Raw genomic sequence first — 54,489 nt, forward strand, 5'->3', positions numbered from 1 at the left:
ACGCGAGCCGCCACAAGGCCATGAGCTATGCGCGCATGCAGCACACCGAGGTCGAACTGAAAAAGCAGATCGACGCGCTGCTGGCGCGCGCCAAGGCCACCGACGAGGCCGAGGCGCAGGAGCCCGAACTCGACATCCCGGCCGAGATCGAGCGGCGCGAGGCGCGACTCGATGCGATCCGGCAGGCGCGCCAGCGGCTGGAACAGCGTCAGCGTGAAGCCGACGCGCAGCGTGGTCGCAGTGACGATGATGATCGCCGTCCCCGGGGGCCGGATGGGAAGCCGCGGCGCGGTGCGCGGTTCAAGCGCGACTTCGGCGTGCCCGAAGACAAGGCGCAGGAGAACTTCACCGACCCGGACAGCCGCATCATGAAGCGCGCCGGCGGCGGCTTCGACCCCAGCTACAACGCGCAGACGGCGGTGGACGAGGCTGCGCACATCATCGTGGCTGCGGAACTGGACAACACGGCACCCGATGCCAACTGGCTGCTGCCGATGATCGATGCGATCCAGGAGAACCTGGGCGCGCTGCCCGCGCTGGGTCTGGCCGACGCGGGCTATCGCAGCGAGGACAACCTGCGCGATGCGCCGATCGATCTGGTTGTGGCCTTGGGGCGCGAAGGCAAGCAGCACGCGGCCATCGATGCCGCGCGGCTGCCGCACACCGCGGCCATGGCCGCGAAGATGCAGACCGCCGCGGGACGCGCCGCCTATCGCAAGCGCAAGTGGATCGCCGAGCCGCCCAACGGCTGGATCAAGAGCGTGCTGGGGTTCCGCCAGTTCAGCCTGCGCGGCCTTGAGCGTGTACGCGCCGAGTGGAAACTCGTCTGCGCAGCACTGAACCTCCGGCGGATGGCCTCGTTGGTTCCCGCCTGAACAGAAATGGGGGCACAGGCCGCCCCGCACAACACGCCCGCTGCTGCCCTCTCGGGGGCGTGAGACGACCGGCCATGCCGACCGTGCCCGAAAAACAGTCCGCTCGCCCAGCATCGGCGCTCCGGCACAGGTTCACGGAATTCTGCCGCCCAGACTCCTAGGTCTGGGCCCGGGTGGTTAGGGCGAATGCTGGTGATTGACCTACGCAGCGCGTGATCGGAGTCCTCGTGGCACCATCTATGATCTGTGGCCTGAAACAGTGGGAGGCCAGCCATATGGCAAGCAATCACAGCGCAGACCACGAATCGCGCGTCGCTGTGCTCGTGGACTGTGACAACACAACTCCGGAGATTCTCGAGTATGCCTTGCGCGTCGTCGCACAGTTCGGGCGCGTTGTGCTGCGCCGTGGCTACGGCAACCACGCCACACTGGCTAACAAGTGGCAAGAGGCGCTTGTGCGCCTCGCCTTCACACCCTGCTTGCAATTCCAGTACGCGGCAGGCAAAAATACGTCTGACATTGCGCTCGCGCTCGACGCCGTCGAGGCATTGTTCGACAAGCGGGCCGACACCTTCTGTCTTGTCACCAGCGATTCCGACTTTGCCTACCTCTGCCGCAAGCTGAGGGAGCGAGGCGCCACGGTACATATCGTGGGCGAGGCCAAGAGCCCGGACGCGCTGCGCAACGCGAGCGACCAGTTCTTTGAGTGGACGAAGCCTGAGCCGGCCGAGGTTGAAACACCGGCACCAAAAACCAGCGCGAAGAAAACCGAGATCAAGCCCGAAACGCCAAGACCTCTACCGAAACTGCGTCCAAAGTTCGTGGTGGATGCCGTGACTATGTTGGCGAACGATACCTCAGAAGGCAAGGTCAGCATCAGTATGCTGGGCTCCTACTTGAAGCGAGCCGACCCGTCGTTCACGCCAAAGAAATACGGCCATTCAAGCCTGCTCAACATGCTCAAGACCTATGAGTTGCTCAAGCTCCAGCAAGGTGCAGGTGAACATTGGTTCGTGCATTTAGCGAGTGGATTGCAGGATGTGTGACTGAAAGTTTGTATGTCAGGATTGCGACGTAGCACGGCCATAATTGGATCAAGAATTTGGCTCAGCTTTAACTCTAGCCGCAATCTTCAGCGCACTGAATCCTCAAGCGACTTTCCCATCGCATCTGCCAATTCGCCATTCCCGCGCCGGCGTAAGGCATCGATAGCCCCTTCGCGATCGCGCAATTCCCGGTTTTGGCTGAGTTTGGCTTTGCCCTCCAGCCGCGACACCGTGATTTCGATGCCGACGATGGCTTGCACCATGGCGTCGATGTAGTCGGGCGCGGAGTCGCTCATTTTCCAGGGCTTTGGCTCCTGCGCTTCGTGTGTGCGGGTGAGGCGCGCCACCACGCCACGAACGAATTTTTCATCGTCGCGGACGGTGAGATGACCGTGGGCATGAACGACTTCATAGTTCCAGGTGGGAACCTGGCGGTGGGTCTCATGTTTGCTCGGGTACCAGCTCGGCGAGATATAGCCCTCGGCACCGCGGAAGATGACCATCACCTCGGCGCCGTTCCTGCACTGCTGCCACACGGGATTGGCGCGGGCCACATGACCGATGAGCGTGCCCAGCAAACCCTGCGTCGGATCGAACTCGAAGGGAAGGTGGTTGGCATCGAGCCCGTCGCCGGTTTGCGTGACCAGAATGCCCAGGGGATGGGCACGAAGGATGCGGTGCAATTCGCCCGGCTGAGTGATGGCGAAGTGGGAAGGGACGTACATGGCGGCAAGTGGCAGCAGTGAGCGGGAAACGCGACTATCGCCCAAAACTGGCGCAATCGGCGCCCGGCTTCAAAAAAGTGCACATCGGCGGCGGTGCAATGCGGTGCGGGGAATCACCCCCAGCCCAGCATTGCAGTGACTGCTGCACCGCCGACCACCACCGCCCACGGCGCAACCTTCCAGACTTGCAGCAGCAACAGCGCGGCCAGCGCCAGGGCGAAGTCGCGTGGGGAGTGAATGGCGGCCGTCCAGACCGGGTCGTAGAACGCGGCCAGCAACAGGCCGACGACGGCGGCGTTGATGCCCATCAGGGCGCTGCGCATGGCGGGGTGGTGGCGCAGGCCGTTCCACAGCGGCAAGGCCCCGGCCACGAGCAGAAAGCTGGGCAGGAAGATGCCCAGCAACGCCACGCCCGCGCCCAGCCAGCCACCCGGCCCCTGCGCCGAAGCGGCGCCCAGAAACGCGGCAAAGGTGAACAGCGGCCCCGGCACGGCCTGTGCCGCGCCGTAGCCTGCGAGGAAGGTGGAGTTGTCCATGCCTGCCGGGACGACCTGGGCCCGCAGCAGCGGCAGCACCACATGGCCGCCGCCAAACACCAGCGCGCCAGATTGATAGAAACTGGAAAACAGCGCGAGCGCGGGCTGATGCAAGGCGGCCGCGAGCAGCGGCAAGCCGACCAGCAGCGCGCCGAACGCTGCGAGCAGCACCACGGCGCTGCGATGACGCAGCGGCACGTGCAGCGGCGCATGCACCGCTTCTACCGGGGGGCGCAGCAGCCAGCGCCCGACCACCGCGCCGAGAAGAATGACGGCGAGTTGACCACTGACGCCGGGCATCAGCGCGGCCAGCACCGCGGCGGCCACAGCCAGGCTGGCACGTTCCCGATCCGGGCAGAGGCTGCGGCCCATGCCCCACAGCGCCTGCGCCACCACCGCGACGGCCACCAGCTTGAGCCCATGCAGCCAGCCGCCATGCGCCAGCGCGCCGACATGCGTGAGCAGCAGGGCGAAGGCGGTCATCGCCAGCGCCGAAGGCAGGGTGAAGCCCAGCCAGGCGGCCAGCGCGCCGTGCAGACCCCCGCGCATCAGTCCCAGCCCGATGCCGACCTGCGAACTCGCCGGGCCGGGCAGGAACTGGCACAGCGCCACCAGATCGCCATACGCCTGCGCCGACAGCCAGCCGCGCCGCTCGACGAACTCGCGGCGGAAATATTCCAGATGCGCAATCGGCCCGCCGAACGCGGTGAGTCCCAGACGCAGAAAGGCAAGGAAGATCGCCGCCGTTGCCTCCGGAGGCGGCATGCGAGGGTGTTGATCGTCGGGCATGGGGAATGTCCTTGTTGCGACGTTGCGGCGGTGCGCCTAATTTGAACGGCTCTACAGGAGCTTGCCATGCGCAGACCGTTCATCAGAACCGCAATTCTCGCCTTGCTCGTCTGGCCATGCTGCGTGTTGGCGGCCACGGTGCAGATTCAAATCAAGGGCATGAATTTTCATCCCGACACGGTGACGGTCACGCCCGGAACCACGGTGACTTGGACCAATGACGACAGCTTTGCCCACACTGCGACCAGCGATACCAAACTTTGGGACTCGGGCCTGCTCCAGCCAGGCAGGTCGTTCAGCCACACCTTCGACAAGCCCGGCAGTTTTCCCTACCACTGCTCGGTGCACACCTTCATGACCGGGACGGTGACGGTGAAGTAAGCCGCGGGTGAGTTTCCTGCGCGCGCAGCAGCACCCAAAACCCTGATGCGGCCAGCAGCGCCGCGGTAAACCAGAACGCCGGGGCGATCAGCCCGGCAACCTGCGCAATGGCGCCCAGCACCAGCGCGCCCAGGGCGTAGCCGGTATCGCGCCAGTAGCGGTAGGTGCCCAGCGAGGAACTGCGCCAGTTCGGGTGTGAGATGTCGGCCACTGCGGCGATGAGGTTGGGATAGAGCAGCGCCATGCCCACGCCCATCACCACGGCGGCAGCCAGCCAGGCGACTGTGCTCGCGACCAGCGTGACGGAAGCCACGCCCGCCGCCAGCAGCCACAGCCCGGAAACGATGGTCGGCATGCGGCCGATGCGGTCCGACAGCGGCCCGGTCCACAGTTGAGACGCGCCCCACGTCAGGCCATAGACCCCCGTGACCCAACCGATGTCGACCACGCTCAGGCCGTGGCCGTGCAGATACAGCGGAAACAGCACCCACAGCAGGGTGTCGGCCACCTTGTTGGCCACTCCGGCCTGACATAGCGCCGAAAACGTGGCGTGGCGAAACGACACAAAGGCGAACACCTGCAATGAGGACGGATGCGCGGGAAGCCCTTCGGCGAACTTCGGCTTCAAGCCCTGGTGCTTGCCGTCGGCATGACGCTGGCCTTCGGCGCGCGCCCAGGGCAGGGTCTCGCGCACGAACAGCAGCGCAGTTGCAAGTCCTGCGACAACCACCAGCAGGGCGAACCCCAGCAGGGCAGGGCGCGGGCCGTAGAGCGAGGCCAGATAGCCGGTGACGATGCCCGCCAGCCCCACCGCGGCATAGCCCGCGAACTCGTTGATGCCGGTGGCAAGTCCCCGTTGCTCGGCGCAGGTGATGTCCACCTTGCTGGTCACCGTCATGCTCCAGGCGAAACCCTGGTTGATGCCGAGAAACAGATTGGCCGCGACCACCCACCACCAGTTGGGCGCAAAGTAGATCAGCAGCGGGATGGGTATGGCTGCCACCCAGCCCATCACCAGCACCGGCTTGCGCCCGATGCGCTCGGACAGCCGCCCAGCGACGAAATTGAGCATGCCCTTGACCAGCCCGAAGGAGATGACGAAGCTCATCAGGTAGAGAAAGGACGATTTGGGCACGCCAAAGTCTTGCTGCGCCACCACCGGCAGCACATTGCGTTCCATGCCGATGACCAAGCCGACGAAACCCACCTGCACCGCCTGCCAGATGAACTGGTGCAGGTTGATGCGGATGCCTTGCAGATAGGGTTCGGCCGGGGCGGGCGCGTTGAGGTCGGCAGCACCCGAGCGGCTTGCAGGCGGAGGGAACATTGCGCGGCGCATCGCCGTCAGGGCGCAGTGTCCTGCTCCAGCGGCAGCCCGGCTGCCTGCCATTCCGGCACGCCCTCGGCGATCTTGCGGGCGCGAAAGCCGCGCTCGACCAGCAGCTTTACCGCCGTGTCGGACATCACGCAGAACGGCCCGCGGCAATAGGCCACGATCTCCTTGCCGCGTGGCAGTTCGCGCAGACGCGCCTCCAGTTCTGGTAGCGGGAGCGAGCGTGCCTCGGGTAGATGCACGGTGCGGTATTCGGCTTCCGGGCGCACGTCGATCAGCACCACATCGCCCTTGCGCACCTTGTCCAGCAGGGTCTGGCTGCTCTCCAGCGTGAGACGCTCGGGGCCGGAGAACAAGCGCTGCATCACCACCTGCAGATCGGCCACATGCGCCTCGGCCACGCTGCGCAGCGCCACCCACAGCGCGGCCACGTCGGCGCCACTCAGGCGATAGATGCGGCTCTTGCCGTCTTGGCGCACCTGCACCAGCTGCGCGCCCTTGAGCACGCGCAAATGCGCGCTGGCGAGCTTGATGTCGATGGCGGCCTCGCGCGCCAGCGCCTCCACCGGCTTTTCGCCCTGCGCCAGAATTTCCAGCAGCTCCAGCCGCTTAGGGCTGGACACGGCCGCGCCGATTCGGGCGACTTGTTCATACAGATGGTTTTTTAGTTCGCGTGAGTTCATGAAAAATACTCTAACGAACGCGCGAATGTTTGTCCATCAAGAGTTTCCATGAGGCCCGCGTGCCGGGCTTCGGGTTCCTCCGCTACGTCGCGCTTGGTGAGACTCTTATGATCAGCCCATGCGCATGCGTTCAATGCGTTCAAATCCACAAACACGATGACCTACCCGCACCAGACCGAAGTCGCCGCCTTGCGCGAGCAACTCAGCACCGACATCGTCGGCCAGACGGCGCTGCTCGACCGTCTGGTCATCGGCCTGCTCACCGGCGGCCATCTGCTGCTCGAAGGGCTGCCCGGGCTGGCCAAGACCACTGCGGTCAAGGCGCTCGCCAGCCGGGTGCATGCCAGTTTTCAGCGGGTGCAGTTCACCCCCGATCTGCTGCCGGGCGACCTCACCGGCACCGAGGTGTTCAACCCCGCCGAAGGCACGGTGCGCTTTGTGCGCGGGCCGCTGTTTCACGACATCGTGCTGGCCGACGAGATCAACCGCGCACCGGCCAAGGTGCAGTCGGCCCTGCTCGAAGCCATGCAGGAGCGGCAGATCACCGTGGGCGGCGTGAGCTACCCGCTGCCGCCGCTGTTCTTCGTGCTGGCCACGCAGAATCCGCTCGAACAGGCGGGCACCTATGCGCTGCCCGAGGCGCAGCTCGACCGCTTCCTGCTGCATGTGCGGCTGGACTATCCGGCGGCCGATGAAGAACTGCGCATTCTGCAACTGCACCTGCAGGCCAGCGACCCGACGCGCAGCCTGGGCGGTGGCCCGGCGCCAGCGGTGGACGTGCCCACCGTGCTCGCGGCGCGTCAGGAGGTCTTGCAAGTGCATGTGGCCGAGAGCTTGCAGCGCGCCATCGTCGATCTAGTGCGCGCCACCCGCGCCCCGCAGCAGCGCTTGGCGGGCATGGACGGCGTGGTGGCTGCGGGGGCTTCTCCGCGCGCGGTGCTGGCGCTGGCGCATGCCGCGCGGGCGTTGGCCTATTTGCGCGGGCGCGACTTCGTGCTGCCCGACGACGTCATGGCGCTTGCGCCCGATGTGCTGCGTCACCGCATCGTGCTCTCGCTCGACGCCGGGCTGCGCGCGGTGAGCTGCGACGCGCTGATCGCCGATCTGCTGGCCGCCACCCAGTGGCCTTGAGCGCTGAACTGACGTGAAGGCGATGTTCGCCATGTGGCGGCGCGAAGCGCGAGACCGCGACGTGCCGCAGGCGTCGCGCCCCTTGCTGCTGGCGGCGGACGCCGCAGCCCTGATCGCCCGGGCGCGCGGGCTGCGTCTCGCCGCGGCCACTCAGCCGGTATCGCAACGCGCGGCGGGCGACAGTCTTTCCCGCTGGACGGGGCGCGGGCTCGACTATGCCGAAAGCCGCGCCTATCAGCCCGGCGACGACCTGCGCGATCTGCACTGGCGCCTGCTCGCGCGCACTGGCAAACCGTATGTGAAGGTACACCGCGAAGAGCACGCCCCGGCGCTGCATCTGCTGCTCGACCTGCGCCCGGGCATGACCTTTGGCACCCGCGTGCGCACCAAGGCCGAGCAGGCCGCGCGCATGCTGCTGCTGGCCTGCGCCGCGCAGACCCTCGCGGCCGAAGGCGCCACGGGTGCTGTGGGGCTGAGCCTATGGCGCGGGCCGGTGCGCAGCGCAGAACTCGGGCGCGGTCTGCTCGCGGTACAGCGCCTTGCCCAGCGTTTGCAGCAGGAACGCATCGAAGCGCTGCAGCCCGATCACCTCGCCGAAGCGCCTGAAACCGCAGCCGCAGTTTTCGCCGCCTGGGCGCAGCGCCTGGCGCGCACCCTGCCCGAAGGCGCGCGCGTGCTGCTCGCCAGCGACGGTGCGGGCTGGGACGCTCCCGACATCGACGCCGCGCTCTGGACGCTGCGCAGCCGCGCCGAGGTACTGCTGCTGCGCGTGACCGATCCGGTCGAGGCGGGCCTGCCTGCAGACGCTGCGCTGGACGGTGCCGTCTTCGTCGATCTGGCGCGCCAGCAATCCGGCCCCTGGCCCGATGCGGCAGCCCGCGCCGCTTTTTCGCAGCGCGCTGCGCAGCACCGAACCGCCCTGTTGGCCCGCTGGCGCGCCCGCGGCCTGCGCTGCATAGCCGCCGGAGTCGATCAGAGCGATGCCGCCGTGCTGCGGGCACTGCGCGTGGCGGGGCTGTGATGGATCGACTAGCCGCACTCGCCGACATTCTTCCCCCGCTGCCGCCAGCGCCCCTGCCGCCCGCGCCGTGGTGGCAGACGCCGCTGCCGTGGCTGGCGCTGGTCTTTGCGCTGGCGCTGTGTGTCTGGGTGCTGCTGGGCTGGCGGCGTGGTCGGGTGTGGCGGCTGCTGCGGGCGCAGGCTCGCGCAGTGTTGCAACGCGAAACGCAAGGGCCGCAGACCTCGCAGTTGACGACGGAACTGACAACGCAGTTGGCGACCCATCTAGCCGCGCAATTACGCCTCGCCTTGCCGGAGGCCGGTTGGCCGCAGCCCCTGCGCACCGCCTTCGACGCCCTGCGCTTTGCCCCGGCCAGCGCAGAAACGTCGATCACCCTGAAAGCCGCCGCGCAGACGCTCGAATCCGCCGCCACCCAAGCCCTGCGCGCCGCCTGGTGGGGCAGAGCGCGCGCCTATGCGGCCTTCGTCCACAGTTTGCAGCACGCTGCGTTGAAGGCCGTCCAATGAGCGCTTGGGTCGACCTCACCTCGGGCCTGGCTGCCGTGCAATGGGCGCAGCCGCTGGCCTTGTTGCTGCTGCCACTGTCGGTCTTGCCGCTGCTGGCCGCGCGGCAGAGCGAGGCGGCACCCGAGCCCCAATTGCTACACCCCGATCTGCACGGTCTGCTGCAGGCGTCGCCGCCGCGCCGCAAGCCCCGGCTCGCGCCGGTGCTGCGCGCGCTGGCGCTGCTGGCCTTCGTGCTGGCGCTCGCGCAACCGCAGCGCGAAGGCGCATGGATCGCCGCCGCGCCCGAAGGCCGCGACATTGTGGTGCTGCTCGACACCTCGCTCACCATGAGCCTGCACGACCTCACCTGGGCGGGCAAGCCGGCCTCGCGCCTGGCCGTGGCCCAGCGCGTGTTTGCCGACTTCGCCCGCGCGCGCCAGGGCGACCGCTTCGCGCTGGTGGCCTTCGGCAGCCATGCCGCCACGCTGCTGCCGCCCACCTTCGACGCCCGCGCCGCGGGCCAGATGGCCGGGCTGCTCGCCGTGGGACAGCTCGGCCCCGATACCGCTTTAGGCGACGCCATTGCTCTGGCGCTGCGGCAGGCAGGGGCGCTGCACGGCCTCAAACCCGTCCTCATCCTCTACACCGACGGCGGGCAGAGCAATACCGGCGCCATCAGCCCGGCCGACGCGGTGGCGCTGGCGCGGCATATGGGCGTGCGCATCTACACCGTGGAAGTCGGCACCACCCCCGACCCCGGGCGCCCCTACACCGTGCCGGCCTACGCCGGGCCGCAGCCCGATCTGCGCCTCATCGCCGAAGCCACTGGCGGACGGTTCTACTTCGCCGCCAGCGGCGGGGCGCAACAGGCGGCGGTGCGCGACATCGGTGCGCTCAACCCCCGGCTGCATCCGCCGCCCACGCGTCGCGCCGTGCAGGCGCTGTTCCTCTGGCCTTTGCTTGCCGGAGCGGCGTTGTGGTTGCTGGCGATGTGGGCTGAGGGCGCCGCATCCAGGAGCCGCAAATGACGACTTGGGATGCGCTCCTCACCCAGCCCTGGTTCTGGGCGCGGCCCTGGGCCTTTGTCCTGCTGGCCGTGCCGCTGCTGCTGGCCGCGCTGCGGCTGTGGCGCGCGCGCAGTGTGCGCGCTGCGGCGCTGGCCTATGCCGACGCCGCGCTGCTGCCCTTCGCCACCCGCCTGCCGTCGCCGCAGCGCTTGCGGCGCGCGCTGGCGCTCGACCTGCTGCTGTGGGCGCTGCTCGCCATCGCCTCAGCCGGGCCGCGCCAGCCGGTGAGCGTCGGCGAGGCGGGCGGCCTGCACCGCATCGCCGTGATGGTGCTGATGGATGCCAGCGCCGACGCCGCCGCAGCGAGCGCGGCGCCCATTTCCGCGCTGGAGCAGCAGCGCCTGCTGCTGGCTGCGCTGTGCCCGCAACTGCGCGGCGAACGACTCGGCTTGATCGCTTATGGCGCAGCGCGTCCGGGCGGACCGGTGGGCGCAGCGCAATTGCTGCCGCCTACCGATGACCCCGCGCTGTTCGCGCACGCCACGCAGCAGGCCCGCCCCGAAGTATTTGCCGATACGCCCGCTTCCACCACGCTGCCCGGTCTGCTCGCCCTCGCGCGCCAGCGCTTGCAACAACAAGCCAAGGGCGAAAGCGGCGCTGTGCTGCTGCTGGCTGGAGCAGGTGTTCCAGTGCCCGCAGACTTCGACGCCAGCGCGATGGGCGAGTCTTTGCGCCGCGCCCGGTTGCCGCTATTCGTCCTCGCCCTGCCGGGTCTGCCGCCCGAGAGCGCGGCGCTTTTGCGCGCAGCGGCGCAGATCAGCGGCGGCGGTTTTTCTGCCGTGACCGCAGGCCAGACCGGCGCGGACAACTGGAACGCGCTCTATGCGCGCGGCATCGCCCGCCTGCCGGTCGGGACAATCGGTCGAGCGCAGCAAATCACCGCTTGGCGCGAGCTTTACGGCCTGTTCCTGCTGCCCGCGCTGGCGCTACTGTTCTGGCGCGAGCGCCCGCGCCGCGTGCCGCCCGCCGTGGCCCTGCTGGGCTTGGCGCTGGTGCTCGGTCTGCCCCTCGCACCGCCCGCGCAGGCGCAGCCGCCCGCCTTGGTTTCTAGACCGGCCAAACTGCGCGCCGAACACGCGGCCTGGCAGGCCTGGCGGCAGGGCGACTTCGCGCGCGCGCAGGCGCTATATGCCGCCTTGCCCGGCCACGCGGCCCGCATGGGCGAAGGCGCGGCGGCCTATCGGCTGCGGCAATTTCAGGTTGCGGCGCAGGCCTTCCACCGCGCCTTGCTGCAGGCCGACACGCCCCAGCAGCGCTTCGCCGCGTTCTACAACCTGGGCGATGCCAGCCTGCACCTGCCCGGACGTACCTTGGAGGCGGTGCAAGCGTTCGACGCCGCGCTGCGCATCCGCCCCGGCGATGCCAACGCCCTGCGCAACGCCCGGCTGGCGCAACGGCAGTACGAAATCGAGCATCCGCCGAGCGATCTGGTGGGTATCGCCAAACGCGCGCCACCCATCCACCATTCACGCTTCGGCCAGCAGGGCTCGAGCACGCCTTCGCAACTGCGCCGCAAGCCGTCCAAGCAGGCTTCGGCGCCGTTGCAGCAAGCCGCGCCATTGGCGCCCGGCGGACAGCTCGCCACGGCAGGAGCAACCGCCGCCGCCCCCGCGCCTTGGCAACCGCCCACGCTCGACTGGGCCGGGGCCGACAAGCGTCTGCAACTGCTGCGCGACGCCAGCGCCGAACTGCTCGCCCAGCGCGCCGCCATCGACACCCGCGCGGCCGCGCAGGAGGGCGCGCGATGACCCTGGCCCGCCCCCTCGCTGCGCTGGCCCTGAGCCTCAGCCTGCTCGCCGCCGCCCGCCCCGCCGCCGCGCAGGCCAGCCTGCAATGCCGCACCGAGCCCGCCGTCGTCGTGCTCGGCCACCCGTTGCACTGGACGCTCACCGCGCGCGACCTCGCCGCGACGCTGCCCAGCTTCACCCCCGCGCAGTTCGCGCCCGACTGGCTGCTGACCGATCAGCAAGGCGCCAGCGGCAGCACGGACGGGCACCGCGAGCAGACCGCCACCCTCACGCTCTACCCCCTGCGCAGCGGGCGCTTGTCCCTGCCCGCCGTGCAAGCGGGCGGCGGGCGCTGCCCAGCGCAAACGCTCGATGTCGCCGCAGCCGCCAACGGCGAAGCCCCGCTGCAATGGCGCACCCGCATGACGCCCGCCCGCCCCTACGCGCTGCAAGCGCTGCGCGTGGAACTATGGGCCATCGGCGGCGGCAATCTGGCGTGGACGACGCCGCAGCCGCGCAGCGCGCAGGCGCAGATCGCGCCGCTGGCCGACACCGTGCGCACCGAAGTCATCGACGGGGTACAGCAACTTGTGCAAGTGTTCGCGTGGCGTGTGCTGCCCTTGCAGGCTGGCGAGGTGGCTATGGATTTCGGCCTGCTGCGCGCCCATGCCTTTGGCAGCCTGCGAGTCTATGCTCCGCCGCCGCTGCGCTTTACCGCGCGGGCGCTGCCGCAGTGGTGGCCGGCCGACGGACTGATCGGCGCGCCGCAGTTGCAGGTGCTCTCGGCTCCGGCCCAATTGCCCTTGGGCGACACCACCGCGTGGCGGCTGCGCTTGTCTGCCCCCGGCCTCGACCGGGCGCAGGTGCTGCGCGTAGCAAACCGCTGGAACGCTGCGCTGCCCGCCCGTTTCGGCCCTGCTGGCGTGCAGATAACCCGCGCCCAAGAATCCTCCGCCGAAGCAGGTGACACCTGGGACATCACCCTTTACCTGCGCCCGCAAAACGCGGGTCGGCTGCAAGCGCCCGCGTTGCGGCTCGACTATTTCGATCCCCGCACCGAACTACCCGCCACCGCGCGCTGGATGCCGCCACTGCTCACCGTGATCGATGCCCGCCCGCTGCATCTCGCCATCGGCCTGGGCGGCGCCGCGGCGCTGCTCTTACTGTTGTTTGCGCTGCGTGCAGTGGGCTGCTGGGCTTGCCGTAGCTGGCGCGAGCGCCGCGCGCTGCAAGCTGTGTGGCAAGCCACCGATGCGGCAGCGCTCAAGCAAGCCTGGCTGGCGCTGCCGGCCCGGCGCGGGCTGCCGCGCGCCGCCACCCTGGCGCAATGGCTAAGCGATGCAGCCCTGCCGCCGCCGCATCCTTTGCATCTTCTTGCCGAGCGCCTGCAGCGCCATCTCTACGGGCTGCACGCAATGCCCGACTTCCCCGCACTGCGCCGTGCCATCCACGCGGCGCTGGCAGCGAGGCGGCGAAGGGAATGACGCCGCTACAGCACCACCTTCACCATCGGATGACTGGTGAGCGCGCGGTACAGATCGTCGAGCTGCGCGCGGCTGGTGGCGCGGATGGTGCAGGTGCAGCTCAGATAGTTGCGCCCGCTGGAAGGGCGCAGCTCCATCGTCGCCGGATCGAAGTCGGGCGCGTGTTGCAGCACCACGGCGGCAATCGCATCGGCCAGGCCGTCCACATTCGCGCCCATGATTTTGATGGGGAAGTCGGACGGATATTTGATAAGACTCTCATCGCCGGGCGGGGAGGAAATCGGGTTCATGGCAACCTCAACAGAAATACGTCTTGCCGTGAATTATCCGGGCTGACGCGGCGCGTATCCGAGACCTTCAGTAATGCGGCGGCAACTCGTCCCACAAACTCGTGGACGCTGATGGCTGATCGTCCGCCCGCTGGCGCTGCAATTGCCCCACCTCCCGCAACAACTGCGCGATCTGGTCTTGCTGCTTCGCCACCAAAGCGTTGAGCGCGTCGAGCAGGTCTTCCGCATAACCGAATTTTTCTTCCAGCCGGGTCAGGCGGGCGTTGATTTCAGCATCGGTGGGGGAAGGATTCATGGGAGTTCTTATTCAATTCGGCGGATGAGCGAGCAAGACATTTGAGCAAATTCCCGCACGCGGCGATAAGCGCTCATGCCTCGCTCGGGATCGATGAGCGCGCGTAAAACGACCGACATCATTCCCGCGCCGAACGCCGTGGGTGCGAAGATCGGCTCAAAGCGCCTCGGCGCAGAAGGTGGTCGTCGTGACGATGCGTGTGCGCCCGATGCGGCCATGTTGCAGCAGCCCGGCCCGCCGGTCGCCCGTCACCAGGTAGTCGGCCTCGCCGGTCAGCGACAGGGCCAACAAGAAGGCATCGTTCGGGTCGTCAGCCTGGATGCCGTCAGGCAGCGGCGGCAGCGTCTCCAGCACACGGGCGCGCTGCAGGTTGTTGATCATCGTGCCGATGCGGTGGGCGGGCAGAATGGCCTTGATCTTGGGGTAGCGGCTCACCCGTCGCAGTTCATCGAATTGCACCGTTCCTGTCACCAGCTCAAAACGTGCCTCCATCCAGGCACGATAAATGGCGTCTGCTGGACGGTGCGACGAGATCAGTGCTGCCAGCAGCTCATGGGTGTCGAGGACAACCCGCATCAGTGCTCACGCGCCCACTGCACCGCTTCATCGATGAGGTCGTTCAGTTCGGCCTCGCCCATGCCTGCCGTAGCGGCCTTGGCTTGCTCGACAGCGCGCTCAAAGAGATAGGCGCGCACCGCCTCCTCAATGAAGCGCGACAGATCGCCCTTGCGGCCGCCCCCTTGTGCGGCGATGAACATGCGCACGGATTGATCCAAGTCCGGCGATACGGCGATGTTCCAGCGCACGGTATTCACGATACTCTCCTGATCTGTGTTTGTGTGTATCGGTGTTCATACGCGCATTGAGCGATTCTTGTAATGATCCGGTAGCGCGCCGACGTCCCATCACCATGCAATCACACGCCCGGCTTCGCCGAGACAGCCCTGTCGAGAGACAGCAAGCCGAGTTCTAGCCCCATAGCGTTTGCTGACTTTCGCCTCAAATTTTTTTGATTCAGTGCTTGCCGAAACCAACCGCCGATGCCGATCGCCTTTCTTGGCCTGTAGTAAGGTAGAACGCTCATCGGCTCCTCTGCCCTGCTCTCCCATGCTGACCATCCAATCAAAACACCTCGCCTCTCTTTTCGCGGCCTTTGTGCTGGCCCTGAGTACCGCGCAGGCGGCTACGCCCGATCAGGCGTCTTCCTTGTTGGATGCGGGCCATTTGACGCAGGCTGACCACGTCATCGCGCAGGTGCTGGCGGATCAGCCGCATTCGGCGCAGGCGCACTATCTGGACGCGCGGCTGCTGGCCGCAGAGGGCAAGTGGCCGCTGGCGGAGCAGGAGCTGGAACTGGCGCGTCGCCTCGATCCGACCTTGAGCTTCGGGCCGCCGGAGCAGGTGCAGGCGCTGGCCAACGAGGTGCTCAAGCACCAGTGGAAGAACCCGTCCGGGTTCGCGGGTTACGGACAGGCAGCGTTGGCGGCGCTGTTCGTGCTGATTTCGGGCTATCTGGTCTTCGGGGTGATGCGCCACCGTCGCCAGCCGCCCAAGGTCTGAGCGGCGCCGCCCTGCGCAGCCAGGCGACAGTTGGCGGCAGGGCGATTTCTCCCCATCAAGGTTTGCGTTTCAGGGTGAGGACGGTGTAGGCGCCGTCAATTTGCTTTGCGCTGAATTCCACCGTGTCACCGGCCTTGAGGCCATCGAGCAGGGCTTTGTCGCGCACCCGGTAGTTCATGGTCATCGCGCCCATGCCCAGCGCGGGGATGGGGCCGTGGCGCAGGGTGATCTTGCCGCTTGCGGCGTCGATTTTGCGCACCACACCTTCGGTCTGGTGTTCGCCTTGCGCGCCGGATGCAGCGGGCTGCATCATCTGCATGTGTTGCGCCATGCCTTCGGGGGTGGAATGGTCGTGGTCAGCGTGGCTTTGCATGGCCAGGGCGGGCGTGCAGAGTGCTGAGGTCAGGGCGAGAAGGGAGCAGGTTTTCAGTGACTGGTTCATGGTGGGTTCCTTTGCAGGGGTTGAAGAAAGAAAAGGGGATAGGAGCAGGGCGAGGGCGGTCAATGCGCATGCTGCTGGGGCTTGCGCACTTGCAGCGTGTCTTGGGTGGCTCGGGGTTCGGTGGGGTCGGTGCGTGCGGGCGGCAGGTCGGCGGTGGGCACGGCGTGGGCCTGGGTGCCGGGCGGCATGCGGTACCAGCCGGGGTCGCGGTAGTCGCCGTGGGCGAGGTCGTCGCGCACTTTGAGCATGCTGAACATGCCGCCCATTTCCACCGAGCCGTAAGGGCCGCGACCGGTCATCATGGGCAGGGTGTTGTCGGGCAGGGGCATGTCCATCTCGGCCATTTCGGCCATGCCCTGGCTGCCCATGGCCATGTAATCGGGCAGCAGCTTTTGCAACGCGGGGGTGAGGTCGTCCTGCTGCACGCCGATCATCGTCGGCACGCTGTGGCCCATGGCATTCATGGTGTGGTGCGATTTGTGGCAGTGGAAGGCCCAGTCGCCAGGGTTGTCGGCGATGAACTCGATGGCGCGCATCTGCCCCACGGCAATGTCCACCGTCACTTCGGGCCAGCGCGCGCTCTTGGGGACCCAGCCGCCATCGGTGCCGACCACTTCGAACACATGGCCGTGCAGGTGAATGGGGTGGTTGGTCATGGTGAGGTTGCCCATGCGGATGCGCACGCGCTCGCCGGTGCGCGCCACCAGCGGGGCGATGCCGGGAAAGGCGCGGCTGTTCCAGGTCCAGAGGTTGAAGTCGAGCATGGTGTTGACCTTGGGCACGCTCGATCCGGGATCGATGTCGTAGGCGTTGATGAGAAAGGCGTAGTCGCGATCGACCGCCATCTGCCGCGGGTTTTTGGGATGGACGATGAACAGGCCCATCGCGCCCATGGCCATCTGCACCATTTCGTCAGCGTGCGGGTGGTACATGAAGGTGCCGCTTTTGCGCAGCTCGAATTCATAGACGAAGGTCTGGCCGGGCGCGATCTGCGGCTGCGTCAGCCCGCCCACGCCGTCCATGCCGTTGGGCAGGATGAGGCCGTGCCAGTGCACCGTGGTGTGCTCGGGCAGCTTGTTGGTGACGAACAGGCGCACGCGGTCGCCTTCCACCGCTTCGATGGTGGGGCCGGGGCTGGAGCCGTTGTAGCCCCAGAGCTTGGCCGTCATGCCGGGCGAGATTTCGCGCACCACGGGTTCAGCGACGAGGTGAAATTCCTTCACGCCGTCTTTCATGCGAAAGGGCAGGCTCCAGCCGTTGAGGGTGACGACCGGGTTGTAGGGCCGGCCGGCCTGGGGGTGTAGCGGGGCTGCGGTCTCGGCGCTGTTGTATTGATGGGGTTCGGGCGCGGCGGCCAGGGCGTTGCGGCTGGCGGCGCCTGCGGCGACGAGGGCCGCGGCAGCGCCGAGAAAATGGCGTCGGGTATTCATGGTGTGAAAGTCCTGTGGGTCAGTGGCTGGAGACGGCCGGGGCGGCGTTGGCAGAAGCGGAGTCGGGCAGGGCGCCCGGGCCTGCGTCCACGCCAAGCTGGGCGGCTTGCCAGGCGGCGTCGGCCAGCCAGTAATTGCGCTGCGCGGAGATCGCCTCGCGCACCGCCTGCACCTGCACCTGCGCGGCGGCGACGAGCTGAAAGGTGCCGATGAGCATGCCGTTGTAGCGAAGCTGGCTCTCATCGAGCACGGTCTGCGCCAGGGGCACGATCTGCTCGCGGCTGAGGCGCTGCTGCTGCCACGCGCTGCCGCGCAGGGCGTCGGCCTCGCGCAGTTGCGAGGCGGCGCGGCGCGCGGTGGCGATGGCGCGGTTGCGCGCGGCGAGCACGCGGTCGGCGGCGGCGCTGCGGCGGGCGTCGCCCAGATCGAACAGCGGCAGCGGCAGGCTGAGGTCGAAGCCGTTTTGCGGCGGCGCATCGCTATACGTCTTGCGCAGGCCGCCGAGTTCGACATGCTCGATCAGGCTGGTAGCGCGCGCCAGCCCTGCGGCTTGTGCGGTGGCCGTGTAGTCGGCGCGGGCGAGCTGCACGTCCAGACGCTGGTCGAGCGCGGTTTGCAGCGCCATCGGCGCGGCTGCGCTCGGCTGCTTGGGCACCTCCGGCAGTTGCGTCGGCAAAGCGAGGCGGGCGGCTTGCTCTGCCGACAACCCCAGCACCTGCACCAGCGCTTCGCGGCTTTGCGTGGCGGCCAGTTCGGCGCGGCTCAGGCGTAGCTGGCTGTCGGCGGCGAACAGGCCTTGCTGCGCCGCGTCGAGCTTGGTGAAGTTGCCCGCCTGCTGCATGCGGTCAGCCAGAATGGCGGTGGCCTTGGCCGCTTCCACCACATCGCGGTCGTAGGCGGCAGTTTGCTGCGCCGCCACGGCGCGAACCCAACTCAGCCGCGCTTGCGCCGCCGTGCGCAGCACCGCGCGGGCGAGGCTGAGCCGAAGTTGCGTCTGCTGCGTGTCGTTCAGGCGCGAACGCGTGGCCAAGGTGAGCAGATCGAGCAGGCCGAAGCTGAGACTACGGGTGATTTCCACTCCGCCGCCTCCGATGAGCAGGCGCTCGAAGCCGAAAACCGGGTTGGCCAGCCGGGCGTTTTGCGTGGAGTCGGCCGAGTCGGCCTGCGCCTGCGCGATCAGCCCCTGCAATGCGGGGCTGCCGAGCAGGGCGATGCGCACGGCGTCATCGGCAGACAGCGGTTTGGACAACAGCGCGTCGATCTGGGCCTGCGTGTCTTGCTGCTGCGCGGGGTCGCGCATCAAGTGCAGCGGTGTGCCGGTATGGGGCAGGGTAATGACGTTGACGGCCTGTAGCGACTGCCGGGTTTGCAAGGGCGCGCAGGCTGCCAGCAACGCGGCTGCGGCCAGGGGGGCGAGCCGCAGCGCCCGCCGGCGCACCTGCGGTCTGGGTAGGTTCCACATGAATTGACACCTCATTCGAGCCGCGACAGCGCGCGGCGACACGATGCGCAGCGCGCGTCTTGCGACCCGCGCTGCAACCGGGACTCAAACGGGGGTCAGGCTCTGGGAGGGCGCTGCAGGGCGCGCAGATCGGCGCTGTGCCACGCGGTGTTGGCGGTGGAGGGGCAGGAGTGCTGCGCGGCGTCGGTCAGCAGCAGGGTGAAGGCCGGAGGCTGAGCCACGGCCAGATGGCAAATCACGCAATGCTGGTGATCGTGAGAGCCGCAATCGGCTGGGGTGTTGGCGTCGACGTGGCAGCCCGGCATCGCGTCTGAAGTGTCTTGCTCTGCCGCCAGCGAGTGCAGATCCGCCATTGAGGCCATCTCATGCGCCTGCGCCGGGGTTTGCACTCCGTCGCCCAAATTCATGCTGACCTGCGCCCAGCCGCGCAGAGGCAGCAAGACGAGCAGCAAGACCAGAATGGGACGCAGCAAGCGAGACATGCAGCAAAGTCTAACCTAAGAATTCGCAGGCACACTGCCGTCATCAAACCCCCCATAGAACGTGCGGAAAATGGGTTTTCGCCCCGGCCCGGCAGGGAACTATTGGTCATTAGCACTCTCTCACTGTGAGTGCTAATATCAAACACAAACAGGAGGATTCCATCCATGACCCACACTCAGTCAGCCGCAATCGTTCTGCGCCCGGCCCAGGTCGATGGCGCGTTTCCGCTCGCCTTGCCCAGTCTGGGCAATCTGGACGCCTACATCAGCGCCGTCAACCGCCTGCCCATGCTCAGCGCGGAAGAAGAGGCGCGGCTGGCGCGCACTTGGCGCGAGCAGGGGGACAAGGACGCGGCGGGCAAGCTGGTGCTGTCGCACCTGCGGCTGGTGGTTTCCACCGCACGGCAATATCTGGGCTACGGCCTGCCGCATGCCGACCTCATTCAAGAAGGCAATATCGGCTTGATGAAGGCGGTCAAGCGTTTCGACCCGGCGCATGGCGTGCGGCTCGTGAGTTACGCCCTGCACTGGATCAAGGCCGAAATTCACGAATACATTCTGCGCAACTGGCGGTTGGTGAAAGTGGCCACCACCAAATCGCAGCGCAAGCTGTTTTTCAATCTGCGCTCGATGAAAACGGCCAACGCCGGCATGAACGAGGCGCAGATCGACGACATGGCGCAGGCGCTCAACGTCAAGCGCGAAGATGTGATCGAGATGGAAAGCCGCATGGGCGGCGCCGACATCGCGCTCGACCCCACGGTGGAAGATGGCGAAGAGAGCTACGCGCCCATTTCCTATCTGGCCGACAACACGCAGGAGCCGATGGCTGTGCTCGAAGCGCGCAGCCACGACCGGCTGCAGGTCGAAGGGCTGGAAAACGCGCTGGAACTGCTCGATGCCCGCAGCCGCGCCATTGTCGAGCAGCGCTGGCTGCAGGTGAATGATGACGGCAGCGGCGGCAAGACCCTGCACGAACTGGCCGCCGAATACGGCGTGTCGGCCGAGCGCATCCGCCAGATCGAGGTGGCGGCGATGAAAAAAATGCGCAAGTCGCTGGCGGAATTTGCCTGATTCGTTTGCTTGGTTCGTTTTCCCGATTCGGCCTTCGCACTGTTTAAAAAAGCCCGTCATCGACGGGCTTTTTTGATGTCTGTCGCGAGCGCATCAACGCCAGCGGCGCACGGCCTGCCGCAGCGCGGCCCATTGCGTTTTGCGCTGGCGGGCATCAACTGGCGGGGCGTAGCGCCAGCGTTCGAGTTGCATCAGGAGCGCAATGGCGGCGTGCGCGGATTGGGGCGGGAGGCTGTCAGCGTCCAGTCGGGCAGGGTCGATGCGGCCCGCCAGAGTGCGCGGCGGGGTGGAGGGTTCACTGTCGATGCCGACCTGCTCCAGCTTGCCGCGCAGCAGGGCGTAGGTCTGCGTCCAGGGATCGTGCCTGCGGCGCTCCAGCGCCAGAAACGCGCCGCCGATGGCGGTGGCCACCAGCAGGGTGGCGATGGCCAGCGCGGCCAGGGTGGCCATGTCGGGTTGGTGCAGGCCGAGCTTGTTCAGCAGATCGAGCTGGCGCTGGCTGCCGTAGTGCAGCACCCACTGGTTCCAGGTGTTGTTGAGCGCGTCCCATTGGTTGCGCAGTTGCAGCAGCAGCGCGGCGTCGCGCGGGCCGAGCACGGCCACGCCCAACAGGGGCTCGCGCGAGGCCAGGGTGGCGCCGCTGCGGTCGATGCGCGCCGGGTCAACGGCGGCGGTAGGGTCGGCCCGCACCCAGCCGCGTTCGGGCAGCCAGTATTCGGCCCAGGCGTGGGCGTCGCTTTGGCGCACCACCCAGGTGTCGTCCACCGGGTTGAAGCGCCCGCCCTGGTAGCCGGTGACGATGCGCGCGGGAATGCCTGCGGCCCGTATCACCACGACGAACGCCTGCGCGTAGTGTTCGCAAAAACCGGCGCGGCGGTCGAACAGAAATTGGTCCACGCCGTCGCGCAGGCCGTAGGTGCCAGGGTTGAGGGTGTAGCGGAAGGGTTGGTTGCGAAACATCTGCAGCAGGGTTTGCGCGACGAAGGCGCCGCCCTGTCTGGCCGCCTTGGCTTGCGCGGCGAGTTGCCTTCCCAGCGCCACGCTGCGCGGATCGAAGCCCGCAGGCAGGGCTTCGTCGGCGCGCAGAGCGGGGCTGAATTGCGTGGGGCCGTAGCGAAACTGCGGTGACGACTCGACGGTGTAGCGCGAGAGGTGGTCGAGCGGCCGCCCGGTGACCAGTTGCAGGTCGGGCAGCCACTGCACCCGATATCCCTCGATCTCGGGCGCGGCCACTGGGGCATCGAGCGCGAAGACGAAGGTCTGCTGCGTGGGCTGCAGGGTGACGGTGTAGCGCACGGGCGGGCCGCTCAGGTGCAGATCGGCGGGCGGGGAGAGGGCGGCGCGGTCGCGCTGGCGCGGGTTGGGCAGCCACACGCCGTTGTCGAACACACTCAATACCGGGCCGCGCCAGTAAAGCTCACGGTCGGGCGGGCGCGGGCCGTGGAACACCACGCGGAATGCGACCGAGTCGTCTCGCGCCAACTCGGCGATCTGCCCCGGTGACATGCTCGCCGATAGCCCGGTGATGGCCTGCGCGCCGCTTTGCGGCAAGGCCCACAGCGGCGCGCTCAGGCGCGGAAACACCATGAACAGCACGACCATCGCGGGCGCGCCCAGCGCCATCATCTTGAGCGCGGTGAGCAGCGACTGCCGCAGCGGCGGCCGACCAGCGGGCAGATTGGCGTTGACCAGCGCGGCCAGCATGCCCCAGGTGGCCAACACCATGACCAGGGCGGTACCCAGCGATTGCGAGAACAGAAAGTTGGCCGCGATGGTGAAAAAACCGAGGAAGAACAGCACATGGGCATCCCGGCGCGAGCGCATCTCCAGGGTCTTGAGGCCGAGCAGCACACACAGCAGCGCGACCCCCGCGTCGCGCCCGAGTACGGTGTGGAAATCCCATAGGGTGATGACGACGGAGAACAGCAAAATGAGCACCAGCACGCCGCGCCCGGGCAGCGGCGCACTGCGCCAGGCCAGCGCCGCACGCCAGGCCAGCAGGCCGAGCACCAGCGCGCTCGTCCACCAAGGCAGATGGACGAACAGCGGCAGCATCAGCAGCAGCGACACGCCGAGCAGAAACAGGGTGTCGCGCGCATCGCGCGGCAGGGCGTTGGTGCGGTGGGTCCAGCGGGCCAGCAGCGTCTGGCTGGGGTTGGACTGCATCACGACTTGACTCGCGGGGCGGCGCCCGAACGGGGCTGCAACAGGGGGCCGGGATGCAGCGCGAGCAGGCGCAGGCAGGCGGCGCGGTGCGCGGCGCCGGTGGCTGGCCTGATTTGCTGGCCGCCGAGCTGCAGGCCGTAGGGCGTGCCGGTACGGTCGGCCGCCAGCACCCAGGCGCACAGCCGCGACAGCCGGGCTTCGGTGTCGAGCTGCACGGGCAGCGTGGCGAAGTCGAGCCAGAGTTCGGCGCGGGCCTTTGGCTGGGCGGTGTCGCGGCTGATGAGTTCGTCGCTGCGGGCGAATTTTTTCCACAGCACATGCCGTAGCGAATCGCCGGTGCGGTAGGCGCGTACGCCATCGGTTTCGCCGCCGCCGCGGGCAAGCGCCGGGCCGTTGCCTGGCGTGGGGCGGGCGGGCGGCAGGGGCGGGGCGGGATGCTCGGCGGCGGGCAGCACGAGCAGTTCGATCTGCGGCTGCCAGCGGCTCCAGGCCGTCCAGACGCCCAGCGGGTAATAGCTTTCGACGGTGAGCAGGGGCCAGGCCAGCAGACCGCGGCGCGGCGGCGTCCAGCTCAGGGTGAGGGAGGTTTCACTGTTGCGGGCGCAGTCGGCGTAGGCCCAGGGGTAGGGCGGGCTGGACGCCTTGCGGCGAGCTTTCTTCTGGGACGCGGGCGGCGTAGCTTGGGTGCCCGCCGGGCGCAGCGCCAGCCCCCAGCGGTCGCGTGCGCCACCTTGCAGCAGCAGACCGAGACGGGCGCTCTGGCCCTGGTGCAGCAGGCCTTCGGGAGGCCGCGCGGTGAGCTGCAAGCCGCGAAGATTGTTGTGGGTGACGTGCATGGCCATCATCGCGCTGCCCGCCAGCAGGAAGGTGAGTAGATAGCCGAGATTGAGCTGGTAGTTGATGCTCAGCACCAGCAAGACCAGCAGCAGCAGGGCGAAAAACCAGCCGGTGCGGGTGGGCAGGATGTAGACGTTGCGGTGGGTCAGCCGCGTGCTGCCGCCGGCCGGATGGCGCGCTAGCGCCCAGGCATCGAAGCGCTGCGCGAAGGCGTCGCGCAGAGTGTTCGACGCGGCGGGCTGAGGCAGGGCGGTATCGGCGGAGGGTGGCATGATCACGGCTTGGCGCGCGGGCCTTCGGGCCTTACACCGGGACGTGCTCCAGCAGCGATTGCACTGCCTGCAACGAGGCCGCGCGGTTGACCGTGGGGCTGTCGAGGGTGCGCAAGCGGTGCCCGGCAACGAATGGCAGGACTTGCTGCACGTCGTCGGGAATGAGGTAGTCGCGGCCCTGCAGCAGCGCCCAAGCCCGGGCGGCGCGCAACAGGCCCAGACCGGCGCGCGGGCTGAGCCCTTCGATGAACCAGCGCCCGTTGCGCGTCTGCGTGAGCAGCTCCTGCACATAATCGAGCAGGGCGGGAGCGGCATGCACGGCCTGCGCCTGTCGCTGTAGCTCGATCAAGCGCTCGGGGGTCAGCACCGGTTGCAGCTCCGCGATCAACTCGCGCCGGTCGCGGCCTTCGAGAAGGGCGCGCTCGGCGGCGCGGCTGGGGTAGCCCAGAGAGATGCACAGCAGAAAGCGGTCGAGCTGCGACTCGGGCAGGGCATAGGTGCCGAGCTGGTCGAACGGGTTTTGGGTGGCGATGACGAAAAATGGCTCGGGCAGGCGGCGCGTCTGTCCGTCCACACTCACCTGGCGCTCTTCCATCGCTTCAAGCAGGGCGCTTTGCACCTTCGGCCCGGCGCGGTTGATTTCGTCGGCCAGCAGCACCTGCGAAAACACCGGGCCGGGGTGAAACACGAACTCGCTGCGGTTGCGGTCGAACACCGAAATGCCCAGCAGATCGCCCGGCATGAGGTCGGAGGTGAACTGCGCGCGGGCGTACTGCAGCCCCAGCGTGGCGGCCAGAGCATGGGCCAGCGTGGTCTTGCCCACCCCAGGCAGATCTTCGATGAGCAGATGACCGCTGGCCAACAGGCAGCACACGGCGAGTTCCACCTGTGGGCGCTTGCCTTTGATAATGGTTTCGAGCTGGTCGAGCAGACTGGGCAGGGCTGGGGTTTTCACGAGCGGCGGAGTGGGAGGCGACAGCGCACTATGCTACGAGGACGACGTGCATGCCCCCGAATCTGGGGATATGCCGCAGGAGACAAGAACCATGACGACCGGCTTCTACACCCATGCCGACTGCACTCTGCACGAAATGGGGGCAGACCATCCCGAATGCCCGCAGCGCCTCGCCGCCATTGAAGACCGGTTGATCGCCGCGCAGATTGCACCCTGGCTCGAGCGCCACGACGACGCGCCGCCCGCCAGCCTGGAGGACGTTGAGCGCGCGCACTCGGCGCTGTATGTCGCCGATCTCAAAAAGCGCGGTGATTTCGAGCAGGGACATGAGTGGATCGACGCGGACACGATGATGAATCCGCATACCTGGCAAGCCGCGCTGCGGGCCGCCGGTGCGGCCATCAGCGCGACCGATGCCGTCATCGACGGTCATCTGCACAACGCCTTTTGCTCCATCCGCCCGCCCGGCCATCATGCCACTCGCGATCAGGCCATGGGATTCTGTTTTCTCGGCAATGTCGCCATTGCCGCACGCCATGCGCTCGATGTGCGCGGGCTGGATCGCGTGGCCATCGTCGATTTCGATGTGCACCACGGCAACGGCACCGAAGACATTTTCCGCGGCGATGAACGGGTGCTGATGGTGAGCTTCTTCCAGCACCCCTTCTACCCCTACAGCGGTGCGGAAGGCGAGCAGCCGAATATGGTCAACGTCCCCGTCCCGGCCTACACCAAGGGCGACGGGGTACGCCACATTGTCACCGAGCAGTGGCTCCCCCGACTGCGGACTTTCGCGCCGCAGATGCTGTTCATCAGCGCCGGCTTCGACGCCCACCGCGAAGACGATATGGGTCAGATGGGCCTGGTGGAAGCCGACTACGCCTGGATCACCCGCCAACTGGTGGACTTTGCCGAGGCGCAGTGCGAAGGCCGCATCGTGTCCTGCCTGGAAGGCGGCTACAACCTTAGCGCCCTCGGCCGCAGCGTGGCCGAGCACGTGCGGGTGCTGGCGGGGCTGGATTGAAAAAAGGTGGTCATCAAGACCAACGGCTGCTGGGTGGAAAGCCTGCTTGTTGTTTGCTTAGGCTACTTTCCCGCAATCCACCGCGCTTGCAGCTCGCCCACGATGCCACGGCGAAACAGCAGCACGCAGAGCACGAAGATGGCACCGATCACCATGCTCACCGAATCGTTGAGTTGGTGAAACCAGTCGACCCCGGTGGCGTGCACCAGGAAGCGGGAGATGGTGCCCATCTTCTCTTCCAGCACGGTGATGATGACCGCGCCGAGAATGGGGCCGAGATCGGTGCCAAGACCCCCGACCAGGGTCATCAGGATGACCAGGCCCGAAGTGCTCCAGTGCACATCGGTGAGCGTCTCGAAGCCCATGACCACGGCCTTCATCGCGCCAGCCAGTCCTGCGAAACCTGCCGAAATCAGAAACACGCCGAGCTTGTAGCGGTTGACGCGATAGCCCAGGGAAATGGCCCGCGGCTCATTCTCGCGCACGGCCTGCAGCACCTGACCGAAGGGCGAATTCACCACCCGGCGCATAAACCACCAGCTCGCGACGAACACCGCCAGCACCAAGTAGTACATCACCCGGTCGGATTGCAGCGGCAACCCGAACAGCGTGCCGCGTGGGATGCCCTGCAAGCCGTCTTCGCCGCCGGTGAAATGGGCCTGTAGGGCGTAAAAGTAGACGATCTGCGCCAGCGCCAGGGTGATCATCGAAAAGTAAATACCCGAGCGCCGCACTGCAAGCAGTCCCATCACCAGACCGATCAGCAGCGCGGTGGCCACGCCGGTCAGAATGCCCAGCGGCGTGGGCCAACCCCAAGTGGTGAGCGCTAGGCCGGTGAGATAGCCAGCGCCGCCGAACAGCGCGGCATGGCCGAAGGAGATCAGCCCGGCGTAGCCCGCCAGCAGATTGAAGGCGCAGGCAAACAGCGCAAAGCACATCATGCGCATGCCCAGCACCGGATAGAGGCCGATCCAGGGGGCGATCAGCGCGAGAAGCAGCAGGGACCACAGTAGGCCGGCGTACAAGCGGGAGCGCGCGAGCATGTTCATTTCTCCTTGCCGAACAGACCCGCGGGACGCATGGTCAGCACCAGCGCCATCAGGATGAAGACCACCGTGTTGGAGACCGGCGAATAAAACACTTTGGCCAGGCCCTCGATCAAGCCCAGCGCCAGGCCCGAGACAATGGCGCCGAGCACCGAGCCCATGCCGCCGATGACCACGATGGCGAATACCACGATGATGAGGTTGGAGCCCATCAGCGGCGAGACCTGGATGACGGGCGCTGCGAGCACGCCGGCCAATCCCGCCAGGGCCGAACCGAAACCGAAGGTCAGCATGACCATGCGCGGGAAGTTCACGCCGAAGGCTTGGATCAGTGCCGGATTTTCAGTGCCCGCGCGCAGGTATGCGCCCAGCTTGGTGCGGTCGATCAGCAGCCAGGTGCCGAAGCACACCAGCAGGCTGGCGACCACGGCGAAGAGGTAATACGCGGGCAGGTACATGAAGCCCAGATTGAGCGTGGCGCTGAGCAGTTCAGGCGGGTTGTAGGGGGCGCCGGCCACGCCGAAGAACGAGCGGAACACGCCTTCGATCAGCAGGGTAAGGCCGAAGGTCAGCAGCAGACCGTAGATCGGATCGATGCCGCGCAGCCGACGCAGCGCGACACGCTCTACCCCGATGCCGAACAGGCCGACGAGCAGGGGAGCGAACAACAGCATCCACCAGAAATTGAGATGCAGGTATTGCCCGCCCATCCAGGCGAACATGGCGCCCATCATGAAAAACGCGCCGTGGGCGAAATTGACCACTTCCATCAGGCCGAAGATCACGGCCAGACCGAGCGAGAGCATGGCGTAAAAAGCGCCATTCACCAGGCCCAGCATGAGTTGTCCCAGCAGTAGGGGCAGGGGGAAACCAAACAATTCGGTCAAGCGGCACCTCGACGGTCAGTCCATGGATGGAGCGTCTCCGGCAGGCATTGCGCGTGCCGGAGACGGGCATCGGCTCTTACTTGTCCAGCGGGCAGCCGTAGGCGGAGGCCGGGCCGAAGGCGTCGTTGCCGGGGATGGTCTGCACCAGCTTGTAGTAATCCCAGGGCTCTTTCGATTCAGCCGGGGTCTTGACCTGCTCCAGGTACATGTCGTGGATCATCAGGCCGCTCGGGCGCATGAAGCCATCCTTCATATACATGTCGTTGACTTTCATCTTGCGCATTTCGGCCATGACCTTGGTGCCATCGGTCGTGCCCGCGGCCTTCACCGCCTTCAGGTAGGTGAGCGCGGCGGAGTAGTCACCGGCTTGGAGGAAGGTCGGCATGGCGTGCATTTCCTTGAAGTAGCGCTCGGCCCAGGCGCGCGACTGGGCGTTCTGGTTCCAGTACCACGGCGTGGTCAGGTACAGGCCTTGCGCAGCCGGCAGGCCGACGCTGTGGATGTCGGTGATGAACAGCAGCAGGCCGGCGAGCTTCATGGTCTTGGTCACGCCGAACTGGTTGGCCTGCTTGATCGCGTTGTCGGCATCACCGCCTGCGTTGGCTAGGCCGAGCACCTGGGCCTTGGAAGCCTGGGCCTGCAGCAGATAAGACGAAAAGTCTGATGCACCCAAAGGAGCGAGAACTTGCCCGACCACGGTGCCGCCGTCCGCCTTCACGACCTTGGCGGCTTCGTTCTCAAGGGACTTGCCGAAGGCATAGTCAGCGGTGAGGAAGTACCAGCTCTTGCCACCATTCTTGATCACTGCGCTGGCGGTGCCGCGTGCCAGCGCGGTGGTGTTGTAGGCGTACATGACGGTGTAGGGCGTGCACTGTTTGCCGACGATGCTCGACGCGCCCGCGCCGACGACGAAGAACGGTTTTTTGTATTGCGCTGCGATGGGTTCCATGGCCAGTGCCGTGGCGCTGTTGGTGCCACCCATCAGCATGTCTACCCCGTCCTGCGAGAGATATTCCTTGGCCTTGCCAGCGGCCAGGTCGGCCTTGTTCTGGTGGTCGAAGCTCACCAGTTCAACTTTACGGCCGAGCACGCTGCCGCCGAAGTCGGCGATGGCCATCTTGATGGCGGCTACTCCGCCGGGGCCGTCCACGGCAGAGTAAACGCCCGACAGATCGGTGATGAAGCCGATCTTGACGGGGGGCTCTGCGGCGCTGGCCGAGGCCAGTGTGCCCAGGGCCAGGGTGAGGGCAGAGGCGAGGGTTTTGAGTTTCATGGGAGTCTCCAAAAGGGTTTGCGCTTTCGAGCGCGCTTAGACGCCGAGCAGGTTTTGCAGTGCCGTTCTGTTTTTCTGCAAATCCGCACGGGTAATTTCCAGAACGATCTGGCCGCGCTCCATCACATAAAAGCGGTCGGCGAGATGGGCGGAAAACCGGAAGTTCTGTTCAACCAGCAGAACAGAGAAGCCTTTGTGTTTGAGTGCCGTGATCGCGCGTCCCAGGGCTTGCACGATGACCGGAGCCAGCCCTTCGGAGATCTCGTCGAGCAGCAAAAGGCGCGCACCGGTGCGCAGAATGCGCGCCACCGCCAGCATCTGCTGCTCACCGCCCGACAGCCGAGTGCCCGGGCTATGGGCCCGTTCCTTCAAATTCGGGAACAGGGCGTAGATCTCGTCGGTGCTTAGGCCAGAAAAGCCCGTCTTCAGGTCGGGCGGCAGGAACAGGTTTTCCCGCGCCGAAAGGCTGGCGAAGATGCCGCGTTCCTCGGGGCAATAGCCCACGCCCAGCGGCGCCACGCGGTGGCGGGGCAGATTGATGGCCTCCGTGCCCGCGACGCGAATGCTGCCGGTGCGTCGGCCCGTGAGTCCCATGATGGCGCGCAGCGTGCTGGTGCGTCCTGCCCCGTTGCGGCCGAGCAGGCACACCGTCTCGCCCGGCTGCACGGTGAGATTCACCCCGTGCAGCACATGCGATTCGCCGTACCAGGCATGCAGATTCTCGATGGCCAGTGCGGACGGCGGGCTGCCGTGGGTGGCCGGCGGTGCCGATGCTGTCGCCTGGACCGCGGAAGACGCGTCGGCGACGCTGCTCATAGGGCAAGCTCCTCTTCGGCCTCGCCCATGTAGGCGGCGATCACCTCGGGATTGCGCGAAACCTCGTCGTAACTGCCTTCGGCCAGGACCTGGCCGCGCTGCATGACCGTCACGCGGTCGCAGATGCTGGAGATGACCGACATATTGTGTTCGACCATCAAAACGGTGCGCCCCCGCGCGACGCGGCGGATGAGTTCGGTCACCTGTTGCACGTCTTCGTGGCCCAGGCCCTGAGTCGGTTCATCAAGCAGCATCAGCTTGGGATTCATGGCCAGCGTAGTGGCGAGTTCCAGCGCCCGTTTGTGGCCATAGGGCAGGCTGGCTGCCGCACGACGGGCCTGGCTGGCAAGTCCGACCAGTTCGAGAAACTGCATCGCCTCGTCATTCAGGCGATCGAGCGCCCGGGTCGAGCGCCAGAACTGGGTGGCCAGCCCGGCCTGCCGCTGCAAGCCGACGCGGACGTTTTCGAGCAAGGTCATCTGAGAAAAGGTGGCACTGATCTGAAAGGAGCGCACCATACCAAGCCGGGCAATATCTGCCGGCTGCAGATGGGTAATAGGTTGATTCTGAAAATAAACTTCACCTGAAGTGGGCGTAATGAATTTGCTCAATAAATTGAAGCAGGTGGTTTTTCCGGCGCCGTTGGGGCCGACGAGCGCGTGAATGGTGCCTTCATTAACCTGTAGATTGACATTCTGAACTGCGGCAAATCCGTAAAACTGTTTACTCAGTCCCTCTGCGCGCAAGATGGTCGTGTTCGGCATGAGCTTCATCCTCTAGAACGCTTGCATTTTGCTGCAATGCACCCTGGGCGCTCAAGAGTCCAGCGCCAGTGGAAACCCTGATGATTGGCATGATTTGGTAAAAGTCTTTGAGAATTTGTACTAAATGACACAAACAGTCACATCGAATTAAATACTCCGGCGAGTAAATCATGCTATGTACCCGCCTTCGGTGCGGGAAATCGCAAAAAAAAGCCCACCCGAAAAATAATCGGCTTGGGCCTTATTTTGAATGGTTTTCTGATGAGGCAAAGTCTCTGGATTACTTGTTCAAATCACCCAGGCAGAGATATTTCATTTCGACATATTCGTCGATGCCGTGATGCGAGCCTTCGCGGCCCAGGCCGGACTGTTTCACGCCGCCGAAGGGGGCAACTTCGTTGGACATCAAGCCGGTGTTGATGCCCACCATGCCGTATTCGAGTTCCTCGGCCACGCGGAAGATGCGGCCGACGTCGCGGCTGAAGAAGTAGGCGGCCAGGCCGAATTCGGTGGCGTTGGCCGCGGCGATGGCCTCGGCTTCGGTTTTGAAGCGGAACACCGGCGCCACCGGGCCGAAGGTTTCCTCTCTGGCGCAGAGCATGTCGCTGGTCACATCGGCCAGCACCGTGGCCTGGAAGAACCGTCCGGCATGGGGGCCGGCCTCCACCCGCTTGCCGCCCACCACCATGCGCGCGCCCTTGGAGGTAGCGTCGCTGATGTGCTTCTCGACCTTGGCCAGCGCCTGATCGTCGATCAGCGGGCCTAGATTCACGCCTTCATCGAAGCCGCTGCCGATTTTCAGGCTGCCCACGGCCTGCGCCAGACGCTCGACGAATCGGTCGTAGATGCCGTCCTGCACATACAGCCGGTTGGCGCAGACGCAGGTCTGGCCGGCATTGCGGTACTTGCTCGCCATGGCGCCCTCGATGGCCGAATCGAGATCGGCATCGTCGAACACGATGAAGGGCGCGTTGCCGCCGAGTTCGAGCGAGAGCTTCTTGATACTGGGCGCCGACTGCGCCATGAGAATGCGGCCGACCTCGGTGGAGCCGGTGAACGACAGATGACGCACCACCTTTGATGCGCACAGCAGCTTGCCGATGGCGATCGACCCTTCGGCGTCGGCGGTGAGCACGTTGAGCACGCCGCGCGGAATGCCGGCGCGGTGGGCCAGTTCAGCCGCGGCCAGCGCGGTCAGCGGCGTCTGTTCGGCGGGCTTGATGACCACCGGGCAACCGGCGGCCAGCGCGGGAGCGACCTTGCGGGTGATCATGGCCAGCGGGAAATTCCACGGCGTGATCGCCGCGCAGACGCCGACGGGCTGCTTGAGGACGAGCAAGCGCTTGGTGGCGTCGGGGCTGGGAATGGTTTCGCCGTAGACGCGCTTGGCTTCTTCGGCGAACCATTCCACGAAGCTGGCGCCATAGAGCACTTCGCCCTTGGCCTCGGTCAGCGGCTTGCCTTGTTCGGCGGTCATCAGGCGGGCCAGGTCGTCCGCGTTGGCCACCAGCAGATCAAACCACTTGCGCAGGATGGCGGCGCGCTGTTTGGCCGGTAGGGCGCGCCAGGCGGGCCAGGCCGCGTCTGCGGCGTCGATGGCGAGCTGGGCGTGCATCGGCTCCAACGCGGGCACCTGCGCCAGTTCGGCGTTGGTGGCTGGGTCGGTGACCGCGAAGCGGCGGGCGGAATCGATCCACTGGCCGTCGATATAGGCCTGGGTCTTGAACAGCGTGGGGTCTTTGAGCAGGGACAGCGGATTGGCGGGCCGGTTCATGGGCAGCTCCGGTTGGGGTGAACGGGGTTGGATCGCAAGCCCTAAAATCTAACCTTTTGCATGATCGTGCGCCAGAGCCAGTTCCGCGCCCGTGCCACAGCCACTTACCCGCCCCATGAACGTCTCCGACATCCGCGAAAAATTTCTGGCCTATTTTGAGTCGCAGGGTTCCACCCGCGTGGCGTCTTCCTCGCTTGTGCCGGGTAACGACCCCACGCTGCTGTTCACCAACTCGGGCATGGTGCAGTTCAAGGACGTGTTCCTCGGGCAGGATCAGCGTCCGTACAAGCGCGCCACCACGGCACAGCGCTGCGTGCGCGCCGGCGGCAAGCACAACGATCTGGAGAACGTGGGCTATACCGCGCGGCATCACACCTTCTTCGAGATGCTGGGCAACTTCAGCTTTGGCGACTACTTCAAGCGCGAAGCCATCCGCTACGCCTGGGAGTTGCTCACCACGGTGTACAAGCTCCCGGCCGAGAAGCTATGGGTGACGGTGTACGCCGAAGATGATGAAGCCCACGACATCTGGGCCAAGGAAGTCGGCGTGCCGGTGGAGCGCATCATCCGCATTGGCGACAACAAGGGCGCCCGCTACGCCTCAGACAACTTCTGGCAGATGGCCGACACCGGCCCCTGCGGGCCCTGCAGCGAGATTTTCTACGACCACGGCCCCGAGATCTGGGGCGGCCCGCCCGGCTCGCCCGAGGAAGATGGCGACCGCTACATCGAGATCTGGAACCTGGTGTTCATGCAGTTCGAGCGCTACGCCGCTGGCGAGGAGCGCTTCGATACCGAAGATCAGGCCACCGCACGCAAACAGGCCGTCGAGGCCGAGGGCGGCATCGGCCTGGTGAGCAAGGATGGCGAAGGCTACAAGCTGGCCGTCTTCCGCCAGAAGCCGCTGCCCAAGCCCTGCGTGGATACCGGCATGGGCCTGGAGCGCATTGCCGCCGTGCTGCAGCATGTGCACAGCAATTACGAGATCGACCTGTTTCAGGCGCTCATCAAGGCCGCTGCGCGCGAGACCGCGACCGCCGATCTGGGCCACGCCTCGCTCAAGGTCATCGCCGACCACATCCGCGCCTGCGCTTTTCTCATCGTCGATGGCGTGATTCCGGGCAACGAAGGGCGCGGCTATGTTCTGCGGCGCATCAACCGCCGCGCCATCCGCCACGGCTACAAGCTGGGCGTGCGCCAGCCGTTCTTCTACAAAATGGTGCCCGATCTGGTGGCGCAGATGGGCGCGGCCTATCCCGAGCTGGCCGAGGTGCAAGGCCGCGTGGCCGAGGTGCTGCAGGCGGAAGAAGCGCGCTTTTTCGAGACCATCGAACATGGCATGGGCGTGCTCGACACCGAACTGGCTGCGCTGCGCGCCGCGGGTGGCAATCTGCTGGCCGGTGAACTGGCCTTCAAGCTGCATGACACCTTCGGCTTCCCGCTCGACCTCACGCAAGACGTGTGCCGCGAGCACGGCATGAAGGTCGATGAAGCCGCTTTCGATGCCGCCATGGCCCGCCAGCGCGAGCAAGCACGTGCAGCGGGCAAGTTCAAGATGCAGGCCGCGCTCGACTACGTCGGCGACAAGACCCGCTTCGACGGTTACGAGCATCTGCTGGTGAAGGAGGCGCGCGTGGTCGCGCTGTACAAGGACGGCACTTCGGTGCCGACCTTGCAGGCCGGTGACCCAGGCGTGGTCGTGCTCGACCGCACGCCGTTCTACGCCGAATCTGGCGGGCAGGTGGGCGACAGCGGTGTGCTGTTCGAGGGCGACTCCTGCGAGCTGCGCTTTGTCGTGCACGATACGCAAAAGCTGCAGGCGGATGTGTTCGGCCACCACGGCACGCTCGAATCGGGCAGCCTCAAAGTGGGCGAAATCGTGGCCGCGCAGGTGGACGGCGAGCGCCGTCAGGCGGTCATGCGCAACCACAGTGTGACCCACCTGATGCACAAGGCGCTGCGTCTGGTGCTGGGCGATCATGTGCAGCAAAAGGGTTCGCTGGTCGATGCCGACAAGACCCGCTTCGACTTTGCCCACGACGCGCCGATGAGCGACGACGAGATCGCCCGAGTCGAGCGCCTGGTGAACGAGGAAATTCTGGCTAACGCCGCAACGCAAGCCCGCGTGATGCCCATCGACGAGGCCAAGGGGCTGGGCGCGATGATGTTGTTCGGCGAGAAGTACGGCGACACCGTGCGGGTGCTCGACATCGGCACGTCACGCGAGCTGTGTGGCGGCACCCACGTGGCGCGCACCGGCGACATCGGGCTGTTCAAAATTGTGTTTGAAGGCGGTGTGGCCGCGGGCATCCGCCGGGTGGAGGCCATCACCGGCCTGAACGCCCTGGCCTTTGTGCAGAAGCAGAATGCGCTGGTTGCGCGGCTGTCGCGCACCCTGAAGGCGCCGGCCGAGGAGTCTGCGGCCAAGGTCGAGCAACTGTTAGAGCAGCAGCGCCAGCTCGAAAAGGACCTGGCCCAGCTCAAGGCACAGCAGGCCGCCGCCCAGGGCGACGCCCTGGTGTCGCAGGCCATCACCATCGGCGGCACCTCGGTGCTGCTGGCGCGCATGGACGGGCTGGACGCCAAGGGCTTGCGCGAAGCGGTGGACCGCATCAAGTCCAAACTCAAGACGGTCGTGGTGCTGCTGGCGAGTAGAGAGGGCGACAAGGTGCAGCTCGCCGCAGGAGTGAGTGCCGACCGCGTGGGTCAGATCAAGGCTGGCGATCTGGTTAGTGCCGCGGCGCAGGCCGTGGGCGGCAAGGGTGGCGGTCGGCCGGACTTCGCCATGGCCGGCGGTACTCAGCCCGAGCAGATCGACGCCGCGCTGGCCCAGGCCAAGAGCCTGCTGCAACAGCGTCTCGGCGCCTGAATGCGCGCAGTGGCCATGGACTTGCAGGGCAAACACATTGTTCTCGCCGTCACCGGCGGAGTCGCGGCCTACAAGGCGGCCGAGCTGACGAGGCTGCTGGTCAAGGCGGGGGCGACGGTGCAGGTCGTGCTGACGGCTGCGGGTGCGCGCTTTGTCGGCGCCGCGACCTTCCAGGCGCTCACCGGTCGGCCGGTGTTCGACGATCTGTGGGATACCCGCGTGGGCAATGGCATGGCGCATATCGAGCTGACGCGCGCCGCCGATCTCGTGGTCGTTGCGCCAGCCACGGCGAATGTGCTCGCGCAGGCCGCGGGCGGCTTGTCGGACGATCTGCTTCCCACCCTGCTGCTTGCGTCCAACAGACCCGTGCTGTTCGCCCCAGCGATGAACCGCGAGATGTGGGGCCATCCGGCCACGCAGCGCAACGTCGCCCGGCTGCGCGAAGACGGCGCGCTGATCAGCGGCCCGGCCGCGGGCGAGCAGGCCTGCGGCGAGGTCGGCGAAGGCCGCATGGTCGAACCCGAAGACCTGTTGCAGGACATCGTCGCTGCGTTTCAACCCAAATTGTTCAAAGGCCGCACCGTGCTGGTCACCGCCGGCCCCACCTTCGAGGCCATCGACCCAGTACGTGGTCTGACCAACCGCTCCAGCGGCAAGATGGGCTACGCCGTGGCCCGGGCGGCGCGCGAGGCCGGGGCGCGCGTGGTGCTGGTTAGCGGCCCGACCGCACTGCCCGCGCCGCATGGCGTACAGCGGGTGGAGGTGAGCAGCGCGCAGGAGATGTTCGACGCGGTGATGACGCAGGTCGGCGCCGCGCAGGTGTTCATCGCCACCGCGGCCGTGGCCGACTGGCGGCCCGCACAGGTGCATGCGCAAAAACAGAAAAAGCGCGAAGGCGAGGGCGCTCCGACCATTGCCTTGCAGGCGAACCCGGATATTCTCGCCGCGGTAGCCGCTTTGCCGCAGCCGCCGTTCTGCGTGGGTTTTGCCGCCGAGAGCGAAAAACTGGCGGAACACGCCGCAGCCAAACGTGTGCGCAAGAATGTGCCGCTGCTAGTGGGCAACCTCGGGCCGGACACTTTCGGCCGCGACGACAACCGGCTAGAACTGTTCGACGCTGCCGGTCATCACCCTCTGGGCAGCGGCGACAAGCTAGTGCTGGCGCGCAAGCTCATCGAGGAGATCGCTGCCCGGCTTGAACGTGCTGGTCTCTGAGCGGTGTGTGCCGCCGCCCGCGATTGAATCGCTTCATCCACCAAGGAATCCTCTTGTCTCAGCCCCGCATCGCCGTCCGCCTTCTCGATGACCGTCTGCGCGAGCAGCTTCCCGCCTACGCCAGCCCAGGCAGCGCGGGCATGGATCTGCGCGCTTGCATCGACGCCCCCCTGACCCTGCAACCGGGCCAGGCCGAGCTCATTCCCACCGGTCTGGCCATGCACATCGGCGACTGCGGCCTGTGCGCCATGCTGCTGCCGCGCTCCGGCCTGGGGCACAAGCACGGCGTGGTACTGGGTAATCTGGTCGGTCTGATCGATTCCGACTATCAAGGTCCGCTGATGGTGAGCTGCTGGAACCGCGGCAGCGCGGCCTACACCGTGCAACCGATGGAGCGCATCGCGCAGATGGTCATCGTGCCGGTGGTGCAGGCGCAGTGGGAGGTGGTGGAGCACTTCGACGCCACCGAGCGCGGCGCCGGGGGCTTTGGCTCCACCGGCGCGCACTGATCCGCGCAAACCCATAGGGCTGTGACATGGCGCGTCGCTGGGCCAAGCTGCTGGTACGCAAGTTCGAGGTGATGCAAAGCAGTCCGTGGCTGCGCCCCTTCGCCAAATACATTGCGCACCCGGCGCTGTGGAGCCTGAACCGCCGCAGCGTGGCGCTGGCGGTGGCGGCGGGCATGTTCGGCGGCTTGATTCCCGGCCCGTTCCAGATGCTCACCGCGGGCATTCTGGCTGTGATGGTGCGGTGCAACTTTCCCATCGCCCTGGTGGTAACGCTCTACAGCAATCCGCTCACCATCGTGCCGCTCTACCTCGTGGCCTATAAGCTCGGCGTGCTGGTCAGCACCGAGCAGGCCACGCACAGGCTCACCGCGCCGCCCGATTTCGACTGGCTGCACCTCTGGGATTCGACCGTTGCGCTGGCGCACTGGGCCTGGAATCTGGGCACGCCGCTGTTCGTCGGCGTGCCGCTGCTGGCGCTCGTTCTGGCCGTTGCCGGTTATTTCATCACCCTGTTCGGTTGGAGTTTGCATCTGCGGCTGGAATGGCGCGCGCGCAAAAAAGCGCGGCTGGCGCGCGAAGCGGCCAGCGCGCAGCAGAAAAACCGAGAATGACGCCTAACAGCGGGGTTTACCGCGAGGTTTATTTCTCGCCGGGGAGAAACAGCCCTGCATCAGCCGAATCGAGCAGCGCGCTCTGCGCCTCGATTTCGTCGGGATCGGCTTCGCGCACGTCGAGCACGGTGTATTCGATGCGCAGCGCCATACCGGCCAGCGGATGGTTGCCGTCGAGCAGCACCTTGTCGTCGTGAATTTCGGTCACGGTGTAGAAGGCATCGGCATCGCCCGGCGAGCAGCCCTCGGGCAGTTGCTCGAACATCATGCCCTCTTCGAGTTCGGCGGGAAACAGCTTGCGGTCTTCGACCAGCAGCAAGTCGGCGTCGTAGTCGCCGAACGCATCTTCGGGCTGCAGGTAGATGTCGCCCTTGTCGCCCACGCCCATGCCCAGCATCTGCTCGGCCATGCGCGGCAGCAGATCGTCGCCGCCGACATAGAAGTCGTCGCCTTCGGCGTTTTCGTCGATCAACTCGCCTTGCGAGTCTGTCATGCGCCAGGACAGGGTGGCGACAAGGCCTTCGGTAATTTTCATGGTTATGCTCGCTGGAGTTTGAATATGGAAACGGGGAACGACCAAAAGTTCGCCCGCATTGGAACATGACAAAGATGTCAACTGCGACGCTTCATTGGGGGGCCTTCACCGAAGCCCGCTTTCTGCGCGAAATCTGGCAGCGTAAACCGCTGCTACTGCGCCAGGCCTTTCCGGGCTTCAAGCCCCTGCTCAGCCGGGCGCAACTGTTCGCTCTGGCCGGGCAGGACGATGTCGAATCGCGCCTGTTGCAGCGCGCGGGCCGCCGTTGGCAGCTCGATCACGGGCCTTTTTCGCGCAAGCAGCTTCCGCCCGTCGAACAGCGCAACTGGACGCTGCTGGTTCAGGGGGTGAACCTGCACGTCGATGCCGCAGGCGATTTGCTGCGGCAATTCCGCTTCATTCCCGACGCGCGGCTCGACGACCTGATGATTTCGTGGGCCAGCGAGGGCGGCGGCGTTGGGCCGCACCAAGATGCTTATGACGTATTCCTGCTGCAAGCCGCCGGACGGCGGCGCTGGCGCATCGGTCCGGTGGAAGACGCCACGCTACAACCCGGCAAACCGGTCAAGCTGCTGGCGAAATTCACGCCCGAGGAAGACCTGATCCTCGAACCCGGCGACATGCTCTATCTGCCCCCCGGCTGGGGCCACGACGGCATCGCGGCCAGCGGTGATTGCATGACTTACTCAGTGGGCTTTCGCGCGCCGCCGCAGGGCGAGTTGCTCAAGGAAGTGTTGTGGCAACTGGCGGAAGCGCAGCAAGGCGGCGCGATCTACCGCGATCCGCCGCTGCGCTCGGGGGCGTCTCCTGCGCGGCTACCCGAGGCCATGGTGAAGTTTGCCCGCGAGGCTTTCAACCGCCTCAAACCCGACGCCGCGATGTTCGAGAACGTGCTCGGTCTCTACCTCACCACTCCCAAGCCCCAGGTCTGGTTCGAAAGCGTCGAAACCCCTGCAGCCACATTGCGCCGCGCATGTCGGCAGACGGGTTGTCGGCTCGATCGCCGCAGCAAAATGCTCTACACCGCGCAGGCGCTGTTTTTCAATGGAGAGAAGGTGGATGCTGCATTGGCGTCCTCCGCGTTGCTGCGCCAACTGGCCGATCAGCAAAACCTGAGCGCTGCGCAGGTTCAGTCGGCCAGTTCGGCAGAGCTGGCCGCCTTGGCCGACTGGTGCTCTATCGGCTGGTTGCAACCGGGCCATGAGCGTTCAGCCGAGAGTTCGCCCGCATAGCAAACTCGAGTGACATCCAGATGACACCGCCCAGCCAAGACCTGCCCTTCGAGACGCGCACTCAAGCCTATGCGGCCCTCGGCGCGCTTGTGGCCGATCATGGAGCGAGTCTTTACTGTTTCAGCGCCGACTATCGCGCCTGGCCGTTGAATCAGCCCGCGTTCATCCAGCAACTGGAGCAATGGGCGCTGCGCGATGCCAGACGTCTCGATGCCCTGCGGTTTTTGGCGCTGGACTGGAGCCAGGTGAGAGGCCGTTTTCCGCGCTTCGCCGCGTTCCGCCGCGACTTTGCTCACCTGGTGAGTTGTCGCCAGATTGCCGAAACGGGCGCTCGCGGATTGGTCGAAATGGCAGGATCGCCTCGCTGCGCCGTCTATGCACATACCGCGACATGGATGTCGGGTGAGACCTTGCAGACGGCTGCGCGTGTGCACGCCTTGCGCATGCGTTTCGACGAGGTCTGGGAGCAGGCCACCCCGGCATTTCCTGCAGTGATTCTGGGTTTGTGACAATTTTGCAACACGGCAATTCGGAACCTTGAAATTGCAACACGGGGATAACCCGAAGTCCCACTATACTTATGCGCTGAACTTGATATGCAAACCGGTTCTGGTTGCGATTGGGTTCAATCAGGACGGTAAAGAATTTTTTCGGGCCAACCCCCATTTTGACTGACGCTTAGAGGAAAGTAATGAAAAAGTCCCTTCTGCTGGCATCCATGATCGCCGCTCTCGCCCTGGCCGCTTGCGGTAAAAAAGAAGAAGCCGCTCCGGCTGCTTCGGCTCCCGCTGCTGCCTCTGCCCCCGCTGCTGCCTCGGCTCCGGCCTCGGCACCTGCTGCTGCTTCGGCTCCCGCTGCTGCTTCGGCTCCCGCCGCTGCTTCGGCCCCGGCTGCTGCTGCATCTGGCGCCAGCGCTGCCAAGTAATTTCTTTGCAGATGCAAAAAAGCCGGCGCAAGCCGGCTTTTTTGTGGTCTGAATTTTGGTCGACCATAGCCCTCTAGTGGGCCATGGTCTTGGGTGACTTACGACTTACTGAATCTGCTGTTGCAGGATTTGCAGAATCTTGCGCGCGTCGTCGGTCTGCAGCGGCTTGCCCTCAAGCGTCTGCACGGTCACCACGGTTTGCGTCCCGGCGTTTTGCAGGGCAATGCGGTAGTCGGCCGGTTTGGGCTCGCTTTCCTTTTTGCCGAACAGCTTGCCGAAAAATCCCGTGCTGTCCTGCGAGGCCTTGAGCGCGGCTTCAGCACTGATGTAGCGCACATCGAAGCGGCCTTCTGCGCGGTTGCGTTCAATCACGGTGAAGCCTGCAGTATTGATCGCCAGGCTGACCTTACGCCAAGCGGTCTCGAAGCCGTCCTGCAATTGCAGCGCCAGGCCGTCGTCCACGAGTTTTGAGGCCACGGGTTGGGCCAGTTGCACCGGATTTTCGATGCGTTGTTTCGCCGCCTCCTCGCTCAGACCCAGGGTGACCATGAGTTTGCGCAAAAAGATGGTGTTGAGCCCTGGATCGGGTGTTGCGGGCTCCCAGGCCGTGGTCGATTTGTCGTTGGAGTTGTAGACCTCTTTCATCGTCTGGTGGGTGATGTAGATCTGCGTGCCCTTGCCGTCGGGTGTGCGCTCGAACACCGTGCGGAAGCGGTCGCGCGTGCCGGTGTCGTACAGACTGTCGAACACCTTGCCGAGATACTTACGAATGAAGTCCTGCGGCAGTTTGGCCCGGTTTTCCGCCCAGTCGGTCTCCATCACGCCGGTTGTGGCATCAGCCTGGGTGAGATAGAAGCCGTTTTCCTGCCAGAAACCTTTGACTTTTTCCCAGAGTTGATCGGGGCTGGAGTCGACCACCAGCCAGCGTTGACCGCCCGCCTGGTCGATGCGCATGCCAGGGTATTGCGGCAAAACGGTGTTGGTCTTGGCGACTTGCTCGGCGGTTTGCACTCCCTTGTCGTAAGCGAGCGCGCTCACCGGGGCATTGGGGCTGCCTGGAACGACGTATTGCTCTTGTCGCGCCAGTTGGGTGAGGTCGGGCGGCACTTCGAGCGGATTGCCCTGTTTGGCGCTTTCGTAGTCCACTCCCTTGCCCTGAACAACGGTGTTCAGGGATGAGCAGCCGCTGAGGAAGGCGCCGGCGCTCAGGGCAATGGCCAAGGCGCTCAACCGCCAGTGATTGGATAGGTTCATACGCAAGAAGGTCTCGGAGATGCGAAGGGGTGAATGGGGAAAATCAGTGAACGAAATCAGTGAACCACCGGCAGGCCCAGCGCCTGCAAGGCCGCGCGCAACGGGGCGTGAAAGGTCGGTTGCAAGGGGGTCAGGGGTAGTCGCAGGCCCGAGTCGATGCGACCCATAAGGCGCAGTGCTTCCTTGACGGGTATGGGGTTGGGCTCGCAGAACAGTAGCTGATTGAGCTCGATGAGCTCGAAATGCAGTTTGCTGGCCAGCGCGGCATTGCCCGCCATCGCGGCCGTGCACAGTTGGTGCATGCGGCGTGGAACGACGTTGGCCGACACGCTGATGTTGCCGTGCCCGCCCAGCAGCATCAGCGCCACGGCGGTCGGGTCGTCGCCGGAATAGATGGCAAACGAAGACGGAGCGCGCCGAATGAGCTGTGCGGCGCGGTCGATGTTGCCTGAGGCCTCTTTGATGCCGATGATGCCGGGCACCTGTGCGAGACGAAGGGCAGTGTCCACCTGCATATCGGCCACGGTGCGGCCCGGCACGTTGTAGAGCACCACGGGGATGTCGATCGCCTCGGCGATGGCGGTGAAATGCGCCACCATGCCGTCTTGCGTGGGACGGTTGTAGTAGGGCACGACGCTGAGCACACAATCGGCCCCGACTTCCTGGCAGCGCTTGGAGAGTTCGATGGCTTCGCTGGTGGAGTTGGCACCGGCGCCGGCCATCACGGGCACGCGGCCAGCCGCCTGTTGGACTACCGTGCGCACGATTTCGATGTGCTCGTCCACCGGCAGGGTGGGAGATTCGCCCGTGGTGCCGCAGGGGCTGATGCAGTCGGTGCCTTGTTCGATGTGCCAGTCGACCAGCTTGCGCAGCGCGGGGTAGTCCACGCTGCCATCGGAGTGCATGGGGGTCACCAGGGCGACGATGCTGCCGCGGATGACCATAGGTTGGGAGGACATTGGTCTGCGTGTGCTGCTTGAGAGCTGCCTGTCAAATGGAAAGATTGTATCGGTCTGCCGCGCTGGCGTTGGGCGCTTCGCGCACGGCGGCGATGCGCTGCACATACGCGGGGTGAGGCGCTTGGACAAAGCCGTCTTCGAAGGCCAGTACGCGCAGCGCCGGGCGCACCGCGTCGAGCAACTCGCCAGGGCGCAGCAAGAAATCAGGATTCGACGGCTTGCCCACGCTGGCTTGACCGAGGGCGAAGGTTTCGTAGAACAGAAAGCCGCCGGGGGCGACCGCTTCCACGATGCGCGGCAGCAAAGGGCGCCAGAGATAGTTGGTCACGACCACCGCATCGAAAGTTTGTTCGCCGTAGGGCCAGGGACCGGCTTCCAGGTCGGCCACCTGTACCTGCGCCAGATCGCGCAGCCCGGCGAGGGCTTCAGCGTTGCGGTCCACCGCAAACACCGTATGGCCGCGCTGCTGCAGCCAGCGCACATGGCGACCTCCGCCGCAGGCCACATCGAGCACGCTTCCGCCCGTGCGCAATAGATGGGCGTGGCGCACGATCCAGGGGGAAGGCGGGGCGTCGTTGCGGGCTTCTGGGGTCATGGCGCAGCATCGTAACGGGGTGCCCGCGTGAAAGATGTGTGTGCCTCATGTTGACAAGGCAGAATAGGGGAAACCCTTCTCCATTCCATTCCTCGACTTTCACCGCAAAAACGACATGACCACAGCCACCATCCTCGTCACCGGCGGCGCCGGCTACATCGGCTCGCACACCTGCGTCGCCCTCATCGAAGCGGGTTACATCCCGGTGGTGTACGACAACCTGTGCAACAGCAGTGCCGAGTCGCTGGCGCGGGTGGAGCGCATCACCGGCAAGCGCCCTGCATTCGTGCAGGCCGACATCCGCGATGCGGCGCGGCTCGATGCCGTGTTCGCACAACACAAGATCGACGCCGTGATCCACTTCGCCGGACTGAAGGCGGTAGGCGAATCGGTGGAAAAACCGCTGATGTACTACGACAACAACGTCGGCGGTACGGTGGTTTTGCTTGAGGCGATGCAGCGCGCCAAGGTGCACAACCTCATCTTCTCGTCGTCGGCCACGGTCTATGGCGATCCGGCCTCAACGCCCATTCGCGAAGACTTTCCGCTCAGCGCGACCAATGCCTACGGCCGCAGCAAACTGATGATCGAAGAAATTCTCGGCGATCTGCACCGGGCCGAACCGCATTGGCGCATCGCTCGTCTGCGCTACTTCAACCCGGTGGGGGCGCACGAAAGCGGGCTCATCGGCGAAGACCCGCGCGGCATTCCCAACAACCTCATGCCCTACATCACCCAGGTGGCGGTGGGCCGCCTGCAGAAGCTGCGGGTGTTCGGCGGCGACTGGCCTACGGTGGACGGCAGTGGCGTGCGCGACTACATCCATGTCATGGATCTGGCCGAGGGGCACGTGGCGGCGCTGCGTTACCTGTTGGGCCATGAGGGCATGTTCACCGTCAACCTCGGCACCGGCCAAGGCTACTCGGTGCTGCAGATGGTGCAGGCCTTCGGCAAGAGCATCGGCCGCGATCTGCCGTATGAGATCGTGGCGCGCCGTCCGGGCGACATCGCCGAATGCTGGGCCGATCCGGCGGCGGCGAAAGCCCTTCTGGGCTGGAGCGCCAAACGCGGGCTCGACACCATTTGCGCCGACGCCTGGCGCTGGCAGCAGGGCAACCCAGAAGGCTATGGCGCTTGAGCGCTGCGACTGATAGACCGATCTCTCGTTTTATTGATGCCCCGCGCTTGCGCCGGTTTGCCGCCGGGCGCTATGGTTAGCCTTGATCCAACAGACTGAAAGGAACATCATGAGCAAAAGCACCCTGCATGCCTCATCGACCCCGATTCACATCGGCATTTCGGATGACGACCGCGCCAAAGTGGCCGAGCAGCTCTCGCATCTGCTGGCCGATACCTACACGCTCTATCTCACCACGCACAACTTCCACTGGAACGTGACCGGGCCGATGTTCAACACCCTTCATCTGATGTTTATGGATCAGTACACCGAGCTGTGGAATGCGGTCGATCCGATTGCCGAGCGCATCCGCGCACTCGGCTTCTCCGTGCCTGGCTCCTATCACGGTTTCAGTTCGCGCTCCAGCCTGGCCGACGTGCCGGCACTGCCGCCCAAGGCTCAGGAGATGATCGGCATTCTGGTCAAGGGCCATGAGGCTGTGGCCAAGACGGCGCGCGCGGTATTCACCGTGGCCGACGAAGTCAATGACCAGCCCACCGCCGACCTAATGACCCAGCGCCTGGACATTCACGAAAAAACCGCCTGGATGCTGCGCTCGCTGCTCGAAGGCTGATCGGCGTTCAGTCGTTTCCCCTTCGCCCGTTTCATCGACGTTCCCTGCGTGGCGATAATTCACGCATGGAACGTTTGCGCTTATGGCTGGCCTTGATCCGTTGGGACAAGCCGGTCGGTTCTCTTCTCTTGTTGTGGCCGAGTCTGTCGGCTTTGTGGATCGCCAGCGATGGGCGACCGAGTTGGTGGCTGGTCGTCGTGTTCATCGCGGGCACGTTTCTCATGCGCTCGGCTGGTTGTGCCGTGAACGATGTGGCCGATCAAGACTTCGACCGCGCCGTGCGCCGCACCGCGCAGCGTCCGGTCACCTCGGGCAAGGTGTCCAGCCGCGAGGCGCTGCTGGTCGGCGCGGCGCTCGCACTCGCCGCTTTCGGCCTGGTGCTCACCACCAACCTGCTCACCATCCAGATGTCGGTCGCGGCGTTGCTGATCGCGATCGCCTATCCCTACACCAAGCGCTGGCTGGCGCTGCCGCAGGCCTATCTCGGCGTGGCCTTCAGCTTTGGCATTCCCATGGCCTTTGCCGCAGCGCGCGGCGAGGTGCCGCTACTGGCCTGGGTGCTGCTGCTGGGCAATCTGTTCTGGGTGCTGGCCTACGACACCGAATACGCCATGGTCGACCGCGAAGACGATCTCAAGGTCGGCATCAAGACCTCGGCCATCACCTTCGGCCGCGCCGACGTGGCAGCGGTCATGGCGAGCTATTGCGCCTACATCGCCCTATGGGCTGCCGTGGGGTGGGCGCTGCGACTGAGCTGGCCTTACTTCCTGGGTGTGGCCGCCGCCGCAGCGCAGGCCAGGTATCACTACACCCTCATCCGCGAGCGCGATCCGGCGCAATGCTTTCGCGCCTTCCGGCTCAACCACTATCTGGGTTTGGCGATGTTTGTTGGGGTCGTGCTCGCCTATATCAATTGAGATGCGGTTTCTGTGACTGGCATGCCACTGCGCTATGCCTTGGCGTCTTCGTTTGTCATTCGGTATCCGCCCTGTTCAACGATGGACGAGCGCCAGCTTCAGGCCCAGCCCGATGAACGCTGTCGCAAAGCCACGGCGCATCCAGAGAAGGACGGCAGGCCGCGAGAGGATGTGTATGCGCGCCTTGGCGGCGAATGTGCCGTAGAGCACAAACACGACAAAGGTCATTGCCATGAAGGCAGCCGACAGTTCCAGCATCGTCCCCGTTGGATTAGCCTCGCCACTGCGAACGAACTGCGGCAAAAAGGCGACAAAGAACATCGACAGCTTGGGGTTCAGAAGATTGACCAGCACGGCGTGTCGAATCATCTGTAGGTCGGAGCGGGCCGGTGCATCCGCGTTGATCGTCAACGCACCGCGATCACGCCACGTCATCCATGCCAGATAAAGCAGATAGCACACGCCCGTGATTTTGAGCAACTGGAATGCCAAGCTGCTGGTATGCAGCACGGTGGCTAGCCCCGTGACGGCCAGCAGCATTTGAGGCAGGATGCCCAGTGTGCAGCCAAACGCTGCGACGACGGCCCCGCGTGCGCCATGTGAAAGGCCGGCAGCCAAGGTCAGCAGGACGCCAGTTCCCGGCGAGGCGACAACCAGCAGCGAAGTGATCAGGAATTCGGGTCCCATCAAGAAGTCCCTTCCCGCACGGACGCCGCAGGCCACAATTGGCGGATTGTTTCTGTCAGCGAAACGATCAATCGACTGACGTCCTGCTTAGCTGTGCCGTGCATGGCCTCGGCCACGATCAAAACATTGTGAGTCTGACTGCTCACCGCCGAATAGGCACTTTGTCGATTGGTCCATCGACGGGCATGCGCACGCGACTTCGCGTCAGCAAAGATGACCTCTCCTGCCTCTGGATGCTCGATTTCGCCTGAGAAAGTGTCGTATCGCTCCGTGCCGGTGGCTCGGCGCACGACGAGTCCCCCGGCGACCCGGTCAAGATCGAACGCTGCAACCGGAATGGCAAAAGCAGCCGAAACTGAATTGCAAAGATCCACGAACGGCAGCACCGATGGGAGATCTCCCTCTTTGCGCAGGCGACGAAGCAGCGCCTCCGAGGCGCAGCGATATTGGGTTGGTTTGAGGCCCATACGGCTGAAAACGCGCCTCCAGGCTTGAATCTCGGGCAGATCGGCCTCAGTGCCAGCGGCGATACGCTGTCGGCCGAGTGTGGTGAGCTGCGCGACGTAATCCGCAACATCTGTCTCTGCGATTGAACTGATGCCTTGCACATGCAAGACCCCAGTCGACAACTCAGGGAAGTCGTCGCGCAGCGACTGCGAATAGGAGAACAACACGGCGGCACCTCGGATTCAAACCAGATGGGCTCGAATCATCCGCGCTTTTCAGTACGCGTTCTTGAACGAAATTGCAGCTTGCGGCTTCAGCCCAACGCTTTGGTGTATGCGCCCGGCGCCAAGCCGAAAGTGCGTACGAACAATCTTGTCATGTGGCTCTGGTCGGCGAAGCCGCAGGCGGCTGCCGCCTCGGCTGGTTTCATCCCCCGGCGCAACAGTGTGCGGGCCAGATGAATCCGGCGTTGCACTAGATACGCATGGGGAGGTAAGCCCGTCATTCGGGTGAATGCGCGGAGAAACTGGTATTGACTGAGCCCGGCCTCGTGGGCGAGCACGGGGAGCGGCACGGCCGTCGCAGGGTCGTCGTCCATCATGGCCCGCGCCGAATGAATCGCCGCAGGAAAGCCAGAAAGCCGGGGTTGGATCGGTTGCAGGAGGGGGCCGAGCGCAGACAACAGAGCCTCGTCCTGCTGTAGTGAATTCGGTGCAGTGCTGGTTGCGACATCAAACAGTCGGCGAACAGCCGATGCCTGTTGCCCGTCGCGGACGACGGGACTGGCGAACTCACCTTTCAGGCGCCCTCCCTCAGCGATGTCCTCGGCAGCTTCCGCGATGATGGAAGGTTCAAAGTAAAGCATGCGCCAAGAACGGCTTGTGCAGCCGATAGGGGCGCCGTCATGCACTTCTCCTGGATTGACCGTGATGACATCGCCGGGCCAGGCTTCGACCAAGCCGCGTCCGCTGGCGGATTTGTGTCCGCCGCGATCCATCAGGCCTATACCGAATTGCTCGTGGGTGTGACGGCCGAAAGTGATCGATGAGTCGGCAACAATGGCTTGCGTTCCACGCATCTCGCAAGGAATTATCTTGATACTCTGATTCCTGGCCATGCTCAGGATCGCACGTGATCGACGCGGGTTTCCGTCAACCGGTCAGACGCTCCAGCGCCTCGCGGTAGCGGGCCAGGGTGTGCTCGATGACGTCGGCGGGAAGGGTGGGGGGCGGCGGTTGTTTGTTCCAGCCGGGCACGCCCTCGAGCCAGTCGCGCAGAAACTGTTTGTCGAAGCTCGGCGGCGAACTGCCTTCCAACCAAGTGTCGGCGGGCCAGAAGCGCGAGGAATCCGGGGTGAGTACTTCGTCCATCAGGGTGAGGGTGCCGCTCTCATCGAGGCCGAACTCGAACTTGGTGTCGGCAATCAGAATGCCGCGCGCGGCGGAGTAGTCGGCGGCGCGTTGATAGAGGGTGATGCTGATGTCGCGCACTTGCGCGGCGAGTTCGGCACCGATGGCCTGCTCCATTTGTGCGAAGGAAATGTTCTCGTCATGTTCGCCCAGTTCGGCCTTGGTGGCGGGGGTGAAAATGGGCGCGGGTAGCTTGCTGGCGAGCTTTAAGCCTTTTGGTAGGGCGACGCCGCAGACCTCGCCGGTAGCTTGATAGTCTTTCCAGCCCGAACCCGCGAGGTAGCCGCGCACCACGGCTTCGACCGGCAGGGGTTTGAGGCGTTTGACCACCATGGCGCGACCGCGCACCTGATTGCGCTCGTCTGCGGCCACCACGGTCTCGGGATCGATGTCGAGCAAATGGTTGGGCGCCACGTCGTGGAGCAGGCCGAACCAGAACCGCGCCATGCGGGTGAGAATTTCGCCCTTGCCGGGAATGGGCTCGGCCATGATGACGTCAAACGCCGAGATGCGGTCTGTGGCCACCATCAGCAGGCGGTCGGCGCCCACGGCATAGTTTTCGCGCACCTTGCCGCGTGACAGCAGGGGCAGGGAATGCAGGGAGGATTGCAGCAGGGCAGAGGTCATGGGCGGGCTTTCGTGAGGAATGGGGCGATTGTAGAAATTCGCAGGGTTGAGTTTTTCACCCGCTGCGTTTCACAATAGGTAGGCCGCACGTGCGGCAGACTCACAACGGAGACTTCGATATGGCTGCAAAACGCATTCTGCTGTTGGCGGGTGATTACGCCGAAGACTACGAAACCATGGTGCCGTTCCAGACCCTGCTGGCCGTGGGCCACACGGTGCACGCGGTCTGCCCCGACAAGAAGGCGGGTGATCAGGTGAAAACCGCGATTCACGACTTCGAGGGCGCGCAGACCTATTCCGAAAAGCCCGGCCACAACTTCACCCTCAACGCCACTTTCGCCGAAGTGAAGGCCGAGGACTACGACGCGCTGGTCATCCCCGGCGGGCGCGCCCCCGAATACCTGCGGCTCAACCCCAAGGTGCTCGATCTGGTGCGGCATTTTTTCAGCGCCGACAAGCCGGTGGCGGCGGTATGCCACGGGGCGCAGATTCTTGCGGCGGCGGGCGTGCTGCAAGGTCGCAAGTGCTCGGCCTATCCGGCCTGCGGCCCGGAAGTGCGTGAGGCCGGCGGCGACTATGCCGATATTCCAGTCGATCAGGCGGTGACGCAGGGCAATCTGGTGACCGCCCCGGCCTGGCCCGCGCATCCGGCCTGGATGGGAGAGTTTCTCAAACTGCTGGGGACGCAGATCACGCTGTAGGGCGCGCACAGGCGCCATGAAAAACGCCGACTTCGAGTCGGCGTTTTGTGTGGTGCTCCAGGCGCTCAGCTCAGTACCGTCATGCTCAGGCGGCGGCGGTAGCTCTCCACCGTGGGATCGGTGACCGGGGGCTGGCCGGGCGCGGGCTTGGGGGCATCTGCAGGCGTCATCAGCTCCAGAATGTTGACAAAGGTCTTGCGCGCGCGGTCTTCGCTCCAGCTTTTGTCGCGCATGAGAATGTCGAGCAGTTCGTCAAGCGCCGCGGTCCACTGCTGCGCGGCCATGTGTTGCTGCGCCAGGGCGTAGCGGGCGTCGAAGTCGCGCTTGTTGGCGGCGATGCTGGACTGCAGCGCGGCAACAGGGGGCAGGCCGGGCGCAGCCTGCGCGGCGCAAAGCCAGTCTGCCAGCGCCTGGATGCGGGCGTCGGCCAGCGCTTTGCCGGCAATGGGCTCGAACGCCAGCTTCGCGTCGGCGGTGCGGCCGTCCTTCAGCAGCAGTTCGACATACGCCTTGCGTGCGTTATCGTTGGCCGGATTGGTGGCCAGGTCTTGCTGCAGCTTTTCCAGCAGCGGCAGCGCAGGTGCAGACGCGGCTTTGGCATCGCTCGGCCCGGCCTCGTCCGCCTGCTCCGGCGCGGTGTCGGGAACGTGCTTGTCGAGAAATTCGCGGATCTGGCCTTCGGGCAGCGCGCCCACGAAACCGTCCACCGGCTGGCCGTCTTTGAGCAGCATGACCATGGGGATGCTGCGCACGCCGAACGCAGCGGCCAGTTCCTGCTCTTCTTCGGTGTTGATTTTCACCAGTTTGAAACGGCCTTCGTAAGCCACTTCCAGCTTTTCGAGAATGGGGCCAAGCGCGCGGCAGGGGCCGCACCACGGGGCCCACAGATCGACCAAGACCGGGACGGTATTGGAGGCTTCGACGACTTCGGTTTCAAAATTGGCAACGGTGGCATCAATCATGTTCGACTCCTGAATGAGCAGGGCAAATGGGGGCGGTCGGCGCCATACCAAGGGGTGTATGCAGGCGCACGATCTGCGTTTGGATGGAGCATAGCGGGACGCGATTTCAAGGGCTTGATCCACTGCTTCTTAAAATCACCCGTTTACAGGCGTTGCACAGGAGAGAGCAGATGGCCGCAATCGGCGTGGTGATGGGGTCGCAAAGCGACTGGGAGGTGATGCGCCATGCGGCGGACATCCTCGTCCGCTTTGGGGTGGCGCACGACTGCCAGGTGGTCTCGGCGCACCGCATGCCCGACGATCTGTTTGCCTATGCCGACAGTGCGCAGCAGCGCGGCCTGCGCGCCATCATCGCCGGTGCGGGCGGCGCGGCGCATCTGCCGGGCATGCTCGCGGCCAAAACCACGGTGCCGGTGCTCGGCGTGCCGGTGCCCAGCAAGTATCTGCGGGGCGAAGATTCGCTGCTGTCCATTGTGCAGATGCCCAAGGGTGTGCCGGTGGCCACTTTTGCCATCGGCGAAGCCGGGGCGGCGAATGCCGCGCTGTTTGCCGTGGCGATGCTGGCGGCGCATGACGCGGGCCTGCGCGATCAGCTCGACGCCTTCCGCGCGGAGCAAACCGCCGCAGCGCGGGCTATGCACGTGGGTAGCCCGGCATGAGCAAGTCTGCCGCATTCATTCCCCCCGGCGCCACGCTGGGCGTGCTCGGCGGCGGGCAGTTGGGCCGCATGTTTGCCCAGGCGGCGCAGAGCGCAGGCTATGGCGTGGCCGTGCTCGAAGCCGACGAAGCCGCGCCGGCAGCGCAGGTCACCGGCATTCACCTTGCCGCGCGCTATGACGACCCGCTAGCGCTCGACCAACTCGCCCGTGACTGCGCTGCGGTGACGGTGGAGTTCGAGAATATTCCGGCGCACTCGATGCAGTGGCTGGAGTCGCGCGTGTCGCTGGCGCCCGCGCCGCAGGCCGTGGCTGTGTGCCAGGACCGGGCGCAGGAAAAGGCCTTGTTTGCGCGGCTTGGCGTGCCTTGCGCACCCCACGCCGTGCTGACCGCGAGCGGCGGCCTTGGTGCGGTGAGCACTGACCTGTTTCCCGGCATTCTCAAAACCTCCCGGCTGGGTTATGACGGCAAAGGGCAGATCATGGTGCAAACAGCCGCCGACCTGCCTGCGGCATGGACTGCCTTGGGCGGTGTGGAATGCGTGCTGGAGAAAAAGCTCGATCTGGCCTATGAACTGTCGGTGGTGATGGCACGCGGCCGCGACGGTTGCTCCGTGCTGTACGAGCCGCAGCAAAACCTGCACCGCGACGGCATTCTGTTCGCCAGCTTTTCGCCCGGCCCGTCCATCACCCCCGACATCGCCGAGGCCGCGCAGAACGCCGCAGCCACCGTGGCGGAGGGGCTGGACTATGTCGGCGTGCTCTGCGTGGAATTTTTCGTGCTGCGCGATGGTCGCCTGCTGGCTAACGAAATCGCGCCGCGTCCGCACAACTCCGGCCATCACACCATCGACTCCTGCACCGTGTCGCAGTTCGAGCTGCAGTGGCGCACCCTGGTGAACGCGCCGTTGCTAGTGCCCAGGCAGCACAGCGCCACTGTCATGCTCAACCTGCTGGGCGATCTCTGGTTCGACGCCACCGGCCAGCAGCGCGAGCCCGACTGGGCCACCGTGTTGGCGCAACCCGGCGCGCATCTGCACCTCTACGGCAAGCACGCGCCGCGCGAGGGCCGCAAGATGGGCCACCTCACCTGCACGGCGGCCACCCCTGCCGAAGCGCGCCAGACCGCGCTGCACGCCTGCACCGTTCTCGGCCTGGAGCCGTTCTGAGGTGAGCGAGGTGAACACCGACGCCCAAGTGCGTCCGCGCGAGATCATCGAGGCCGTGCGGCGTCTGGAGGCGGGCGAACTGGTCGGTCTGCCGACTGAAACCGTTTACGGCCTGGCCGCCGACGCCGAGAACGTGCAGGCCGTCGCCAGAATCTATGCCGCGAAGGGGCGGCCTGCCGACCACCCCGTGATCGTGCATATCCACCGCGCCGCCGATCTGGGGCATTGGGCGTCCGAAGTGCCTGAAACCGCGCGCAAACTTGCCGCCGCCTTCTGGCCCGGGCCGCTCACCTTGATTCTGCCGCGCAAACCCGGCGTGGCCGACGCCTGCGCCGGTGGACAGAACACCATCGGTCTGCGCTGCCCCTCCCATCCCGTCGCCCAGGCCGTGCTGGCGATTTTCAAAGGCGGGCAGGGCGGGTTGGCGGCGCCGTCGGCCAACCGCTTCGGCCGCATCAGCCCCACCACGGCGGCGCATGTGCATGCAGAACTCGGCGACGACCTGCTGGTGCTCGACGGCGGCGCCTGCGCCGTGGGCATCGAGAGCACCATCGTCGATTGCACCGCGCAACCGCCGCGCATCCTGCGCCCGGGGCAGTTGCAGGCGGCTGACATCGCGCAAACCCTGGGCGTGGCCGAGGCCGACTTGCTGCGCCCGGCAGAATCTGCCCCGCGTGTGGCGGGCGTGCTGCCGGCGCATTACGCCCCGCGCACACCGCTGCAGTGGTGTTCACGCGAGCAAATCAATGCACGCTGGGAGATTGGCACGAGCGCGGGGCGGCGCATCGGGGTGCTGGCATTCCCGCCGCAGCCACTCGCGCCCCATCCCTCATGGGTCACGCTGCCTGCCGATCCTGCTGCCTATGCGCAACAGCTTTACGCTGTTTTACGCAGACTAGATGCGGCAGGGCTCGAGGAGATTTGCGTTGAAGTCTTGCCGCCATCGCCTGCGTGGCTGGCGCTGCGCGACCGGCTGACGCGCGCAGTGCATGGCTCGGGTCGCTGACGTCCTGCAAGAGCGGGTGGTTCGCCACAAAAGGCGAACATGTATCCTTTTGTTGCAAATCGGCAAACCTGTGGCAAATGCGCAGTACCACTCTTGCGACGCCATTTTCCTTCGGCTACGCTAAAGCGAACGGTCGTTCTTTTTTTGACCCGCCCGCCTGCAGGCCAGCAGGCATACAACAATGTTTGAGGAGATGTTCATGCGGAATCGTGTCTGGATTGCGCTGGCCCTGGCCAGTGCCTTGGGCTTGGCAGGTTGCGGCGGTGGCGGCGGAAATCCATCCGCGCCGACGCTGGCTTCCGTGGCCAGTGTGAATGCGGCCAGCATGGCGCCGAGCACGGCGCCCACCGGGGGCTTCAAACAGGTTGTGGCATTTGGCGACAGCTTGTCGGACGACGGGGCCTACACCCTGGCAGCGGTCAGCACCTACGGGGCAACTGTGCAGTTCAAGGGGCTGCCCTATCCTGCGGGCGGTCAGTTCACCGTCAATGGAGATGCAACTGGGAACTGGACCGGTGTTTTAGCCTCCAACCTGAATCTTGGCTTGACACCCAACGTGATTGGTTACGGCACGAAAGCCGGTGTGATGTACCTCGGGGCAGCCGGCCCGACTGCAACCCCGGCGTTCTGCGCATTCAGCGCCCCCGTTTCATCTGGACAAGCTAACTGCACCAATTTTGCACAGGGCGGCTCGATGGTGAGCAACCCCAATGGCATCGGCCACAGCGGCGGCGCACTGACGCTGCCGGTGACGACGCAAGTGCAAAACTACCTCACGCAGTTCGGCGGCAGTTTCAATAGCAATCAGTTGGTGACGGTGCTGGCCGGCAATAACGATGTTTTTACGGCGTTGGGAACGGTGAGTGCCACCGTGACTCAGGCCGTCACACAGGCCGTCACGAGCGCCCTGCAGCAAAACCCCAGCCTGACACAAGCGCAGATTGCGGCCATTCAGGCCACTGCGCAGCACGATGCAACCTCGCAGGCGGTTGCTGTCGCGCAGGCGACCGTGGCTCAAGCGGCGGACGAACTGGCCGCCCAAGTCAGCCTGATCACAAGCAAGGGAGCGAAGTATGTGATGGTCTACACCTTGCCGGATTCATCGCAGACGCCGTTTGGCCGCGGTTTGCCCTACACCGGCGCGACGCCTCCGCAAGCTCCGCCAGCCGGTTATGTGTGCGACAACACGGTCACGACGACACCCTGCTACCTGTTGTCGAATCTGGTGCAAGTGTTTAACCAACGCCTGCTCAATGATTTGCAAGGGCAGCCTGTCAAGGTGCTTGATGGCTATAGCCTGCTCAATCAGGAAATTGCCAAC

At 65.5% G+C, this 54,489-nt stretch carries 58 protein-coding genes (2 of these 58 running past the window's edge); 27 read left to right on the forward strand and 31 right to left on the reverse strand.

Features of this window, described 5'->3' with window-relative positions; all coding sequences use genetic code 11:
- Together THI_RS04430 and THI_RS04435 are read left to right on the forward strand one after the other, a co-directional pair.
- Positions 1–875 carry the 3' portion of an IS1182-like element ISThsp1 family transposase gene (locus THI_RS04430; RefSeq protein WP_013104216.1) on the forward strand. It extends 445 nt beyond the left edge of the window, so 875 of the gene's 1,320 nt are visible here — the last part of the coding sequence; the start codon falls outside the window, past its left edge; it ends in the stop codon at positions 873–875.
- 275 nt (positions 876–1,150) lie between these two features.
- Entirely contained in the window at positions 1,151–1,921 is a 771-nt protein-coding gene (locus THI_RS04435) for an NYN domain-containing protein (RefSeq protein WP_041608904.1), read from the forward strand.
- An 86-nt stretch (positions 1,922–2,007) separates the two neighbouring features.
- On the opposite strand, the gene THI_RS04440 is transcribed toward THI_RS04435, so the two are convergent.
- Positions 2,008–2,646: an FMN-binding negative transcriptional regulator gene (locus THI_RS04440; RefSeq protein WP_013105036.1), complete on the reverse strand. Its 639-nt coding sequence runs from the start codon at positions 2,644–2,646 to the stop codon at positions 2,008–2,010.
- 113 nt (positions 2,647–2,759) lie between these two features.
- The gene (chrA, locus tag THI_RS04445; protein WP_013105037.1) at positions 2,760–3,971 is read right to left on the reverse strand and encodes a chromate efflux transporter; all 1,212 of its coding nucleotides are present in this window, start codon (positions 3,969–3,971) and stop codon (positions 2,760–2,762) included.
- A gap of 66 nt (positions 3,972–4,037) precedes the next feature.
- Here chrA and THI_RS04450 point away from each other — a divergent pair, with 66 nt between their 5' ends.
- Positions 4,038–4,352: a plastocyanin/azurin family copper-binding protein gene (locus THI_RS04450; RefSeq protein ID WP_013105038.1), complete on the forward strand. Its 315-nt coding sequence runs from the start codon at positions 4,038–4,040 to the stop codon at positions 4,350–4,352.
- Here THI_RS04450 and THI_RS04455 read toward each other — a convergent pair.
- Together THI_RS04455 and THI_RS04460 are read right to left on the reverse strand one after the other, a co-directional pair.
- Entirely contained in the window at positions 4,324–5,679 is a 1,356-nt protein-coding gene (locus THI_RS04455; protein WP_013105039.1) for an MFS transporter, read from the reverse strand. The genes THI_RS04450 and THI_RS04455 overlap by 29 nt on opposite strands.
- 17 nt (positions 5,680–5,696) lie before the next feature.
- Positions 5,697–6,368, reverse strand: coding sequence for an ArsR/SmtB family transcription factor (locus THI_RS04460; RefSeq protein ID WP_013105040.1), 672 nt, complete (start codon positions 6,366–6,368; stop codon positions 5,697–5,699).
- 156 nt (positions 6,369–6,524) lie between these two features.
- On the opposite strand from THI_RS04460, the gene THI_RS04465 reads away from it, so the two are divergent.
- Genes THI_RS04465 through THI_RS04490 form a run of 6 tightly spaced genes read left to right on the forward strand, consistent with a single transcriptional unit; the run spans position 6,525 to position 13,283 of the window.
- Positions 6,525–7,499, forward strand: a complete 975-nt coding sequence (locus THI_RS04465; protein ID WP_013105041.1) for an AAA family ATPase — start codon at positions 6,525–6,527, stop codon at positions 7,497–7,499.
- Between the two features lie 22 nt (positions 7,500–7,521).
- Positions 7,522–8,520, forward strand: a complete 999-nt coding sequence (locus THI_RS04470; protein WP_041608905.1) for a DUF58 domain-containing protein — start codon at positions 7,522–7,524, stop codon at positions 8,518–8,520.
- Positions 8,520–9,026 (forward strand): hypothetical protein, encoded by a 507-nt coding sequence (locus THI_RS04475; RefSeq protein WP_013105043.1) that lies wholly within the window; start codon positions 8,520–8,522, stop codon positions 9,024–9,026. Before THI_RS04470 ends, THI_RS04475 begins: the two co-directional genes overlap by 1 nt.
- On the forward strand, positions 9,023–10,033 hold the full coding sequence (locus THI_RS04480; protein WP_013105044.1) for a VWA domain-containing protein: 1,011 nt from the start codon (positions 9,023–9,025) through the stop codon (positions 10,031–10,033). The genes THI_RS04475 and THI_RS04480 overlap by 4 nt, the downstream gene beginning before the upstream one ends.
- Positions 10,030–11,820, forward strand: coding sequence for a tetratricopeptide repeat protein (locus tag THI_RS04485; RefSeq protein ID WP_013105045.1), 1,791 nt, complete (start codon positions 10,030–10,032; stop codon positions 11,818–11,820). The genes THI_RS04480 and THI_RS04485 overlap by 4 nt, the downstream gene beginning before the upstream one ends.
- Positions 11,817–13,283 (forward strand): BatD family protein, encoded by a 1,467-nt coding sequence (locus THI_RS04490; protein WP_013105046.1) that lies wholly within the window; start codon positions 11,817–11,819, stop codon positions 13,281–13,283. The genes THI_RS04485 and THI_RS04490 overlap by 4 nt, the downstream gene beginning before the upstream one ends.
- 5 nt (positions 13,284–13,288) lie before the next feature.
- Here THI_RS04490 and THI_RS04495 read toward each other — a convergent pair whose 3' ends face one another.
- The 4 genes from THI_RS04495 to THI_RS04510 all read right to left on the reverse strand — a co-directional run bounded on the left by THI_RS04495 (position 13,289) and on the right by THI_RS04510 (position 14,683).
- Positions 13,289–13,573 carry a YbeD family protein gene (locus THI_RS04495; protein ID WP_013105047.1) on the reverse strand — a complete coding sequence of 95 codons (285 nt, stop codon included), beginning with the start codon at positions 13,571–13,573 and terminating at the stop codon, positions 13,289–13,291.
- Positions 13,574–13,640: 67 nt separating this feature from the next.
- Positions 13,641–13,868: a SlyX family protein gene (locus THI_RS04500; RefSeq protein ID WP_013105048.1), complete on the reverse strand. Its 228-nt coding sequence runs from the start codon at positions 13,866–13,868 to the stop codon at positions 13,641–13,643.
- Positions 13,869–14,024: 156 nt separating this feature from the next.
- Entirely contained in the window at positions 14,025–14,444 is a 420-nt protein-coding gene (locus tag THI_RS04505; protein ID WP_013105050.1) for a putative toxin-antitoxin system toxin component, PIN family, read from the reverse strand.
- Positions 14,444–14,683: a ribbon-helix-helix domain-containing protein gene (locus THI_RS04510; protein WP_013105051.1), complete on the reverse strand. Its 240-nt coding sequence runs from the start codon at positions 14,681–14,683 to the stop codon at positions 14,444–14,446. The genes THI_RS04505 and THI_RS04510 overlap by 1 nt, the downstream gene beginning before the upstream one ends.
- Positions 14,684–14,975: 292 nt before the next feature.
- On the opposite strand from THI_RS04510, the gene THI_RS04515 reads away from it, so the two are divergent.
- Entirely contained in the window at positions 14,976–15,428 is a 453-nt protein-coding gene (locus tag THI_RS04515; RefSeq protein ID WP_013105052.1) for a tetratricopeptide repeat protein, read from the forward strand.
- A gap of 55 nt (positions 15,429–15,483) precedes the next feature.
- Here the strand turns inward: THI_RS04515 and THI_RS04520 are convergent, their stop codons facing one another.
- From THI_RS04520 to THI_RS04535, 4 genes are all read right to left on the reverse strand, one after another.
- On the reverse strand, positions 15,484–15,870 hold the full coding sequence (locus THI_RS04520; RefSeq protein WP_013105053.1) for a copper-binding protein: 387 nt from the start codon (positions 15,868–15,870) through the stop codon (positions 15,484–15,486).
- Between the two features lie 59 nt (positions 15,871–15,929).
- Positions 15,930–17,300 (reverse strand): multicopper oxidase family protein, encoded by a 1,371-nt coding sequence (locus tag THI_RS04525; RefSeq protein WP_013105054.1) that lies wholly within the window; start codon positions 17,298–17,300, stop codon positions 15,930–15,932.
- Between the two features lie 19 nt (positions 17,301–17,319).
- The gene (locus tag THI_RS04530; RefSeq protein ID WP_013105055.1) at positions 17,320–18,762 is read right to left on the reverse strand and encodes a TolC family protein; all 1,443 of its coding nucleotides are present in this window, start codon (positions 18,760–18,762) and stop codon (positions 17,320–17,322) included.
- Between the two features lie 95 nt (positions 18,763–18,857).
- Positions 18,858–19,244: a hypothetical protein gene (locus THI_RS04535; protein WP_013105056.1), complete on the reverse strand. Its 387-nt coding sequence runs from the start codon at positions 19,242–19,244 to the stop codon at positions 18,858–18,860.
- A 165-nt stretch (positions 19,245–19,409) separates the two neighbouring features.
- Here THI_RS04535 and rpoH point away from each other — a divergent pair, with 165 nt between their 5' ends.
- A complete protein-coding gene (gene rpoH, locus THI_RS04540; RefSeq protein WP_013105057.1) occupies positions 19,410–20,318 on the forward strand; it encodes an RNA polymerase sigma factor RpoH in 909 nt (302 codons plus the stop codon).
- 93 nt (positions 20,319–20,411) lie between these two features.
- Here rpoH and THI_RS04545 read toward each other — a convergent pair whose 3' ends face one another.
- The 3 genes from THI_RS04545 to THI_RS04555 are packed head-to-tail and all read right to left on the reverse strand — an operon-like array spanning position 20,412 to position 24,548.
- Positions 20,412–22,484 carry a transglutaminase TgpA family protein gene (locus THI_RS04545; RefSeq protein WP_013105058.1) on the reverse strand — a complete coding sequence of 691 codons (2,073 nt, stop codon included), beginning with the start codon at positions 22,482–22,484 and terminating at the stop codon, positions 20,412–20,414.
- Entirely contained in the window at positions 22,484–23,593 is a 1,110-nt protein-coding gene (locus tag THI_RS04550) for a DUF58 domain-containing protein (protein ID WP_013105059.1), read from the reverse strand. Before THI_RS04550 ends, THI_RS04545 begins: the two co-directional genes overlap by 1 nt.
- 31 nt (positions 23,594–23,624) lie before the next feature.
- The gene (locus THI_RS04555; protein WP_013105060.1) at positions 23,625–24,548 is read right to left on the reverse strand and encodes an AAA family ATPase; all 924 of its coding nucleotides are present in this window, start codon (positions 24,546–24,548) and stop codon (positions 23,625–23,627) included.
- Between the two features lie 91 nt (positions 24,549–24,639).
- Between THI_RS04555 and THI_RS04560 the strand changes: the two genes are divergently transcribed.
- The gene (locus THI_RS04560; RefSeq protein ID WP_013105061.1) at positions 24,640–25,572 is read left to right on the forward strand and encodes a histone deacetylase family protein; all 933 of its coding nucleotides are present in this window, start codon (positions 24,640–24,642) and stop codon (positions 25,570–25,572) included.
- A gap of 62 nt (positions 25,573–25,634) precedes the next feature.
- Here the strand turns inward: THI_RS04560 and THI_RS04565 are convergent, their stop codons facing one another.
- The 6 genes from THI_RS04565 to THI_RS04590 all read right to left on the reverse strand — a co-directional run bounded on the left by THI_RS04565 (position 25,635) and on the right by THI_RS04590 (position 32,132).
- Entirely contained in the window at positions 25,635–26,615 is a 981-nt protein-coding gene (locus THI_RS04565) for a branched-chain amino acid ABC transporter permease (protein ID WP_050985915.1), read from the reverse strand.
- Between the two features lie 2 nt (positions 26,616–26,617).
- Positions 26,618–27,505 (reverse strand): branched-chain amino acid ABC transporter permease, encoded by an 888-nt coding sequence (locus THI_RS04570; protein ID WP_013105063.1) that lies wholly within the window; start codon positions 27,503–27,505, stop codon positions 26,618–26,620.
- A 76-nt stretch (positions 27,506–27,581) separates the two neighbouring features.
- The gene (locus tag THI_RS04575) at positions 27,582–28,778 is read right to left on the reverse strand and encodes an ABC transporter substrate-binding protein (protein WP_013105064.1); all 1,197 of its coding nucleotides are present in this window, start codon (positions 28,776–28,778) and stop codon (positions 27,582–27,584) included.
- Between the two features lie 36 nt (positions 28,779–28,814).
- The gene (locus THI_RS04580) at positions 28,815–29,594 is read right to left on the reverse strand and encodes an ABC transporter ATP-binding protein (RefSeq protein WP_013105065.1); all 780 of its coding nucleotides are present in this window, start codon (positions 29,592–29,594) and stop codon (positions 28,815–28,817) included.
- Entirely contained in the window at positions 29,591–30,358 is a 768-nt protein-coding gene (locus THI_RS04585; protein WP_013105066.1) for an ABC transporter ATP-binding protein, read from the reverse strand. The genes THI_RS04580 and THI_RS04585 overlap by 4 nt, the downstream gene beginning before the upstream one ends.
- A gap of 280 nt (positions 30,359–30,638) precedes the next feature.
- Complete coding sequence (locus THI_RS04590) at positions 30,639–32,132, reverse strand: NAD-dependent succinate-semialdehyde dehydrogenase (RefSeq protein ID WP_013105067.1); 1,494 nt, start codon at positions 32,130–32,132, stop codon at positions 30,639–30,641.
- 115 nt (positions 32,133–32,247) lie between these two features.
- Here THI_RS04590 and alaS point away from each other — a divergent pair, with 115 nt between their 5' ends.
- The 4 genes from alaS to THI_RS04610 are packed head-to-tail and all read left to right on the forward strand — an operon-like array spanning position 32,248 to position 37,336.
- Positions 32,248–35,001 (forward strand): alanine--tRNA ligase, encoded by a 2,754-nt coding sequence (gene alaS / locus THI_RS04595; RefSeq protein ID WP_013105068.1) that lies wholly within the window; start codon positions 32,248–32,250, stop codon positions 34,999–35,001.
- Positions 35,002–35,016: 15 nt separating this feature from the next.
- Positions 35,017–36,216 (forward strand): bifunctional phosphopantothenoylcysteine decarboxylase/phosphopantothenate--cysteine ligase CoaBC, encoded by a 1,200-nt coding sequence (coaBC, locus tag THI_RS04600; protein ID WP_041609150.1) that lies wholly within the window; start codon positions 35,017–35,019, stop codon positions 36,214–36,216.
- A gap of 53 nt (positions 36,217–36,269) precedes the next feature.
- The gene (gene dut, locus THI_RS04605; protein WP_013105070.1) at positions 36,270–36,725 is read left to right on the forward strand and encodes a dUTP diphosphatase; all 456 of its coding nucleotides are present in this window, start codon (positions 36,270–36,272) and stop codon (positions 36,723–36,725) included.
- Between the two features lie 26 nt (positions 36,726–36,751).
- Complete coding sequence (locus tag THI_RS04610; protein WP_013105071.1) at positions 36,752–37,336, forward strand: DUF2062 domain-containing protein; 585 nt, start codon at positions 36,752–36,754, stop codon at positions 37,334–37,336.
- 28 nt (positions 37,337–37,364) lie between these two features.
- On the opposite strand, the gene THI_RS04615 is transcribed toward THI_RS04610, so the two are convergent.
- On the reverse strand, positions 37,365–37,871 hold the full coding sequence (locus tag THI_RS04615; protein WP_013105072.1) for an FKBP-type peptidyl-prolyl cis-trans isomerase: 507 nt from the start codon (positions 37,869–37,871) through the stop codon (positions 37,365–37,367).
- A 74-nt stretch (positions 37,872–37,945) separates the two neighbouring features.
- On the opposite strand from THI_RS04615, the gene THI_RS04620 reads away from it, so the two are divergent.
- The 3 genes from THI_RS04620 (at position 37,946) to THI_RS19255 (ending at position 40,028) form a co-directional block, all read left to right on the forward strand.
- Positions 37,946–39,103, forward strand: a complete 1,158-nt coding sequence (locus THI_RS04620; RefSeq protein ID WP_013105073.1) for a JmjC domain-containing protein — start codon at positions 37,946–37,948, stop codon at positions 39,101–39,103.
- A gap of 20 nt (positions 39,104–39,123) precedes the next feature.
- Positions 39,124–39,612 carry a DUF7931 domain-containing protein gene (locus tag THI_RS04625; protein WP_013105074.1) on the forward strand — a complete coding sequence of 163 codons (489 nt, stop codon included), beginning with the start codon at positions 39,124–39,126 and terminating at the stop codon, positions 39,610–39,612.
- 182 nt (positions 39,613–39,794) lie between these two features.
- Positions 39,795–40,028 carry a hypothetical protein gene (locus tag THI_RS19255; RefSeq protein WP_079668456.1) on the forward strand — a complete coding sequence of 78 codons (234 nt, stop codon included), beginning with the start codon at positions 39,795–39,797 and terminating at the stop codon, positions 40,026–40,028.
- 105 nt (positions 40,029–40,133) lie between these two features.
- On the opposite strand, the gene bamC is transcribed toward THI_RS19255, so the two are convergent.
- From bamC to THI_RS04640, 3 genes are read right to left on the reverse strand one after another with little or no spacing between them, the layout of a single operon-like run.
- The gene (bamC, locus tag THI_RS04630) at positions 40,134–41,282 is read right to left on the reverse strand and encodes an NlpB/DapX family lipoprotein (RefSeq protein WP_041608906.1); all 1,149 of its coding nucleotides are present in this window, start codon (positions 41,280–41,282) and stop codon (positions 40,134–40,136) included.
- Positions 41,283–41,338: 56 nt separating this feature from the next.
- The gene (gene dapA / locus THI_RS04635; protein WP_141130515.1) at positions 41,339–42,241 is read right to left on the reverse strand and encodes a 4-hydroxy-tetrahydrodipicolinate synthase; all 903 of its coding nucleotides are present in this window, start codon (positions 42,239–42,241) and stop codon (positions 41,339–41,341) included.
- A 31-nt stretch (positions 42,242–42,272) separates the two neighbouring features.
- Positions 42,273–42,836, reverse strand: a complete 564-nt coding sequence (locus THI_RS04640; protein ID WP_013105077.1) for a class I SAM-dependent methyltransferase — start codon at positions 42,834–42,836, stop codon at positions 42,273–42,275.
- A gap of 115 nt (positions 42,837–42,951) precedes the next feature.
- Here THI_RS04640 and galE point away from each other — a divergent pair, with 115 nt between their 5' ends.
- The 3 genes from galE (at position 42,952) to ubiA (ending at position 45,504) form a co-directional block, all read left to right on the forward strand.
- Positions 42,952–43,974 carry a UDP-glucose 4-epimerase GalE gene (gene galE, locus THI_RS04645; protein WP_013105078.1) on the forward strand — a complete coding sequence of 341 codons (1,023 nt, stop codon included), beginning with the start codon at positions 42,952–42,954 and terminating at the stop codon, positions 43,972–43,974.
- 109 nt (positions 43,975–44,083) lie between these two features.
- A complete protein-coding gene (locus tag THI_RS04650) occupies positions 44,084–44,587 on the forward strand; it encodes a Dps family protein (RefSeq protein ID WP_013105079.1) in 504 nt (167 codons plus the stop codon).
- Positions 44,588–44,652: 65 nt separating this feature from the next.
- Entirely contained in the window at positions 44,653–45,504 is an 852-nt protein-coding gene (gene ubiA / locus THI_RS04655) for a 4-hydroxybenzoate octaprenyltransferase (RefSeq protein WP_013105080.1), read from the forward strand.
- 75 nt (positions 45,505–45,579) lie between these two features.
- Here the strand turns inward: ubiA and THI_RS04660 are convergent, their stop codons facing one another.
- The 4 genes from THI_RS04660 to THI_RS04675 form a co-directional block, all read right to left on the reverse strand.
- Positions 45,580–46,191, reverse strand: coding sequence for a LysE family translocator (locus THI_RS04660; RefSeq protein WP_013105081.1), 612 nt, complete (start codon positions 46,189–46,191; stop codon positions 45,580–45,582).
- Positions 46,191–46,865, reverse strand: a complete 675-nt coding sequence (locus THI_RS04665; RefSeq protein WP_013105082.1) for a B3/B4 domain-containing protein — start codon at positions 46,863–46,865, stop codon at positions 46,191–46,193. The genes THI_RS04660 and THI_RS04665 overlap by 1 nt, the downstream gene beginning before the upstream one ends.
- Before the next feature lie 86 nt (positions 46,866–46,951).
- On the reverse strand, positions 46,952–47,755 hold the full coding sequence (locus tag THI_RS04670) for an AraC family transcriptional regulator (RefSeq protein ID WP_013105083.1): 804 nt from the start codon (positions 47,753–47,755) through the stop codon (positions 46,952–46,954).
- 34 nt (positions 47,756–47,789) lie between these two features.
- Entirely contained in the window at positions 47,790–48,674 is an 885-nt protein-coding gene (locus THI_RS04675; protein ID WP_013105084.1) for a phosphoribosylaminoimidazolesuccinocarboxamide synthase, read from the reverse strand.
- A gap of 119 nt (positions 48,675–48,793) precedes the next feature.
- Here THI_RS04675 and THI_RS04680 point away from each other — a divergent pair, with 119 nt between their 5' ends.
- Entirely contained in the window at positions 48,794–49,375 is a 582-nt protein-coding gene (locus THI_RS04680; RefSeq protein WP_013105085.1) for a DJ-1/PfpI family protein, read from the forward strand.
- Between the two features lie 65 nt (positions 49,376–49,440).
- Here THI_RS04680 and trxA read toward each other — a convergent pair whose 3' ends face one another.
- Positions 49,441–50,337: a thioredoxin gene (trxA, locus tag THI_RS04685; protein WP_013105086.1), complete on the reverse strand. Its 897-nt coding sequence runs from the start codon at positions 50,335–50,337 to the stop codon at positions 49,441–49,443.
- Positions 50,338–50,507: 170 nt separating this feature from the next.
- Here trxA and purE point away from each other — a divergent pair, with 170 nt between their 5' ends.
- The 3 genes from purE to THI_RS04700 are packed head-to-tail and all read left to right on the forward strand — an operon-like array spanning position 50,508 to position 53,168.
- Positions 50,508–50,996 carry a 5-(carboxyamino)imidazole ribonucleotide mutase gene (purE, locus tag THI_RS04690; RefSeq protein WP_013105087.1) on the forward strand — a complete coding sequence of 163 codons (489 nt, stop codon included), beginning with the start codon at positions 50,508–50,510 and terminating at the stop codon, positions 50,994–50,996.
- Positions 50,993–52,162: a 5-(carboxyamino)imidazole ribonucleotide synthase gene (locus THI_RS04695; protein WP_013105088.1), complete on the forward strand. Its 1,170-nt coding sequence runs from the start codon at positions 50,993–50,995 to the stop codon at positions 52,160–52,162. The genes purE and THI_RS04695 overlap by 4 nt, the downstream gene beginning before the upstream one ends.
- A 1-nt stretch (position 52,163) precedes the next feature.
- The gene (locus tag THI_RS04700; protein ID WP_013105089.1) at positions 52,164–53,168 is read left to right on the forward strand and encodes an L-threonylcarbamoyladenylate synthase; all 1,005 of its coding nucleotides are present in this window, start codon (positions 52,164–52,166) and stop codon (positions 53,166–53,168) included.
- Between the two features lie 120 nt (positions 53,169–53,288).
- Here THI_RS04700 and THI_RS19260 read toward each other — a convergent pair whose 3' ends face one another.
- Positions 53,289–53,516, reverse strand: a complete 228-nt coding sequence (locus THI_RS19260) for a hypothetical protein (RefSeq protein ID WP_231836371.1) — start codon at positions 53,514–53,516, stop codon at positions 53,289–53,291.
- Between the two features lie 19 nt (positions 53,517–53,535).
- Here THI_RS19260 and THI_RS04705 point away from each other — a divergent pair, with 19 nt between their 5' ends.
- A protein-coding gene (locus THI_RS04705; RefSeq protein WP_231836373.1) for an SGNH/GDSL hydrolase family protein crosses the window boundary here: on the forward strand, positions 53,536–54,489 show its 5' portion. 225 nt of this gene lie beyond the right edge of the window; only the first 954 of its 1,179 coding nucleotides appear in the window; it begins with the start codon at positions 53,536–53,538; the stop codon falls past the right edge of the window.

The sequence above is a fragment of the Thiomonas arsenitoxydans genome (assembly GCF_000253115.1).
GTDB classification, from domain to species: Bacteria; Pseudomonadota; Gammaproteobacteria; order Burkholderiales; family Burkholderiaceae_C; genus Thiomonas; species Thiomonas arsenitoxydans.

Bases quoted from the DNA above. Each gene is read 5' to 3' on its own strand.
- THI_RS04435 (WP_041608904.1), top strand. From the start codon at position 1,151: ATGGCAAGCAATCACAGCGCAGACCACGAATCGCGCGTCGCTGTGCTC.
- THI_RS04440 (WP_013105036.1), bottom strand. From the start codon at position 2,646: ATGTACGTCCCTTCCCACTTCGCCATCACTCAGCCGGGCGAATTGCAC.
- chrA (WP_013105037.1), bottom strand. From the start codon at position 3,971: ATGCCCGACGATCAACACCCTCGCATGCCGCCTCCGGAGGCAACGGCG.
- THI_RS04450 (WP_013105038.1), top strand. From the start codon at position 4,038: ATGCGCAGACCGTTCATCAGAACCGCAATTCTCGCCTTGCTCGTCTGG.
- THI_RS04455 (WP_013105039.1), bottom strand. From the start codon at position 5,679: ATGTTCCCTCCGCCTGCAAGCCGCTCGGGTGCTGCCGACCTCAACGCG.
- THI_RS04460 (WP_013105040.1), bottom strand. From the start codon at position 6,368: ATGAACTCACGCGAACTAAAAAACCATCTGTATGAACAAGTCGCCCGA.
- THI_RS04465 (WP_013105041.1), top strand. From the start codon at position 6,525: ATGACCTACCCGCACCAGACCGAAGTCGCCGCCTTGCGCGAGCAACTC.
- THI_RS04470 (WP_041608905.1), top strand. From the start codon at position 7,522: ATGTTCGCCATGTGGCGGCGCGAAGCGCGAGACCGCGACGTGCCGCAG.
- THI_RS04475 (WP_013105043.1), top strand. From the start codon at position 8,520: ATGGATCGACTAGCCGCACTCGCCGACATTCTTCCCCCGCTGCCGCCA.
- THI_RS04480 (WP_013105044.1), top strand. From the start codon at position 9,023: ATGAGCGCTTGGGTCGACCTCACCTCGGGCCTGGCTGCCGTGCAATGG.
- THI_RS04485 (WP_013105045.1), top strand. From the start codon at position 10,030: ATGACGACTTGGGATGCGCTCCTCACCCAGCCCTGGTTCTGGGCGCGG.
- THI_RS04490 (WP_013105046.1), top strand. From the start codon at position 11,817: ATGACCCTGGCCCGCCCCCTCGCTGCGCTGGCCCTGAGCCTCAGCCTG.
- THI_RS04495 (WP_013105047.1), bottom strand. From the start codon at position 13,573: ATGAACCCGATTTCCTCCCCGCCCGGCGATGAGAGTCTTATCAAATAT.
- THI_RS04500 (WP_013105048.1), bottom strand. From the start codon at position 13,868: ATGAATCCTTCCCCCACCGATGCTGAAATCAACGCCCGCCTGACCCGG.
- THI_RS04505 (WP_013105050.1), bottom strand. From the start codon at position 14,444: ATGCGGGTTGTCCTCGACACCCATGAGCTGCTGGCAGCACTGATCTCG.
- THI_RS04515 (WP_013105052.1), top strand. From the start codon at position 14,976: ATGCTGACCATCCAATCAAAACACCTCGCCTCTCTTTTCGCGGCCTTT.
- THI_RS04520 (WP_013105053.1), bottom strand. From the start codon at position 15,870: ATGAACCAGTCACTGAAAACCTGCTCCCTTCTCGCCCTGACCTCAGCA.
- THI_RS04525 (WP_013105054.1), bottom strand. From the start codon at position 17,300: ATGAATACCCGACGCCATTTTCTCGGCGCTGCCGCGGCCCTCGTCGCC.
- THI_RS04530 (WP_013105055.1), bottom strand. From the start codon at position 18,762: ATGTGGAACCTACCCAGACCGCAGGTGCGCCGGCGGGCGCTGCGGCTC.
- THI_RS04535 (WP_013105056.1), bottom strand. From the start codon at position 19,244: ATGTCTCGCTTGCTGCGTCCCATTCTGGTCTTGCTGCTCGTCTTGCTG.
- rpoH (WP_013105057.1), top strand. From the start codon at position 19,410: ATGACCCACACTCAGTCAGCCGCAATCGTTCTGCGCCCGGCCCAGGTC.
- THI_RS04545 (WP_013105058.1), bottom strand. From the start codon at position 22,484: ATGCAGTCCAACCCCAGCCAGACGCTGCTGGCCCGCTGGACCCACCGC.
- THI_RS04550 (WP_013105059.1), bottom strand. From the start codon at position 23,593: ATGCCACCCTCCGCCGATACCGCCCTGCCTCAGCCCGCCGCGTCGAAC.
- THI_RS04560 (WP_013105061.1), top strand. From the start codon at position 24,640: ATGACGACCGGCTTCTACACCCATGCCGACTGCACTCTGCACGAAATG.
- THI_RS04565 (WP_050985915.1), bottom strand. From the start codon at position 26,615: ATGCTCGCGCGCTCCCGCTTGTACGCCGGCCTACTGTGGTCCCTGCTG.
- THI_RS04575 (WP_013105064.1), bottom strand. From the start codon at position 28,778: ATGAAACTCAAAACCCTCGCCTCTGCCCTCACCCTGGCCCTGGGCACA.
- THI_RS04580 (WP_013105065.1), bottom strand. From the start codon at position 29,594: ATGAGCAGCGTCGCCGACGCGTCTTCCGCGGTCCAGGCGACAGCATCG.
- THI_RS04585 (WP_013105066.1), bottom strand. From the start codon at position 30,358: ATGCCGAACACGACCATCTTGCGCGCAGAGGGACTGAGTAAACAGTTT.
- THI_RS04590 (WP_013105067.1), bottom strand. From the start codon at position 32,132: ATGAACCGGCCCGCCAATCCGCTGTCCCTGCTCAAAGACCCCACGCTG.
- alaS (WP_013105068.1), top strand. From the start codon at position 32,248: ATGAACGTCTCCGACATCCGCGAAAAATTTCTGGCCTATTTTGAGTCG.
- coaBC (WP_041609150.1), top strand. From the start codon at position 35,017: ATGGACTTGCAGGGCAAACACATTGTTCTCGCCGTCACCGGCGGAGTC.
- THI_RS04610 (WP_013105071.1), top strand. From the start codon at position 36,752: ATGGCGCGTCGCTGGGCCAAGCTGCTGGTACGCAAGTTCGAGGTGATG.
- THI_RS04615 (WP_013105072.1), bottom strand. From the start codon at position 37,871: ATGAAAATTACCGAAGGCCTTGTCGCCACCCTGTCCTGGCGCATGACA.
- THI_RS04620 (WP_013105073.1), top strand. From the start codon at position 37,946: ATGTCAACTGCGACGCTTCATTGGGGGGCCTTCACCGAAGCCCGCTTT.
- THI_RS04625 (WP_013105074.1), top strand. From the start codon at position 39,124: ATGACACCGCCCAGCCAAGACCTGCCCTTCGAGACGCGCACTCAAGCC.
- THI_RS19255 (WP_079668456.1), top strand. From the start codon at position 39,795: ATGAAAAAGTCCCTTCTGCTGGCATCCATGATCGCCGCTCTCGCCCTG.
- bamC (WP_041608906.1), bottom strand. From the start codon at position 41,282: ATGAACCTATCCAATCACTGGCGGTTGAGCGCCTTGGCCATTGCCCTG.
- dapA (WP_141130515.1), bottom strand. From the start codon at position 42,241: ATGTCCTCCCAACCTATGGTCATCCGCGGCAGCATCGTCGCCCTGGTG.
- THI_RS04640 (WP_013105077.1), bottom strand. From the start codon at position 42,836: ATGACCCCAGAAGCCCGCAACGACGCCCCGCCTTCCCCCTGGATCGTG.
- galE (WP_013105078.1), top strand. From the start codon at position 42,952: ATGACCACAGCCACCATCCTCGTCACCGGCGGCGCCGGCTACATCGGC.
- THI_RS04650 (WP_013105079.1), top strand. From the start codon at position 44,084: ATGAGCAAAAGCACCCTGCATGCCTCATCGACCCCGATTCACATCGGC.
- ubiA (WP_013105080.1), top strand. From the start codon at position 44,653: ATGGAACGTTTGCGCTTATGGCTGGCCTTGATCCGTTGGGACAAGCCG.
- THI_RS04660 (WP_013105081.1), bottom strand. From the start codon at position 46,191: ATGGGACCCGAATTCCTGATCACTTCGCTGCTGGTTGTCGCCTCGCCG.
- THI_RS04670 (WP_013105083.1), bottom strand. From the start codon at position 47,755: ATGGCCAGGAATCAGAGTATCAAGATAATTCCTTGCGAGATGCGTGGA.
- THI_RS04675 (WP_013105084.1), bottom strand. From the start codon at position 48,674: ATGACCTCTGCCCTGCTGCAATCCTCCCTGCATTCCCTGCCCCTGCTG.
- THI_RS04680 (WP_013105085.1), top strand. From the start codon at position 48,794: ATGGCTGCAAAACGCATTCTGCTGTTGGCGGGTGATTACGCCGAAGAC.
- trxA (WP_013105086.1), bottom strand. From the start codon at position 50,337: ATGATTGATGCCACCGTTGCCAATTTTGAAACCGAAGTCGTCGAAGCC.
- purE (WP_013105087.1), top strand. From the start codon at position 50,508: ATGGCCGCAATCGGCGTGGTGATGGGGTCGCAAAGCGACTGGGAGGTG.
- THI_RS04695 (WP_013105088.1), top strand. From the start codon at position 50,993: ATGAGCAAGTCTGCCGCATTCATTCCCCCCGGCGCCACGCTGGGCGTG.